62 protein-coding genes and 1 pseudogene are annotated in these 53,798 nt (G+C 63.7%); 20 read left to right on the forward strand and 43 right to left on the reverse strand.

All coding sequences use genetic code 11. The features are described from left to right. Both QM672_RS24205 and QM672_RS24210 read right to left on the reverse strand, forming a co-directional pair. On the reverse strand, positions 1-494 hold a 494-nt coding region (locus QM672_RS24205), incomplete at its 3' end, for an NADP-dependent isocitrate dehydrogenase (RefSeq protein WP_415085689.1). A gap of 341 nt (positions 495-835) precedes the next feature. Next, entirely contained in the window at positions 836-1,084 is a 249-nt protein-coding gene (locus tag QM672_RS24210) for a hypothetical protein (protein WP_068294903.1), read from the reverse strand. 254 nt (positions 1,085-1,338) lie between these two features. Here QM672_RS24210 and QM672_RS24215 point away from each other — a divergent pair, with 254 nt between their 5' ends. The 8 genes from QM672_RS24215 (at position 1,339) to QM672_RS24250 (ending at position 6,373) form a co-directional block, all read left to right on the forward strand. Beyond that, positions 1,339-2,085 carry an RNA methyltransferase gene (locus tag QM672_RS24215; protein ID WP_367626970.1) on the forward strand — a complete coding sequence of 249 codons (747 nt, stop codon included), beginning with the start codon at positions 1,339-1,341 and terminating at the stop codon, positions 2,083-2,085. Between the two features lie 73 nt (positions 2,086-2,158). Continuing rightward, on the forward strand, positions 2,159-2,656 hold the full coding sequence (locus QM672_RS24220; RefSeq protein ID WP_415085692.1) for a CYTH domain-containing protein: 498 nt from the start codon (positions 2,159-2,161) through the stop codon (positions 2,654-2,656). A gap of 248 nt (positions 2,657-2,904) precedes the next feature. Then, positions 2,905-3,726 (forward strand): glutamate racemase, encoded by an 822-nt coding sequence (murI, locus tag QM672_RS24225; protein ID WP_311938736.1) that lies wholly within the window; start codon positions 2,905-2,907, stop codon positions 3,724-3,726. Between the two features lie 154 nt (positions 3,727-3,880). Continuing rightward, positions 3,881-4,135 carry a PsiF family protein gene (locus tag QM672_RS24230; protein ID WP_068294909.1) on the forward strand — a complete coding sequence of 85 codons (255 nt, stop codon included), beginning with the start codon at positions 3,881-3,883 and terminating at the stop codon, positions 4,133-4,135. A 28-nt stretch (positions 4,136-4,163) separates the two neighbouring features. After that, a complete protein-coding gene (locus tag QM672_RS24235) occupies positions 4,164-4,409 on the forward strand; it encodes a GlsB/YeaQ/YmgE family stress response membrane protein (protein ID WP_311938738.1) in 246 nt (81 codons plus the stop codon). Between the two features lie 267 nt (positions 4,410-4,676). Then, the gene (locus QM672_RS24240; RefSeq protein ID WP_311938740.1) at positions 4,677-5,240 is read left to right on the forward strand and encodes a DUF4337 family protein; all 564 of its coding nucleotides are present in this window, start codon (positions 4,677-4,679) and stop codon (positions 5,238-5,240) included. A gap of 40 nt (positions 5,241-5,280) precedes the next feature. Then, positions 5,281-5,985, forward strand: a complete 705-nt coding sequence (locus QM672_RS24245; RefSeq protein ID WP_311938741.1) for a hypothetical protein — start codon at positions 5,281-5,283, stop codon at positions 5,983-5,985. A gap of 106 nt (positions 5,986-6,091) precedes the next feature. Then, complete coding sequence (locus QM672_RS24250; RefSeq protein WP_311938743.1) at positions 6,092-6,373, forward strand: hypothetical protein; 282 nt, start codon at positions 6,092-6,094, stop codon at positions 6,371-6,373. Positions 6,374-6,436: 63 nt separating this feature from the next. Here QM672_RS24250 and QM672_RS24255 read toward each other — a convergent pair whose 3' ends face one another. The 3 genes from QM672_RS24255 to QM672_RS24265 are packed head-to-tail and all read right to left on the reverse strand — an operon-like array spanning position 6,437 to position 8,545. Beyond that, a complete protein-coding gene (locus QM672_RS24255; protein WP_311938745.1) occupies positions 6,437-7,147 on the reverse strand; it encodes a DUF930 domain-containing protein in 711 nt (236 codons plus the stop codon). A gap of 3 nt (positions 7,148-7,150) precedes the next feature. Further along, positions 7,151-8,167 (reverse strand): serine hydrolase, encoded by a 1,017-nt coding sequence (locus tag QM672_RS24260; protein ID WP_311938748.1) that lies wholly within the window; start codon positions 8,165-8,167, stop codon positions 7,151-7,153. A gap of 15 nt (positions 8,168-8,182) precedes the next feature. Beyond that, the gene (locus QM672_RS24265) at positions 8,183-8,545 is read right to left on the reverse strand and encodes a hypothetical protein (protein WP_367626962.1); all 363 of its coding nucleotides are present in this window, start codon (positions 8,543-8,545) and stop codon (positions 8,183-8,185) included. Between the two features lie 462 nt (positions 8,546-9,007). Here QM672_RS24265 and rpsD point away from each other — a divergent pair, with 462 nt between their 5' ends. Next, positions 9,008-9,625 carry a 30S ribosomal protein S4 gene (gene rpsD, locus QM672_RS24270; protein WP_068294931.1) on the forward strand — a complete coding sequence of 206 codons (618 nt, stop codon included), beginning with the start codon at positions 9,008-9,010 and terminating at the stop codon, positions 9,623-9,625. Between the two features lie 295 nt (positions 9,626-9,920). Continuing rightward, positions 9,921-10,559, forward strand: coding sequence for a glutathione S-transferase family protein (locus QM672_RS24275; RefSeq protein ID WP_311938753.1), 639 nt, complete (start codon positions 9,921-9,923; stop codon positions 10,557-10,559). Between the two features lie 14 nt (positions 10,560-10,573). On the opposite strand, the gene QM672_RS24280 is transcribed toward QM672_RS24275, so the two are convergent. Continuing rightward, entirely contained in the window at positions 10,574-11,500 is a 927-nt protein-coding gene (locus tag QM672_RS24280) for a LysR family transcriptional regulator (protein ID WP_311938755.1), read from the reverse strand. An 87-nt stretch (positions 11,501-11,587) separates the two neighbouring features. Here QM672_RS24280 and QM672_RS24285 point away from each other — a divergent pair, with 87 nt between their 5' ends. Next, positions 11,588-12,496 carry a DMT family transporter gene (locus QM672_RS24285; RefSeq protein ID WP_311938757.1) on the forward strand — a complete coding sequence of 303 codons (909 nt, stop codon included), beginning with the start codon at positions 11,588-11,590 and terminating at the stop codon, positions 12,494-12,496. A 37-nt stretch (positions 12,497-12,533) separates the two neighbouring features. On the opposite strand, the gene QM672_RS24290 is transcribed toward QM672_RS24285, so the two are convergent. The 4 genes from QM672_RS24290 to purL all read right to left on the reverse strand — a co-directional run bounded on the left by QM672_RS24290 (position 12,534) and on the right by purL (position 15,858). Beyond that, positions 12,534-12,839: a putative quinol monooxygenase gene (locus QM672_RS24290; protein ID WP_311938759.1), complete on the reverse strand. Its 306-nt coding sequence runs from the start codon at positions 12,837-12,839 to the stop codon at positions 12,534-12,536. Between the two features lie 91 nt (positions 12,840-12,930). Continuing rightward, positions 12,931-13,272 (reverse strand): Grx4 family monothiol glutaredoxin, encoded by a 342-nt coding sequence (gene grxD / locus QM672_RS24295; RefSeq protein WP_311938761.1) that lies wholly within the window; start codon positions 13,270-13,272, stop codon positions 12,931-12,933. Between the two features lie 104 nt (positions 13,273-13,376). Continuing rightward, positions 13,377-13,607, reverse strand: coding sequence for a BolA/IbaG family iron-sulfur metabolism protein (locus tag QM672_RS24300; protein WP_105862715.1), 231 nt, complete (start codon positions 13,605-13,607; stop codon positions 13,377-13,379). Positions 13,608-13,635: 28 nt separating this feature from the next. Beyond that, the gene (gene purL, locus QM672_RS24305) at positions 13,636-15,858 is read right to left on the reverse strand and encodes a phosphoribosylformylglycinamidine synthase subunit PurL (protein WP_311938763.1); all 2,223 of its coding nucleotides are present in this window, start codon (positions 15,856-15,858) and stop codon (positions 13,636-13,638) included. Between the two features lie 238 nt (positions 15,859-16,096). On the opposite strand from purL, the gene QM672_RS24310 reads away from it, so the two are divergent. Then, the gene (locus QM672_RS24310) at positions 16,097-16,333 is read left to right on the forward strand and encodes an Lrp/AsnC ligand binding domain-containing protein (protein WP_068294951.1); all 237 of its coding nucleotides are present in this window, start codon (positions 16,097-16,099) and stop codon (positions 16,331-16,333) included. Between the two features lie 81 nt (positions 16,334-16,414). On the opposite strand, the gene QM672_RS24315 is transcribed toward QM672_RS24310, so the two are convergent. Then, positions 16,415-16,879, reverse strand: coding sequence for a hypothetical protein (locus QM672_RS24315; protein WP_311938765.1), 465 nt, complete (start codon positions 16,877-16,879; stop codon positions 16,415-16,417). 443 nt (positions 16,880-17,322) lie between these two features. On the opposite strand from QM672_RS24315, the gene QM672_RS24320 reads away from it, so the two are divergent. Then, positions 17,323-17,565 (forward strand): hypothetical protein, encoded by a 243-nt coding sequence (locus tag QM672_RS24320; RefSeq protein WP_156771708.1) that lies wholly within the window; start codon positions 17,323-17,325, stop codon positions 17,563-17,565. 244 nt (positions 17,566-17,809) lie between these two features. Continuing rightward, positions 17,810-18,100 (forward strand): hypothetical protein, encoded by a 291-nt coding sequence (locus QM672_RS24325; protein ID WP_068294959.1) that lies wholly within the window; start codon positions 17,810-17,812, stop codon positions 18,098-18,100. A 282-nt stretch (positions 18,101-18,382) separates the two neighbouring features. Here QM672_RS24325 and QM672_RS24330 read toward each other — a convergent pair whose 3' ends face one another. The 3 genes from QM672_RS24330 to gcvA form a co-directional block, all read right to left on the reverse strand. After that, a complete protein-coding gene (locus QM672_RS24330; protein ID WP_311938770.1) occupies positions 18,383-19,366 on the reverse strand; it encodes an asparaginase in 984 nt (327 codons plus the stop codon). 46 nt (positions 19,367-19,412) lie between these two features. Then, on the reverse strand, positions 19,413-20,108 hold the full coding sequence (gene purQ / locus QM672_RS24335; RefSeq protein WP_311938772.1) for a phosphoribosylformylglycinamidine synthase subunit PurQ: 696 nt from the start codon (positions 20,106-20,108) through the stop codon (positions 19,413-19,415). 137 nt (positions 20,109-20,245) lie between these two features. Then, entirely contained in the window at positions 20,246-21,196 is a 951-nt protein-coding gene (gene gcvA / locus QM672_RS24340) for a transcriptional regulator GcvA (RefSeq protein WP_415085702.1), read from the reverse strand. A 189-nt stretch (positions 21,197-21,385) separates the two neighbouring features. On the opposite strand from gcvA, the gene QM672_RS24345 reads away from it, so the two are divergent. After that, the gene (locus QM672_RS24345; RefSeq protein ID WP_311938777.1) at positions 21,386-21,733 is read left to right on the forward strand and encodes a DMT family transporter; all 348 of its coding nucleotides are present in this window, start codon (positions 21,386-21,388) and stop codon (positions 21,731-21,733) included. A 31-nt stretch (positions 21,734-21,764) separates the two neighbouring features. Here the strand turns inward: QM672_RS24345 and QM672_RS24350 are convergent, their stop codons facing one another. The 5 genes from QM672_RS24350 to purC all read right to left on the reverse strand — a co-directional run bounded on the left by QM672_RS24350 (position 21,765) and on the right by purC (position 24,590). Then, entirely contained in the window at positions 21,765-22,301 is a 537-nt protein-coding gene (locus QM672_RS24350) for a hypothetical protein (protein WP_415085704.1), read from the reverse strand. Beyond that, positions 22,301-22,540: a phosphoribosylformylglycinamidine synthase subunit PurS gene (purS, locus tag QM672_RS24355; protein ID WP_068294982.1), complete on the reverse strand. Its 240-nt coding sequence runs from the start codon at positions 22,538-22,540 to the stop codon at positions 22,301-22,303. The genes QM672_RS24350 and purS overlap by 1 nt, the downstream gene beginning before the upstream one ends. A gap of 64 nt (positions 22,541-22,604) precedes the next feature. Then, positions 22,605-23,171: an RNA 2'-phosphotransferase gene (locus QM672_RS24360; RefSeq protein WP_415085706.1), complete on the reverse strand. Its 567-nt coding sequence runs from the start codon at positions 23,169-23,171 to the stop codon at positions 22,605-22,607. Between the two features lie 94 nt (positions 23,172-23,265). Further along, positions 23,266-23,829 carry a hypothetical protein gene (locus QM672_RS24365; RefSeq protein ID WP_415085708.1) on the reverse strand — a complete coding sequence of 188 codons (564 nt, stop codon included), beginning with the start codon at positions 23,827-23,829 and terminating at the stop codon, positions 23,266-23,268. Continuing rightward, complete coding sequence (gene purC / locus QM672_RS24370; protein WP_068294993.1) at positions 23,826-24,590, reverse strand: phosphoribosylaminoimidazolesuccinocarboxamide synthase; 765 nt, start codon at positions 24,588-24,590, stop codon at positions 23,826-23,828. The genes QM672_RS24365 and purC overlap by 4 nt, the downstream gene beginning before the upstream one ends. Before the next feature lie 360 nt (positions 24,591-24,950). Between purC and QM672_RS24375 the strand changes: the two genes are divergently transcribed. Together QM672_RS24375 and QM672_RS24380 are read left to right on the forward strand one after the other, a co-directional pair. Continuing rightward, on the forward strand, positions 24,951-25,274 hold the full coding sequence (locus QM672_RS24375; RefSeq protein WP_311938783.1) for a DUF1476 domain-containing protein: 324 nt from the start codon (positions 24,951-24,953) through the stop codon (positions 25,272-25,274). A 101-nt stretch (positions 25,275-25,375) separates the two neighbouring features. Then, the gene (locus tag QM672_RS24380) at positions 25,376-26,170 is read left to right on the forward strand and encodes an HpcH/HpaI aldolase family protein (RefSeq protein WP_311938784.1); all 795 of its coding nucleotides are present in this window, start codon (positions 25,376-25,378) and stop codon (positions 26,168-26,170) included. Positions 26,171-26,204: 34 nt separating this feature from the next. Here QM672_RS24380 and QM672_RS24385 read toward each other — a convergent pair whose 3' ends face one another. The 4 genes from QM672_RS24385 to QM672_RS24400 form a co-directional block, all read right to left on the reverse strand. Beyond that, the gene (locus QM672_RS24385) at positions 26,205-26,768 is read right to left on the reverse strand and encodes an RBBP9/YdeN family alpha/beta hydrolase (RefSeq protein WP_394309550.1); all 564 of its coding nucleotides are present in this window, start codon (positions 26,766-26,768) and stop codon (positions 26,205-26,207) included. Between the two features lie 166 nt (positions 26,769-26,934). Continuing rightward, positions 26,935-28,245: an adenylosuccinate lyase gene (gene purB, locus QM672_RS24390; RefSeq protein ID WP_311938787.1), complete on the reverse strand. Its 1,311-nt coding sequence runs from the start codon at positions 28,243-28,245 to the stop codon at positions 26,935-26,937. 80 nt (positions 28,246-28,325) lie between these two features. Continuing rightward, positions 28,326-28,997 carry a ribulose-phosphate 3-epimerase gene (rpe, locus tag QM672_RS24395; protein ID WP_415085712.1) on the reverse strand — a complete coding sequence of 224 codons (672 nt, stop codon included), beginning with the start codon at positions 28,995-28,997 and terminating at the stop codon, positions 28,326-28,328. Positions 28,998-29,196: 199 nt separating this feature from the next. Next, the gene (locus QM672_RS24400; RefSeq protein ID WP_415085714.1) at positions 29,197-30,186 is read right to left on the reverse strand and encodes a P1 family peptidase; all 990 of its coding nucleotides are present in this window, start codon (positions 30,184-30,186) and stop codon (positions 29,197-29,199) included. A gap of 365 nt (positions 30,187-30,551) precedes the next feature. On the opposite strand from QM672_RS24400, the gene QM672_RS24405 reads away from it, so the two are divergent. Continuing rightward, positions 30,552-31,343 carry a cytochrome c biogenesis CcdA family protein gene (locus QM672_RS24405; RefSeq protein WP_367626710.1) on the forward strand — a complete coding sequence of 264 codons (792 nt, stop codon included), beginning with the start codon at positions 30,552-30,554 and terminating at the stop codon, positions 31,341-31,343. Positions 31,344-31,589: 246 nt separating this feature from the next. On the opposite strand, the gene QM672_RS24410 is transcribed toward QM672_RS24405, so the two are convergent. The 16 genes and pseudogenes from QM672_RS24410 to QM672_RS24485 form a co-directional block, all read right to left on the reverse strand. Beyond that, positions 31,590-32,711, reverse strand: coding sequence for a branched-chain amino acid ABC transporter substrate-binding protein (locus QM672_RS24410; RefSeq protein WP_311938794.1), 1,122 nt, complete (start codon positions 32,709-32,711; stop codon positions 31,590-31,592). 258 nt (positions 32,712-32,969) lie between these two features. Then, positions 32,970-34,088: a branched-chain amino acid ABC transporter substrate-binding protein gene (locus QM672_RS24415; RefSeq protein ID WP_068299299.1), complete on the reverse strand. Its 1,119-nt coding sequence runs from the start codon at positions 34,086-34,088 to the stop codon at positions 32,970-32,972. A gap of 123 nt (positions 34,089-34,211) precedes the next feature. After that, positions 34,212-34,565 carry a DUF6867 family protein gene (locus tag QM672_RS24420; protein WP_311938797.1) on the reverse strand — a complete coding sequence of 118 codons (354 nt, stop codon included), beginning with the start codon at positions 34,563-34,565 and terminating at the stop codon, positions 34,212-34,214. Position 34,566: 1 nt separating this feature from the next. After that, entirely contained in the window at positions 34,567-35,289 is a 723-nt protein-coding gene (locus QM672_RS24425) for an ABC transporter ATP-binding protein (protein ID WP_311938799.1), read from the reverse strand. A 2-nt stretch (positions 35,290-35,291) separates the two neighbouring features. Beyond that, a complete protein-coding gene (locus QM672_RS24430) occupies positions 35,292-36,215 on the reverse strand; it encodes an ABC transporter ATP-binding protein (RefSeq protein WP_311938963.1) in 924 nt (307 codons plus the stop codon). Between the two features lie 20 nt (positions 36,216-36,235). Then, positions 36,236-37,432 (reverse strand): annotated as a pseudogene (gene livM / locus QM672_RS24435) (high-affinity branched-chain amino acid ABC transporter permease LivM); the annotation flags it as partial. A gap of 203 nt (positions 37,433-37,635) precedes the next feature. After that, complete coding sequence (locus QM672_RS24440; protein WP_311938801.1) at positions 37,636-38,589, reverse strand: ABC transporter permease subunit; 954 nt, start codon at positions 38,587-38,589, stop codon at positions 37,636-37,638. Positions 38,590-39,021: 432 nt separating this feature from the next. Next, positions 39,022-40,638 (reverse strand): NTP transferase domain-containing protein, encoded by a 1,617-nt coding sequence (locus QM672_RS24445; protein WP_415085719.1) that lies wholly within the window; start codon positions 40,636-40,638, stop codon positions 39,022-39,024. Positions 40,639-40,648: 10 nt separating this feature from the next. After that, positions 40,649-41,377 (reverse strand): XdhC family protein, encoded by a 729-nt coding sequence (locus QM672_RS24450; RefSeq protein WP_311938805.1) that lies wholly within the window; start codon positions 41,375-41,377, stop codon positions 40,649-40,651. A 39-nt stretch (positions 41,378-41,416) separates the two neighbouring features. Next, positions 41,417-41,758, reverse strand: coding sequence for an XdhC family protein (locus QM672_RS24455; protein WP_415085721.1), 342 nt, complete (start codon positions 41,756-41,758; stop codon positions 41,417-41,419). Positions 41,759-41,916: 158 nt separating this feature from the next. Next, a complete protein-coding gene (locus tag QM672_RS24460) occupies positions 41,917-43,146 on the reverse strand; it encodes a vWA domain-containing protein (RefSeq protein ID WP_415085723.1) in 1,230 nt (409 codons plus the stop codon). Next, on the reverse strand, positions 43,139-44,056 hold the full coding sequence (locus QM672_RS24465) for an AAA family ATPase (protein ID WP_311938810.1): 918 nt from the start codon (positions 44,054-44,056) through the stop codon (positions 43,139-43,141). The genes QM672_RS24460 and QM672_RS24465 overlap by 8 nt, the downstream gene beginning before the upstream one ends. Before the next feature lie 138 nt (positions 44,057-44,194). Further along, complete coding sequence (locus QM672_RS24470) at positions 44,195-44,755, reverse strand: O-acetyl-ADP-ribose deacetylase (protein WP_415085725.1); 561 nt, start codon at positions 44,753-44,755, stop codon at positions 44,195-44,197. Positions 44,756-44,855: 100 nt separating this feature from the next. Further along, positions 44,856-45,653, reverse strand: a complete 798-nt coding sequence (locus QM672_RS24475) for an FAD binding domain-containing protein (RefSeq protein ID WP_311938812.1) — start codon at positions 45,651-45,653, stop codon at positions 44,856-44,858. 124 nt (positions 45,654-45,777) lie between these two features. After that, positions 45,778-48,147, reverse strand: coding sequence for a xanthine dehydrogenase family protein molybdopterin-binding subunit (locus QM672_RS24480; protein ID WP_394309528.1), 2,370 nt, complete (start codon positions 48,145-48,147; stop codon positions 45,778-45,780). A gap of 247 nt (positions 48,148-48,394) precedes the next feature. Beyond that, positions 48,395-48,889: a (2Fe-2S)-binding protein gene (locus QM672_RS24485; protein ID WP_311938816.1), complete on the reverse strand. Its 495-nt coding sequence runs from the start codon at positions 48,887-48,889 to the stop codon at positions 48,395-48,397. Positions 48,890-49,304: 415 nt separating this feature from the next. Here QM672_RS24485 and QM672_RS24490 point away from each other — a divergent pair, with 415 nt between their 5' ends. Beyond that, positions 49,305-49,907 carry an exopolysaccharide biosynthesis protein gene (locus QM672_RS24490; protein ID WP_105862748.1) on the forward strand — a complete coding sequence of 201 codons (603 nt, stop codon included), beginning with the start codon at positions 49,305-49,307 and terminating at the stop codon, positions 49,905-49,907. A 28-nt stretch (positions 49,908-49,935) separates the two neighbouring features. On the opposite strand, the gene QM672_RS24495 is transcribed toward QM672_RS24490, so the two are convergent. Beyond that, positions 49,936-50,826, reverse strand: coding sequence for an AraC family transcriptional regulator N-terminal domain-containing protein (locus QM672_RS24495; RefSeq protein WP_415085729.1), 891 nt, complete (start codon positions 50,824-50,826; stop codon positions 49,936-49,938). Positions 50,827-50,960: 134 nt separating this feature from the next. Between QM672_RS24495 and QM672_RS24500 the strand changes: the two genes are divergently transcribed. Continuing rightward, positions 50,961-51,716, forward strand: coding sequence for an SDR family NAD(P)-dependent oxidoreductase (locus QM672_RS24500; RefSeq protein ID WP_394309524.1), 756 nt, complete (start codon positions 50,961-50,963; stop codon positions 51,714-51,716). Positions 51,717-51,721: 5 nt separating this feature from the next. Here QM672_RS24500 and QM672_RS24505 read toward each other — a convergent pair whose 3' ends face one another. From QM672_RS24505 to QM672_RS24515, 3 genes are all read right to left on the reverse strand, one after another. Further along, on the reverse strand, positions 51,722-52,447 hold the full coding sequence (locus QM672_RS24505; protein ID WP_415085731.1) for an MOSC domain-containing protein: 726 nt from the start codon (positions 52,445-52,447) through the stop codon (positions 51,722-51,724). A gap of 30 nt (positions 52,448-52,477) precedes the next feature. Then, complete coding sequence (locus tag QM672_RS24510) at positions 52,478-52,882, reverse strand: DUF930 domain-containing protein (RefSeq protein WP_311938825.1); 405 nt, start codon at positions 52,880-52,882, stop codon at positions 52,478-52,480. 369 nt (positions 52,883-53,251) lie between these two features. Beyond that, positions 53,252-53,659 carry a DoxX family protein gene (locus tag QM672_RS24515; protein WP_311938827.1) on the reverse strand — a complete coding sequence of 136 codons (408 nt, stop codon included), beginning with the start codon at positions 53,657-53,659 and terminating at the stop codon, positions 53,252-53,254. Between the last annotated feature and the right edge of the window lie 139 nt (positions 53,660-53,798).

The following is a 53,798-nucleotide window of genomic DNA, read 5'->3' on the forward strand; positions in this document are numbered from 1 at the left end:
GCCATGCTGTGCGGGTTCTTGCGCGCGTAGTTCTTCACCGCCAGCGGCGCGCGGCGATCCGAATTGCCCTCGCGCAGCACCGGGTTCACGGCGCTGCCGATACATTTGGCGTAGCGGGCGCGGATCGCCTTTTCCTCGTCCGATTTCGGGTTCTCGGGATAGTCCGGGATGTTGTAGCCCTTGGCCTGCAATTCCCGGATCGCGGCCGTCAACTGCGCTACCGAGGCACTGATATTGGGCAACTTGATGATGTTGGTGTCGGGCAGCAGCGTCAACCGGCCGAGCTCCGCGAGATTGTCGGGAACGCGCTGCGCATCGGTCAGGAATTCCGGAAATTCGCCGAGGATGCGACCGGCAACCGAGATGTCGCTGGTGGTGACGTCGATGCCGGCGGGCGCCGCGAAGGTGCGGACGATGGGCAGGAAGGCGGCCGTTGCCAAAGCCGGGGCTTCATCGGTCAGCGTGTAGATGATGGTGGGAGGTGTGGCGCTCATACGCTGGCTTCCTTGGTCGGTCGGAATCAGGGCAACAAAAGGCGCTCACGCCGACACATGGGCCGGCGCTGAGTGCTCCGCGAATTGCAGGACGGGGATGGTCAGGGGGCGTGTCTTTCCGGCAACGGGTGACCTCGATGCGACGATCTCGACGACTTGGCGCTCGATGACCTCCTGAAACTGCCACCTGCTTCCGGCTTCGGCAACTGATTTATGCCGCAGCCCTGGGCCATGCCACGGTTGCCGAGAGGGCAGGATCGGCACGGCAAAACACTCCCGGAGCAGCGCTCACGGGAGTGTCGGCAGATCGTCTGGGATTGAGGGGGACCGGGAGGCTGCGGTCAGTTGCACACTTCGCGGGTGCGATAGATGTAGCTCTGCGCATAATCGTCCCAGACGCGATAGCTCACCGTCCGGCAATCGTAATAGGTCGTGCGGCTATAGGTCTGGGTTACGCGATAGGAATTGGAGTAGGTGGGATAATTGTAGCCGCTCGCATAGCCATTGTCGCAATCATCGGCGAAGGACGAAGCGGTGGCGGCGGTGAAGGCCGTGGCAGCGAAAGCGAGGGTCAGAAAGATCTTGCGCATAATCGTGGTCCTTTAAGCCGGGCTTCCTGCCCTTGTTGATGAAGGCATCCTAGCGACGCAGATCCGGCCCGGCGGTGCGTTCGGGCACATTGGCTCGGCCACCGATCGGCGGCGTGTATCCGCGGGAACATGGACCGTCCCGGTTCGGGGGCTTGCAAAGAAGCTGTCTTTATCCGCCGAATGGTCTATGCAGCCCGGACTTTTCCTGTTTTCGGGCCTTTTTCGTGATGTCTCAGTCGAATGCGAGCACTGCCGTGACGCCTCCCGCCGTGATCCTGGTCCGCCCCCAGCTCGCCGAGAATATCGGAATGTGCGCCCGCGCGATGATGAATTTCGGCCTCAGCGAGATGCGCCTGGTCTCCCCGCGCGACGGCTGGCCGAAAAAGGGCGCGCGTCAGGCTTCCTCTGGCGCCTCGGCCGTGCTGGACAATGCCAAGCTGTTCGAGACGACCGAAGAGGCCATCGCCGATCTCAATTACGTCTTCGCCACCACGGCGCGCGAGCGCGGCCAGATGAAGGATATCTTCGCCGCCGACGAAGGGGCCGGCAGAATGCTGGCCCTGGCGGGAGAGGGCGCCCGCAGCGGCATCCTGTTCGGGCCCGAGCGCATGGGGCTTTCCAACGACGACGTCGCCCTGGCCGATGCCATCATCTCCTTCCCGGTCAGCCCGGCCTTCAAGTCGATCAATCTCGCCCAGGCGGTGCTGCTGGTCGGCTATGAATGGTGGAAACTGGTCTCGGGCGGCGGAGCGCCGATCGCACCCACCCGCAGCTCGCCGCCGGCGACGCGCGAGCACATGCTGGCCTTCTTCGACTATCTGGAAGGGGAACTCGACGCCGTCTCCTTCTTCTATCCGCCCGAAAAGCGTGAGGTGATGGTGCGCAATTTCCGCAACATCTGGCACCGGCTGGCGATGACCGAGCAGGACGTCCAGACCCTGCGTGGTGCGGTGGCCTCGCTCGTCGGCAGCCGGAACGGCACGCGAATCAAGCGCGATTGAACCGGGGCGAGCGCGGAACACCTGTCGCAGGCCCTCGCTAGGCTGCGCCCATTTCCATCGGAATGGGTGTTGCATGGCTGTCGAGATCGAACGCAAATTCCTCGTCCGCAACGACGATTGGCGCCCGCAGGTTCGAGGCTCCGCCGTCATCCGGCAGGGCTATTTCTGCCGCACGCCTCTGTTGCGGGCACGCATCCGCATCTATGGCGACAAGGGCTTCATCACGCTCAAGAGCGAACCGGGCACGCGCAGCCGTCATGAGTTCGAATATGAGATCCCGCAATCCGACGCCGCCGAGATCATCCGGCGTTTTTCGATCGAGCCTTTGGTCACCAAGACGCGCCACGACGTCGACCATGCTGGATTGCGCTGGGCCGTCGACGTCTTCACCGGCCCCAATCACGGGCTGGTGCTGGCCGAAGTCGAGCTTGAGCACGAGGACCAGCCCGTTCCATTGCCTGACTGGGTCGGCGAGGAAGTGACGGGCGACCGGCGCTACGGCAATTCGAACTTGGCGCGTTTTCCCTTTGCAAGCTGGGGTGAGGAATTGCTGCCGGCTGATGTCCTGTGAGGAAATTATCGCGCGTGCCGCTTTGGGATCAAAAAAAGATCACGATCGCAACGCTTCATTCACTCATCTGGGTTTGAATAGGCGTGCGCCCGGTTGGGTAGTGCGTACGGGCAACCAATATGCAGCGATTGATTCCGGATGGCATCGATCATTCCGAAGAGCGTCCCATGAAGGCTAGCCTTCTCGGGCAAACTAGTTTGCCCCACAGGGTCGACCTTCTGGCTGGCACGGTTTATGGAGCTGCGGTCATGTCTGACCGCGCTCCAACTGTCCTTGTCTTTGATTCCGGCCTTGGCGGCCTCACCGTATTTTCAGAATTGCGAGCGACGCTTTCCGGCGCGCGCTTCGTCTATGCCGCCGACGACGCCGTTTTTCCCTATGGCCGCCTTGCCGAAGGCGTCGTGGTCGAGCGCGTCGTCGAGGTGATGGAGCGGCTGATCCCGCGTTACCAGCCGTCCCAGGTAGTCATTGCCTGCAACACGATCTCCACCGTCGTCCTGCCCGTGCTGCGCCAGCGCTTCGCGGTGCCTTTCGTCGGCACCGTGCCCGCGATCAAGCCCGCCGCTGCGTTGACGCAGACAGGGCGGGTGGCGATCCTGGCGACGCCGGGCACCGTCAAACGCGACTATACGCGTGAGCTGATCCGTTCCTTCGCCGCCACGATCGAGGTGGAACTCGTCGGCGCGGTGGGACTGGCCAGCCTGGCGGAAGCCGTCTTGCGTGGCCAGCCCGTCGAGGATGCTGCGATTGCCCGCGAGATCGCACCCTGTTTCGTCGATCGCGACGGCAAGCGGACTGACGTGGTGGTGCTGGCCTGTACGCATTATCCCCTGGTGCTGGAAGCGATGAAGCGGGTGGCGCCCTGGCCGGTTACCTGGCTCGATCCCGCCCCGGCCATCGCGCGTCGCGCTGCCGATCTCGCTGGCTCGATTCCGGCGCGCACGGTGGTGGAAGACGGCCTGGCCGTGTTCACCGGCGGCGCGGGACTGACCGACGACCTCAAGGCGGTGCTTGCCGCCCGCGGCCTGCCGGCCATCGCCGTCGAGGCCATGCCGCCGCGCTGGCATTAGACATCGCGCCGAAAACGGACGCCGGTTTTCGCTTAAAACGATGCGCCCTGGTGCTCCACCCTATACTTTGGGATGTATCGCAACGTCATTGTGTTGGTGTGGGAACGGTGGCAACCTGCGGTTGGGTTGGGGGCTCAACCTGGAAACGCTCATCATGAAGATCAGCACGCTGTTGGCCTCCGTCGTCGTCGCGGGATTTGTCGCGACCGGTGCTCTTGCGCAGACCGCAACGCCTGCGCCTTCCACGCCCCCCGCCGCGACGACCGCTCCCGCAAAAGCCAAGACAAAGGCCCCGCAATCGGCGGCATCGCAGGCCTGTTCCGCTCAGGCTGATGCCAAGGGGCTCCATGGCAAGGATCGCAAGAAGTTCCGTCAGTCCTGCATGAAGAGCGGGGGCAAGGCTGGTTGAGGCTTAACCTCATCGTCGGAGGTGTGCCATGCATCTGCTCACGTTCCTGATCGTAGGAGTCATCGCCGGCTGGCTTGCCGGCATGCTCGTCAGCGGGGGCGGTTTCGGCCTCATTGGCGATCTCATCGTCGGCGTGGTCGGCTCGTTCATCGGTGGCTTCTTGCAGCCCCACATTCCCATTCATGTCGGGAGTGCGATCGTGAATGAAATCGTCTTCGCGGTCGTTGGGGCCGTCATCCTGCTTCTTGCACTGCGATTGCTGAAGCGAGCCTAGCCTCGATCCGAGAGCAATGCGCCGGAGCCGGCGCCGTAGAAAGGGCATGCGACCTTGAAGTGTCGCATGCCCTTTTCCGTTGGCGAGGCCGATCCCGGCCCGGCGGCCCCTTACGCTTTTTGTAGTTTCCTCCATGGCGTGCAGGCGCTCCTGTCGCGGCTGAGAACCGGAGGTGACCAAAGGCCGGGCTCTTCAGCCGATTGACCTCATGGCACGCTCCTTGCGACGAGGCGCTCCAGCGACTGTTGAATGTCGATGGATGGAGCGATGGAAGACACGACGCAGGAACATCTCGAGCACGCCGAACATGCCGAACATGCGGCCCATGAGGGCAATCCCTTCCTGATCACGGTATCGGTCACGATTGCCGTCCTCGCCGTACTGGCCGCCACCATCGGCAGTTTCGAGTCGCTGGAGACCGCCGAGGCCATCAACGACAAGAGCGAGGCAGCCTATCTGCAGAACAGGGCCAGCGATCAGTGGGCCTTCTATCAGGCCAAGAGCATCAAGAAGAACGCCTATGAGATCGCGGCCGCGGGCGGGGGGCCGAGCAAGGACGACTTTCTTGCCAAGGCCAAGCACAACGACGACGACGCCAAGGCGATTCAGACCCAGGCCGTCGAGATCGAAGGCCATGTCGACGCCAAGTTGCGCGACAGCGAGGTACGGGCCCATCGCCACCATGTCCTCACCCTGGCGGTAACGCTGCTGCATGTCGCCATCGCGGTGGCGACGCTCTCGATCATCACCCGCGGCAGGCGCTGGCCCTGGCTGTGCTCCCTGGCGCTCGGAGCGCTGGGCCTGGTGGCCGCCGCCTTCGCCTATGTCTGATTTTCGCTCTCCAATCGAGCCTGTTCCCCCCGAGGTTCCCATGCGTGAACGCCATATCGTCTTTCGACATCGGGCGCTCGATTTCTGGCTGGCGCGCGGCGCCGTTCTGGTCATCGTGTGCCTGCAATTGCTGGTGATCAACCAGCTTTCCTTCGGTCCTCGCTGGCTAGCCCCGGCCGTCGAGCTGATATTGCTGATCCCGCTGTCGATCGCCACGGCATGGACGCAGGCCGGTATCCGCAATGCGGTGGCCGATCACCACTGGCAGGCGGTCAATCGCTTTCGCATCCTGATCCGCCGGACGGCCCTCATCCTGACGGCCGTCATCAGCTTCATGAATTGCGGCGCCTTGTTTCTGCTGGTGCGGGCCTTGATCGAAGGCCACGCCGGCAACGGCACGACCCTGCTGATCGATGCGCTCAACATCTGGGTGACCAACATCATCGTCTTCACCCTGTGGTTCTGGAGCACGGATCGCGGTGGACCGCCGACCTGCGGCCTGGTCGAGCGTGCCCGCTCCGATTTCCTGTTTCCGCAGATGACCTTGAACGATCCGCATCTGCGTGACTGGCTGCCGGGCTTCGTGGACTATCTGTTCCTGGCCTTCACCAATGCCACGGCATTCTCCCCGACGGACACGATGCCGCTGACCCCGAGGGCCAAGCTGTTGATGCTCGCCGAGGCGATGATTTCGCTCCTGACGGTCGCCCTCGTGGCCGCCCGGGCGGTCAACATATTGGCCTGAGATTGCGGGCGGCATTGGAACCTCTTCCTCTCAAATCTCCGGTGAAGGGCCATCATGGCATGATGCCGATGGACCGCCGGGCATCGACGATGTCGGGATGTTCGCCATGACCTTTCAACCCTTGTCCCATGACGAGCACCCAACCATCGTGGCGGCCGAATTCAAGCGCATCAGGAGCAGCCTGACCGACAACGAAGCCCTGCTTCTGGCCTGCCTCACCAATGTGCTCAATGAACTGCCCGCCTGGCTCGATGGCGACTATGTCGTCGGCAGCGCGCTCGATCATGCGCAGGCGGTCATCAACGCCATGCTGGACGGTTCGGGATTGGCGCCGATCTCGGCGCAAACCTATGAACGCGCCGACGCACTGCGGCATGACGAGACATAGCCCCGAACCATGGGGCAGGGGGCGGCTCCGAGGGGCGGTATTGCAAGCCGTTTTGCATCGGCTTCAGTCGTCCGGCTTGTCGCTCGCGGGCAGGTTGAAACGTTCCCAGTCCTTCCTGGGTATGGTTGCACCGGCCTGGAATGCGAACGCTGAGACCCTGGCAAGGTCCGCAGTGAGGTCGCAGCGATATTTCAAGGCGAACCACTGCTTCCGGCTCCGGAAAGCAGCGCCGTCGGCCGTGATGCCGGCATCTCCCACCCTCGTTTCCGCCCGTGCATAGGCGATCGTGAGGTCGGGCTCGAGATCATGGTTCCAGGCCCGCAACTGGGCCATCGCCTCGATGTTGCACAATTGCTCCATGCGCTCGTCACGGCCGAGAAGGGGCAGCATCTTCCGGGCTTGCCGGTTGCGTGGTCCTGCCAAAGCGAGGTCGGACAAGATCTTCCGGGCCTCGATCATCGCCGGTGGCGGTGGCGGTGGCGGTGGCAGGGCTTCGCTCGGCCTGGGAGGGGGCGCTCCTTCCTGCGGAACGCTCTCCGCCGAGGGGGCCTGCGCCTGCGGTCTGGCCGGCAGCGCAGGAGGCTGCGGCGCTGGCGCCGCCGGCTTTGGTATTTCCGCGACGAATTCGACCTCGATGCTGTTTTCTGGAGGCTGTTCCAGCGGAGCGGGCCGAGGAAGCAGGAACAGCAGGGCAAGGGCGATGGCATGCAGCAGCAGCGCCGCCGGCAGACCGAAGGATATGGTACGATTCTGCGAGAGCGTGGCGGCAGGCATCGCTCAGGGAGCGGCCGTGGCGATCTGCTGCATCAGCACCATGAAATCCTTCATATGGATGCCGGCCGGATTCTGCGCCGGATCGACGGTCTGCACCATGACGAGGCGTTTTGTCGGAATATAGGCAAGGAATTGCCCGCCATAGCCTGCTGCCATGGCCGCGCCTTCGCCCCAGTTCTCGGAAGGCAGGGACCACCATAGATAGCCGTAGGCACTCTTGCGCTTGGGCACGGGAGAATAGGCGGCGGTGGACCGGCGAACCCAGTCGGCGGGGACGATCTGGCGGCCGTTCCAGCGGCCCTGGTTGAGGAAGAGCAGGCCGAAGCGCGCAAGGTCCCTTGCGCTCATGCGGAAGGGATAGGCCGGATGGTGCGACTGGGGCGACAGAACGTAGCGCCCGTCACGGGCCGAAAAGTCCTCCATGCCGATCGGGCGGGCGATGCGCTTGTCGAAACTCGTGAAGATGTCTTCGCCACCCGCTTGGCGATAGATCGTACCGAGGACGTTGAAGTCCCAATTGTTGTAGAACCAGAACGTACCGTGCGGATGGCTTCCGCGTGCCGGGCGCTTATTGCGGATGTCCGCGGTCTCATAGGCGGCAGGATGGTAGACACCGGATCGGGCCATCAAGAGGTCGCGGATATCAGCCTGCTTTTCGGCGGCGGTCAGGGCTGGCGAGGTATCGTCGATACCGAGCTTTTCCAGGCTGTCGCCAAGCGAGATCTTGCCCTCACCGACGGCAATGCCGTAGAGCGCGCTGAGGAGGCTTTTGCGCACCGAGGCGACGTTGACGCGCCGGCTGAGGTCGCCGGCGCTGGCGATGATATGGTCGTCCCGGATCACGGCCAGGGCAGTCGGGTGGTGGGTCGCAGCAAAGGCGGTGACAGCCTTGGCGATTTCGTCGGTCCAGCCGTTTTCGGCCGGGGCGGTCTGCCAATGTCGGCCGGGTTCGGCCCGTGCCGGGGAGGACGGGCCGATGATGCAGGCGATGAGGAGTGCGAGGATGGGGAGCCGCCTCATCGCTCCGCGTCCGGTCTATTCGACGGTTACTGCGATGAAATCCTCGTAGATCTCGACATTGATCAGCGGCGATCCGTTGATGACGGCCTCCGCCGCAGAGGCACTGATGCGGCCGCGATTGAGCATGCTCTCCAGCCGCGCGCGGTTTTCCTTGCTGGAGAAGAAGCGGTCGGGTTCGTCTTCCCTGTCGCGATGATAGCCCAGATAGAAATTGGCGCGGTCCTGCCGGATGATCGCGGCGACGGAGGTCAATCTTTCGCCATTCGTGTTGAAATGATCGGCGCTGGAGAGGCGGGCCGTATAGGTTTCGAGCGGTGCTGCACTGGCAAAGCTCAACGAGGCCGCCAGAAATGCAGCGGAGAGAAAAAGGGTTTTCATCAATGAAGACTCACATGGGCCGAGTTTGCTCAAGCTAGTCACCCGCCATGCTACTGTCGAGTTGCCCAGGATACAGGGACAGGGCAATCGGGTGAAAAGGTTGGGGTCATCCCGGATCTGCACCGCAGCACGCAATGATGCGGTGAAGATCCGGGACCGTGAGCCGACTTTGATGCATCATCGAGATGGTCCCGTGTCTGCGACGCAGCATTTCGTGCTGCATCACGCACGGGATGACGCTATTTTTCGTTCACCCGATTGCCCCGGATACAGGCAAGCGGATCCTGTCTTGGAATTGACATGCGGCGATCTTTCGACTAAGCGAACGCCACACGCGGGGCCTTCGGGTCCCGCGTGATGTTTTACGCTCCCGTGACGGCCGGTTCTCCGGCTGTCTGTCGCCCGGGTTCCGGGAGAGGAGGGCGCGTTCCTCATAAACTTCGCAAACCATAGAGGACGCGAATGTCGAAGCGCCATAACGCTAAGTACAAGATCGATCGCCGCCTTGGCGAGAATATCTGGGGTCGCCCGAAGAGCCCCGTCAATCGCCGCGAGTACGGTCCGGGCCAGCACGGCCAGCGCCGCAAGGGCAAGATGTCCGACTTCGGCACCCAGCTCCGCGCCAAGCAGAAGCTGAAGGGCTATTACGGCTCGATCTCGGAAAAGCAGTTCCGCAAGATCTATGAAGAAGCTCGCCGCCTGAAGGGCGACAGCTCCGCCAACCTCATCGGCCTGCTCGAGCAGCGCCTGGATGCGGTGGTGTATCGCTCCAAGTTCGTGCCGACCGTGTTCGCTGCTCGCCAGTTCGTCAGCCACGGCCACGTCAAGGTCAACGGCCGCCGCGTCAACATCCCCTCCTACAAGGTCAGGCCGGGCGATGTCGTCGAGGTCAAGGAAGCCTCCAAGCAGCTCGTGCTGGTGCTCGAGGCCGTTGCTTCAGGCGAGCGCGACGTTCCCGACTACATCGAAGTCGATCATTCCAAGCTGACCGCCAAGTATGTCCGCGTTCCCACGCTGCAGGACGTGCCTTATCCGGTCCAGATGGAACCGAACCTGGTCGTCGAATTCTATTCGCGCTAAGCGAATACGAGTTGAAAGACTACATGAGGGCCGCCATTTTGGCGGCCCTTTTTCTTGGCCGGTCTGACTGCGCACTCTGGAAGGTCCGCAAATCGGGATGGCCGTATTGCAAAAAGATCATGCGACACGCCGGCTCAGTCGCTTATGGTCGGATCTGACGAGCCGGCGAAACAAGCAAGAACAGCGGCAGGGGCTGCACATAACCAATAAGTAAGAGGTTGGGGCGGTCTTTCGCGATCGCCGCAAAATGTCGGGAGGTGACCGGCCTGCAGCCGGTCGATGCTAAGAGGTCTGTATGGTTTACACGCTTTGGGGCGAACCGGATTCCGGCTCTTTCATGGTCGAGGCCGCTTTGGCCGAGGCGGGGCAGGACGTTCACCTGATCGATATCGATCTGACCAAGGACGAGCAGCACAACGCTCAATATCTTGCGATCAATCCATTGGGTAAGATCCCGGCGCTGCGCTTCAACGACGGAACCACGATCGTACAGTCGGCTGCCATTCTGCTGGCTTTGAGCGAAGAACATCCCGAAGCGCGATTGATGCCGGCTCTTGATGCCCCGGACCGCCGCCATGCCCTGCGCTGGCTGATCCATGTGGCGGCCGAGATCTATCCTCTCATCGAACTCTACGACTATCCCTTGCGATTTGCTCCGCCCGAGACGCATGAGACCGCAATGCGTTCGCGTGTGCGCCAGCGCATCCGCGAACGCTGGCAATTGGTGGAGCAGGCGGCCAGCGCCGAAGGCAGCTTCCTGTTGTCGGGCTTTTCGGCCATCGATCTCGCCATCGCCGCCATCAGCAATTGGGCGATCGGCAATGAATGGCGCGCCAGGGAATGCCCGAAGCTGACCCGCATCGCCGAGACCGTGGCGCAGCGGCCTGTCATCGCGCCGATCTGGCGCCGGCATTTCGGCGAGCAGGAGAACTGAGCGGGGCGGCTCGCTCAGCCCTTCCGCCCCGGAGCGGTAAAGGCTGCGATATCAGCCTCGTCGTGGCCCGCCTCGCGCAGAAGGCGTCCGGCAAGCTCCGCGGCGGGGGCCCGCAGGGCCTCGTCCGAGCGGATCAGATGAAAAGCCACGTGGTAATCGATCGTTCGGTCTGAAACCGGCACCAGGCGTCCGTCCGCCAGGGCGGCGCTGGAAAGAGGCGGGCGCGCCAGCGCGATGCCCAGCCCCTGGCAGCAGGCATCGATGACCAGATTATAGTCCTCGAAGCGGCGGTCCTGGCCACGCGGCACATAATCCACGCCTTCCGGCGACAGCCAGCGCCGCCATCCCTCGATATTGGAATCGTGCAGGATCGGCAGTTCGAGCAGAGCCTGCGCGTGCTTGCCGTGCCGCAGGCGTTCGGCGAGGGCCGGGGAGGCGATCGGAAAGGCCTCCTCCCGCCAGAGCTGCACGCCACGCACGCCGGCCCAAGGTCCCTTGCCGCAGCGTATCGCCAGATCGCTGCCTTCGCCGAGATCCGCCAAGCGATGTTCGAGGACCAGTTCAAGATGGATGTCGCTGCCTTCCAAACGGGCAAGGCGGGGAAACAGCCAGAGCGAGGCGACCGAGGGCGTCACCGACAGGCGTACCACCGCCTTGGCGCGGCGGGGCGACCAGCGCTCGCCACTATTGCCGAGCAGTGCCAGGGCCTCCTCTGTCCGGGCGAAGAAGCGCATGCCCTCCGGCGTCAGGTTGACACCGCGGGCCTTGCGTTCGAACAGGCGTACGCCCATCCAGCGCTCCAGGCGCGACACCTGACGGGAGACCGCGCCATGGGTGACGCCGCTCTCCTCAGCCGCAGCCGAGAAGGAGCCGAGGCGTGCCGCGCGCGCGAAGGTTTCGAGCGTGTCGAGCGGCGGAAGGCTGGGCGAGCTGTGAACCATGGACACACAAGATCATTGATTGAGGTGCTTTTCAAGCACGGCAAACGGAGATAGGTCACGGAGGTCACTGAGAGTCGGGAGACGATAATGAGCAGCGTGGCCTGTGAAGCCGAGGCAACCAAAAAGAAGAGCGGATTCGACGCGGTCGCCTTCGGCGCCATTCTGGTGACCATTCTCTCCTGGGCCTCGTCCTTCGCGCTGATCCGCGTCTGCCTGACGGCCCTGACGCCGATGGAGCTTGCCGCAGCGCGCTATGTCGCGGCGGGGGCCATCGGTCTGGCCTATCTGGTGGCTGTGCGTCCGCCCATGCCGCTGCCGCGGGACTTCCTGCGCCTAGCCATTGCTGCCGTGTTGTTCATTGCCGTCTATGCCGTGCTGCTCAACACCGGCGAGCAGACCGTGCCGGCCGGCCCTGCCAGCTTCATCATCAACACCATGCCGGTGCTCACCGCCCTGATTGCGATCTTCGCGCTCGGCGAGCGTTTCGGGCGCTGGGGCTGGGTGGGTACCGCCACCTCTTTCGCCGGCGTCGCGCTGATCGCCGTGGCGACGGATACGGGCTTCAAGCTCGATCCCAATGCGCTGATGATCTTCGGGGCTGCGGTGTGCGCCGCCATTGCCAGCGTGCTGCAGAAGCCGCTGCTCGGGCGGTTCCCGGCCCTGGCGATCACGGCCTGGATCCTGTTCATCGGCGCCTTGCCGTTGCTGCCGGCGGTGCCCACCACGCTCCGCGCCATGGCGGTCGCCCCGGCCGAGGTCAACTGGGCGGTCGCCTATCTCGTGATCTTTCCCACCGCCATCGGCTATGTCACCTGGGCCATCGCCCTCAAGCGGCTTTCGGCGGCGCGGGCTTCCAACTTCCTTTATGGCGTGCCGCCCACGGCCACGCTGATCGGCTTCCTCTGGCTCGGCGAGGTGCCGACGCCCGTCGGCATGCTGGGCGGCGCGCTGGCGATCCTCGGCGTGGTGATCGTCAACGTAATGAAGGGCCGGTAACATAGGGGCTGGTCTGGAGACCAGCCCCTATCTCGCCTCATGTCGGGCGGGGCGTGCCGATCTCGTAACAGTGCAGATTGCGTTCGCCGATGCCGAGTGCGGGCCAGCTCGCCCGCCACTCTGCGATGTGCCGCGAGGCGAAATGGCGGTCAAGGGCAACTGCATCACGCCAGATCTCCTTCACATGGATGAGACCGGCATCGAGCACGTCCTCGGCGTAGGAATATTCCTCGCAGCCCTCCTCGGCACGGCTGCTCTCCACCATGCGTTTCATGGCTGGGCGCGCCGCGGCCAGGTTGGCGGCCGGCAGGCGCACGGTTCCGACGATCAGCAATTTGCTCATGGGTCTCTCCCGATCTGGCCCTGCCCAAAGAAAAAGCCAGGCTTTGAAAGCCTGGCTTGGTATCGCGGCAAGCTTGCTGTTGCGGCGGCGATCAGGCCTTGGCCGGCGCCTTTACCGAAATGTTCTTTTCCTGCAGGAAGGTTACCAGCTCACCCGACTGGAACATTTCGCGGGCGATGTCGCAGCCGCCGACGAACTCGCCCTTGACGTAGAGCTGCGGCACGGTCGGCCAGTTCGAAAAGTCCTTGATGCCGCTGCGCAGATCGGGATTCTGCAGCACGTCATGGTCCTTGTAGTCGACTCCGAGATAATCGAGAATCTGCACGACCTGCCCGGAGAACCCGCACATCGGGAACGCCTTGTTGCCCTTCATGAAGAGCACGACGTCATTGGACTTGATCTCGTTTTCGATGAAGGTGGCGATGTCGCTCATGGCTCAATCTCGATCTTGGTAATGCTGGATCTGACGCGGATAATGCCAAGTATGTAAGCACACTCGCGCCCAATGTCAGGGCTCAACCTAACATAATTTATCGATCAGGGGGCACTCGTGGAGAGCGCAAGCGCGTGCAGCACGCCGCCCATCTTGCCCTTGAGCGCCGCATAGACCATCTGGTGCTGCTGCACGCGGGATTTGCCCCGGAACGCTTCGGAAATCACCGTCGCGGCGTAGTGATCGCCATCCCCAGCGAGATCGCGAATTTCGATCTTCGCATCGGGGAAGCTTTCCTTGATCATCGCTTCAATGTCGGCGGCCGGCATCGGCATTGGAATTGGGTCCTCTTCAGGCGACTTGTCAGGCAGCTTGGCGCGCTGAGCCCATCAAGGTCGGCAGGAACGATTCGTGACGCTCGCTCAGCGCCGAAACCAGGATGGGCCGGCCTTCGGGCAGGATCAAGGCATTGCCGCCGGTTGTGCCCAGCGTGGTGACCGGCACGCCGGCTTCGGTTGCGGCCTTGGCGAAGGCCTCGGCCTTGTCGGCGGCCAGGGCGACGACGTAGCGGGCTTGATCTTCGCCATACCAGAAGGCATGCGGTTCGCCGCCCTGCGGCGCCTGTGACAGGTCGGCACCGATGCCACGCCCCAAGGCCATTTCCGCGACGGCGACGGCGAGGCCGCCATCGGAGACGTCGTGACAGGTCTTGAGATTTCCGGCGCGGATCTGGCCGCGGATGAAGTCGCCATGGCGCTTCTCGACGGTGAGGTCGACCGGCGGCGGTGCACCTTCCTCACGCTTCAGGATCTCGGCGAGCCAGATGGACTGGCCGAGCCAGGTGCCGGGGCCGCCGACCAGCATGACGGTCTCGCCCTCGGCCTTGAAGGCGATCGAAGCCGTCACGGCCACGTCGTCGACGAGACCGACGCCGCCGATGGTCGGGGTCGGCAGGATGCCGCGGCCGTTGGTCTCGTTGTAGAGCGAGACATTGCCGGAGACGATGGGGAAATCGAGGGCGCGGCAGGCCTGCCCGATACCGTCGAGGCAGCCGACGAACTGGCCCATGATGTCGGGGCGCTCGGGATTGCCGAAATTGAGGTTGTCGGTCACGGCGAGCGGCAGGCCGCCCACGGCGGAAATGTTGCGCCAGGCCTCGGCGACGGCCTGCTTGCCGCCTTCGACGGGATCGGCCTCGCAATAGCGCGGGGTCACGTCCGACGTCATTGCCAGTCCCTTGGGGCCGTCGAGCACGCGCACGACCGCAGCATCGCCGCCAGGCGTCTGGATCGAATTGCCGAGGATCAGCGTGTCATATTGCTCGTAGACCCAGCGCTTGGACGCCAGTTCCGGCGAGCCGATCAGGCTGAGCAGTGCCTCGCCCGTCGACAGATTGGTCTTGAGCGAGCCGGCTTCGAGCACGGGCTGCTTGGGCGAGGGGACATGGGGGCGATCATAGAGCGGCGCCTCGTCGCCCAGTTCCTTGATCGGCAGGTCCGCCTTCAGATCGCCATTGTGGAAGATGCGGAAGCGCAGGTCGTCCGTGGTCTTGCCGACCACGGCGAAGTCGAGGCCCCATTTGCGGAAGATCGCCTCGGCCTCGGCTTCCTTGCCGGGCTTGAGCACCATGAGCATGCGCTCCTGGCTTTCAGACAGCATCATCTCATAGGCGGTCATGCCGGCCTCGCGCACCGGCACCTTGTCGAGGTGGAGCTCGATGCCGAGATCGCCCTTGGCGCCCATCTCCACGGCCGAGCAGGTGAGGCCGGCCGCGCCCATGTCCTGGATGGCGATGATGGCGTCGGTCGCCATCAGTTCCAGGCAGGCTTCGAGCAGGAGCTTCTCGGCGAAGGGGTCGCCGACCTGCACGGTGGGGCGCTTCTCCTCGGATTTGTCGTCGAACTCGGCCGAAGCCATGGTGGCGCCGTGGATGCCGTCGCGGCCGGTCTTGGAGCCGAGATAGACGATGGGATTCCCCACGCCGGTAGCCTTGGCGTAGAAGATCTTGTCCTGCTCGGCAAGGCCGAGGGCGAAGGCGTTGACCAGGATGTTGCCGTCATAGCGGGTGTGGAAGCGCACCTGGCCGCCCACCGTCGGCACACCGAAGGAATTGCCGTAACCGCCGACGCCGGCGACCACGCCGGAGACGAGGTGCTGGGTCTTGGGATGATCGGGCGCACCGAAGGAGAGCGCATTCATGCAGGCGATCGGGCGCGCGCCCATGGTAAAAACGTCGCGCAGGATGCCGCCCACGCCCGTCGTCGCACCCTGATAGGGCTCGATATAGGAGGGGTGGTTGTGGCTCTCCATCTTGAAGACGGCGGCGAGGCCATCCCCGATGTCGATCACGCCGGCATTCTCGCCCGGGCCCTGGATCACGCATTTGCCGGTGACGGGCAGCTTCTTCAGATGGAGGCGCGAGGACTTGTAGGAGCAATGCTCGTTCCACATCGCCGAGAAGATGCCGAGCTCGGTGAAGGTCGGCTCGCGTCCGATCAACTCCAGGATCCGCTGATACTCATCCGGCTTCAGCCCGTGCTGGGCGATGAGTTCGGCTGTGATGGCGGGTTCCGAGTGGGCGGACATGCCGGGTCGATCTCCTGTCAAGGCAGCGCTTCGGCAGGGGGAACGGCGGACGGCCCATGGCTCCGGCCGGCAAGCCCCAGCACAGCGCTCCAGCGCTTCTGTTCACGGCAGGCGATAGGGGTATCCGAGCCGAATGTAAACCATTGATCGCGTATACGGGCCGCGAACCGCATTGACACCGCAACTTTGTTGGCCTTCCTGTGGGCGGACACTCGTTTCCAGTCTCGGAGTATCGGCGATGCGGACGTTTTTCGTGGAGATCAAATGCCAGCTCGGCCGCACCTATGAGGTCGCCAGCGCACTGGCCGAAGCCGAAATCGCCTCGGAGATCTATTCGATCGCCGGCGACTTCGACGTGCTCGCCAAATTCTACGTCAATGACGATGTCGATATCGGCCATTTCGTCGGTGAGAAGGTGCAGTCCATCCCCGGTATCGCCAATACGCGCACGGTCCTGACCTATCGCGCCTTCTGAGGGGCTGAAACCCTCAAATGCAAAATGGCGGCTTCGAGCCGCCATTTTTCGATGTGCCGAATGAAGCTTGAGAGCCGTCGGTCAGCTCTGACCCATGGCTTCCGGCAGTGTGGCCCACTGCGTGACGCGATTGCCGTCAGCGCAACGTTCGGCCGCCTTGCTGCCGGAGATCACGTCGCCCGTATGCGAGCCATTGGTGACGATCAGGAAGACCTGCTGGCCGCTGCCGGAGTCGGCGCTGACGCAAGCGGCATATTGGTCGGGATGGACTTTTGCCGCGGCCGGCGTGCGCCAGCCGTTGGAGATGCGCGCATCGGTGATGCGGCCGGGAACGAGTTGGGTCAGCTTGTGGGCCAGGGTTGCCCGGCCGGCCTGCGGCACGGGGAACTGCTGGGTGCCGTCCGCCGTGACGACCGGCTGCTGGTTGGAAACGTCCGGCCGGCCGGCTTCGCCGGAACGCGGACCGCAGGCGGCCAGCACCAGCGAAAGCGCAACGGCCCCGGACAAGCCCCAAGCAAGACGCTGACGGGAAGAATGATGGTTCATATGCCTGCTCCAGTGCACCGAAATCAGAATCGCACCACCCTGGCGGGCTGGCAACCCGCTGTGTGCCTGCGCACCACCTGAAATGAATCACCGGCGCAGGATGTGCCAAAACGCACACGCAATAGCAGATTCATGCAGAACTTCTGCGACAACGTTAACGGCCCGGCAAAGCGGGATAGAATCTTGCGTGCGAGCACACTTGGCATGGCTGGAACGCGCCTGGAGCATGCGGGGCGTCGGAATGACCAAGCTGTCGACGTGGTAGCGCCGGACAATGGCCCCATTCACCCGATATAGAACCGGCATCCCAGGGGCGACTGGTTCGGACGACGGGCCTTTTGGAGATCACCACGCACGGAATGGCAGTCTGCCCCGGACGCTTGCGGCCGATGCCCGTCCGCTATCTGTCGGTAGCCGCCCTTTTCGAACTTGAGGAGATTTCGATGAGCAAGGTCAGAATCGTGGATGGCAACGGCGTCTGGCATTTCGTCAGCCAGGGTTGTGCCCTCGATATCGGCGTGAATCCCGGCGAGGGCTATCATGTCTATCACCGGGAGGACGGGCACTGTTTGCCGGTGGCCCACAAGGTCAAGCACCTCTTGGGCAAGCAGGTGGTCGTTGCGCCACGCACAGAGGGGCAGATCAGCGAAGAGGAATTGCTCGAAGCCCTGGAAGCCGCCGCCTGAGGCGGCTCTTTCATGCAATGGTCACGCTTGAGGCAGACTATGGCCAGATTTCGCGAGAAGAATGCGCCTCGGCAAAGCTCCTGACGCCAGGACGTGGACGCCGGGCCGGTCATGGGGCCGCCCGAGTGTTTGCCGCGTTTCGAACCGCCTGCGGGGCGGGAGGCGATCAATGCCGACGGTGAGCAGGACAGCCGTGACGTCACTCCGTCGACAGACAAGCCACTCAACCCGAAAGGACGACGCCATGAAGCTGACATCGGTGCGAATCGAACGCGCTCTGACCCAGATGGATGGCCGGGTCATTCCCGAATCCAATCCGATCGTGCAGGAACTCATCTCTATCTTCGGGGACCATACCTTCTTCGTTTCCAATGCGGGGCTCAGCACGGTGGAACCGGTAGAGGCCGGAGATACCGATCTCGACAAGGTCCGTATCGTCAGATTGGCCAGGTGGGCCGATGAGAGCAAGGCCAGCCTGGTGCCCCACCCGCCGATCAACACCGAAACGATGGTGACCCTCAGCGCAGCTGCCTGAGCCACTCTACGGTCATGGCGGCGCAACAGGGTCGCCATGACCGCCCTGGAGCAAAACGCGTTCATGACTGAACGCTTGTTTGTTCCAACTCTTTGCTTCAGCGCGTCTTTGCGAGTCCAAGTGACTTCGTCAAATCGTGACTTCGTCAAATCGCAAAACGCTATAGTCTGACCTCAGTCCTGCCTTCCGAGATCCGATCCGCCTTCGCAGCAATCCCAAAGGATACAGGCCGGCGACCCGGCATCCGGCGGTGACGACGATCGGCTGAAGCGATGCGGACCGTTACCCGCCCAGATATTCGATTTCTGCCCGCAAGGCGTCGTGGTCGAGACCTTGGCCGAGCAGCACGGCAGCGAGAAGTCGTGCCTTGTGGCCGCTGAGGTCCCCGGCGAAGATGGCGCCGGCGCGCTGGAGATCGGTGGCGCCGCCATTGCCATAGACGGGCAGCACACGCCCGCGCGGGCAGCGCGAGCAGATGATCACCGGAATGCCGCGCTTGATGACGTCAGCCACCGCCTTGGTCACGGATGGCGGCGTGTTGCCACGTCCGAATCCTTCGAGCACGATGGCCTTGCTGCCGTGATCGGCGGCATAGTTGAGATAGCCGCCATCCATGCCCATGGCGAGGCGGATCAGCGTGACATTGGGTTCGATGGCGCTGGGAGCATAGGCGCGCCGCAGCGCCGGGCGGCGATGCAGGCAGATGGCGCCCGCGTCGATCTCGCCGAGCTTGCCATGTTCCCAGGACATGAAGGTATCTGTGCGCGAAGTATGCGTCTTGGCGACGTCGCGGGCGGCGTGGAATTCCTGCTCGAAACAGATCATCGCGCCGAGGCCGCGCGCAGCGGGAGCTGCGGCGAGGCGGATGGAATCGGCGATGTTGCGCGGGCCGTCGGCATCGGGCTCGTCGGCCGCGCGCTGGGCGCCGGTGAAGACCACCGGCTTGTCCGAGGCCAGCAGGAGGTCGGCGAGATAGGCGCTCTCTTCCATGGTGTCGGTGCCGTGGGTGACGACGACACCCTCGCAATCCTCCAGCGCCAGAAGCTCGTTGATGCGGGTGGCCAGGGCGAAGGCCATGGGCAGGTCGATGGCGAAACTGTTGAGGTTGCAGAACTCCTCGACCTCGATGTCGATCCCGGGCAGGGGGTCGTGCAGCATGGCGCGCAGCGCCTGTCCGTCGAGGCCGGCAACCACGTCGCCGGTGCTTTCGTCACGCCGGGAGGCGATCGTGCCGCCCGTGGTGATCAGATGAACCTTGCGCGTCATTGGGTCTTCAATCCTGGGGTCTTCAATCCTGCGTCGTCGTCGACGATCAGGCCGAGGCCATGGCGTTGACGACACTGGTGAACAGCCCGCGGCCGTCCGTGCCGCCGGCCAGGGGATCGATCAGGTTTTCGGGATGCGGCATCATACCGAGAACGCGCCGATTGGCCGAATAGATCCCCGCGATATTGTTGAGCGAGCCGTTGGGATTGGTGGCGGCGCTGACCTTGCCGGCGGCATCGCAATAGCGGAACGCTACCAGGCCGTCGCCTTCGATCTGCGTGAGGGTCTCGGAGCTGCAGAAATAATTGCCCTCGCCATGGGCGACGCAGACGTCGATGGCCTGGCCCTGGCGATAGGTGTTGGCATAGGCCGTATCGGTGCGCTCGACCCTGAGATGGACTCGCTTGCAGATGAATTTGAGATCGGCATTGCGCATCAGGACGCCTGGCAGCAGGCCGCCATCCGTGATGATCTGGAAGCCGTTGCAGATGCCGAGGACGAGGCCGCCGCGTGCGGCATGGTGGCGGATGGCATCCATGATGGCGGCGCGGGCGGCGATGGCGCCGCAGCGCAGATAGTCGCCATAGGAGAAGCCGCCCGGAAGCACGACCAGATCGGTGCCTGCCGGCAGCTCCGTGTCGGCATGCCAGATCATGTCGACATGCGCGCCGGCCTGCTTGAGGGCCTTGGCGACGTCCCCTTCACGGTTGGAGCCGGGAAAAATGACGACAGCTGCTTTCATCGGATCCTGCTTTTCGGTTGCGGCAAGGGGCCTCGGAGGCTTTGGGCGTCCAGCCTTCCGCCATGCGTGCGCATATGGTTCCAGAGGGGCAGCGGGGTCAAGCAAAGAGTGGGCGCCAGGCTCCTAAACTGGGGCAATTACCGCGAACGTGCAGGCTTTGCGATGGTTTCGTCCGTCGTCGAGGAAGGGGAGGACTTACGCTCGGCAAATTCGGCCAGAACCCAGTCTTTCAGCACCGCCACCGCCGGCCGGCTCTCCGCGCCTTCCGGATAGACGAAGCTGAATTTGAGGCCCTCCATGATCGGGCCGAAAGGCTGTATCAGCACGCCCGATGCAAGTTCGTCGGCAACCAGGGACAGGCTCAGCAAAGCAACGCCCTGGCCGGCGATGGCCGCCTGGATGGCGCTGCTTTCGTCATTGAAGCTGATGCCGCTGTCGGGATCGAGATGGTCGATGCCGGCGCGCCGGGCCCAGGAACGCCAGTTCGGCACGTCCACCGTGGAGGCGATCGGGCCCCAGTCGAAATGCAGCAGCGTCGCGCCGGGAAGATCGGCCGGCTCACGCAGGCCCAGGCGGTGGCTGCAGACCGGTGCGAATCTGTCTGTCAGCAGGGGCAGGGCGGTCATGCCGGCATAATGTCCGAGGCCGTAGCGGATGGCGGCGTCGGCATCGCCGGCATTGAGGTCCACCGTGTCGTCGGAGGCGTGCAGGCGCAGGTCCCACCCCGGATGCAGGCTGCGCAGCGTGCCGACCCGCGGCACCAGCAGCTTGGCGGTGAAGGCGACGGTCGCCGACAGGGTCGCGATGCGCCGGCGCGGGCGTTTCCTGACCGCTTCGACGGCCTCGGCCATGGTGTCCAGGGCAGCGCGAAGGGCTGGGTACAGGCTGCGGCCCTCGACAGTCAGCTGGACCTTTCGCGTCTGGCGCTCGAACAGCGATACGTCGAGATAGGCCTCCAGCTGGCGGATCTGGTGGCTGACGGCGGTCGCGGTGACGCCGAGCTCGGCGGCGGCCTTCTTGAAGCTCTCCTGCCGTGCGGCGGCTTCGAAGGTGCGCAGCGAGGCCAGGGGCGGCAAGCGGCGCATCATCGGCTCCGATCCGGGCTGGCATCCTGTCGCAGCCGCGCCGTCATGCCGCCTCGGACCAATAGTCCGACAGTGCCCGTTCCCTGTGTTCGTATGCCTGAATCAAATTCATCCATCACTTGAGAACTTCGAATTTGTTGAATTGAAAGTCAATCACTTAATACGACGAGGAAGGCTCATGGTTCCCATGAGATGAATTCAGTTTTGCAAAGGATAGCCATCATGGCTTGGCTGTATCTGGCCGCTGCGGCGGTCTTCGAAGTGATTTTTGCGTTGAGCATGAAATATGCGGAGGGCTTCACCCGCCCGCTGCCGACGGCGATAACGCTCATCGCGGTGATCGGTGGCGTCGGCCTGCTGACCCTGGCGCTCAAGAGCCTGCCGGTCAGTGTCGCCTATCCGATCTGGACGGCGGTCGGTACGCTCGGAACCGTGGTCTTCGGCTACATCTTCCTGCGCGAACCGCTCACGGCCATGAAGATCGTCAGCGCCATCGCCATCGTTGCCGGTGTCGCCGGCCTCAAGGCGTCGACGGTGTAAATTCCGGGACCTGAACTGATTACCGGCAATCTCAGTCCTTCAGCTCGATCTTTTCGACAAGACGATCGAACAGCACCAGGTCGGCCGGCATCAGCCGGTCGGCCTTCATCCTTATTTCCAGCGTGCCGTTGCCGAGCCGCAGCAAGGCAATGGCGGCGGCCGTCTTGGCGAGGGCCCTATCCTCGATATCGTACAAGCCGCGATAACCTGTCATGTCGCCAGACGCGATTGGTTCGACCGGCTGGCGGGGACGTATGCGCGAGCCGGGGGTGAGGCTCTGGATCCGCAGATCGATCATCGCCCCGGTCACGGCACCGGGGCCGAATGCGCCAAAACCCGGGCTTGCCAGACTGCGCTCGTCGGACAGGAAGGTTGCCACCGCATGGGGTGGGCAGGTCGGGGCGGCGCAACGCAGGACGAGCAGGGTAGGCGGCGCGGACGCTTCCCTGACCCAGACGCTGTCGTCATAGCGCAGGCTGAAACCGCCGGTCTCGACAAGCTCTTCCGCGTGGCAGGCACCGCTGGCTCCAGCCACGCACAGCACGGCTGCAAGCAGCCGGACCAGCATCAGGCGATATCGATGCTGTAGTTTTCGATCACCGTGTTGGCGAGGAGCTTTTCGCATGCGGCCTTCAGCGTTTCGCGTGCGGTCTCGGCATCGGCTTGGCCGAGCTCGATGTCGAACACCTTGCCCTGGCGCACGCCGTCGACATCCTTGATGCCGAGCGAAGCGAGAGCACCCTCGATCGCCTTGCCCTGGGGGTCGAGGACGCCGTTCTTGAGCGTAACGATCACACGGGCCTTCATTCGACACCTGCCTTCCAACGATGAGAAATCCTTGGCTTGCGCTTAAAGCAGTCCGGCCGATGGTTCAATCATTGCCTTGCCGAGCGGGCCGGGAAAATGTCTCGAACACGCTGAGGAAGCGAAACGGCACGGCCTCGGTCAGCCAGACGCCGTTGTCGCTGCGGTAGAATGGCAGCCCTGCCGCCTGCATCGCCGCGGCATCGACCTGCAGGATGAGCCAGGGGCCGGCGCGCCGCATGGCGACCTTTCGGGCGGTATCGGGATCATCGGAGAGATGCACGTGCTGGCGCGCGCGCTTTTGGAGGCCGGAAGAAAAAATGCCGGCCTGGTTGGAGGCTGCGGTGCCGTGCCACAATTCGGCAGGCGGCATGGTGGCGGAGAGACCGAGGTCGACAGCGACGCTGTGGCCCTGATTGGCGCGAATGCGCGTGCCGGCGATGATGAAGCGCTGTTTGTCGCTCTCCCTGACGACCCGTTCGATATCCTGCCGGCCCGCGCTCATTTGTTCGGCCGCGGCCCTGGCGAGATCGTCGATCTCGACCCAACCCTGCGCGTCGAGCACCAGCCCAGCCGTCTCGGGGGCATGGCGGAGTACGAGGCTCATGAATTTGCTGAGTTTCTTGTCATCCATAGGTGATGTCCGAGGGTGATATCCGATACCGTTGGTCACCGTCGCGCATCCCGCCGAAAAGCTACATTCTCTTTTCGGCTTGGTGCTTCGGGCGCTATTGCGTCGCCTCGTCGATGAGCTTTCTGGCGATGCGCGGTTCGCCGGCAATGACGACGATGAAGCTGGTCTCATCCGCCTTGCGCTGGCCGACGGCGTAGGCGTTGATGTGATGGGCTTTCTTGCCACCCGTCATCGCGAGCTGAATTCCCTGCCAGCCGCCGGAGCCGAAACTGTCGACGCTCACCGTGGGCGGCGGCATCTTGGACTTGGGATCGGACTTGGCCAGCAAGGCCGCAAGCCGCTTCGGCTCAGCCAGGGAACGCTCGATCGCCAGAGCGTCGGGGCCGGTCACGGTGAAGCGCTCGATGGCCGCGTCATAGCCACAGCGCATCTTGGTGCAGAGTTGCAGCCCGTCGACACGGATATTCTCGCGCGAGACGAAGGCCCGCATCGGCAGCACCACCCAGGAACCGGAATCGGGCAGCGACACGGCCGGATCGCCAGTCCACATGTCGAACAGGCTGCAGCCGGCGAGGGCGACGAGGCCCACGCCAGCAAAAAGGGCTCGAACGCCGTGACGCGCGAGCCCCTTACGCAATGTTACACTGAACGCGCTCACTGAACCAGCTTGGGCCCCTTGACGACGACATTGTCCATCTCGTTCATGATGCCGAGACGGCGGGCGACTTCGGTATAGGCCTCGACGAGCCCGCCCATGTCGCGGCGGAAACGATCCTTGTCGAGCTTGTCGTTCGACTTGATGTCCCACAGGCGGCAGGAGTCCGGCGAGATCTCGTCCGCCAGGACGATACGCATGATGTCGTTCTCCCACAGGCGGCCGCATTCGATCTTGAAATCGACCAGGCGGATGCCGACGCCCAGGAACAGGCCGGACAGGAAGTCGTTGACACGGATGGCGAGCGCCATGATGTCGTCGAGTTCGGGCGGGCTGGCCCAGCCGAAAGCGGTGATGTGCTCTTCCGATACCATCGGGTCATTGAGCGCATCGTTCTTGTAGTAGAACTCGACGATCGAACGGGGAAGCTGCGTGCCTTCCTCGATGCCCAGGCGCGTGGCGATGGAACCGGCGGCGACGTTGCGGACCACGATCTCGAGCGGAATGATCTCCACCTCGCGGATCAACTGCTCACGCATGTTGAGGCGGCGGATGAAATGGGTGGGCACACCGATATCGTTGAGGTTCTGGAACAGATATTCGGAAATGCGGTTGTTGAGGACGCCCTTGCCGTCGATGACCTCGTGCTTCTTGGCATTGAATGCGGTGGCGTCGTCTTTGAAGTGCTGGATCAGCGTGCCGGGCTCGGGACCCTCATAGAGGACCTTCGCCTTGCCTTCGTAAATGCGGCGGCGGCGGTTCATCGGGATGTACCGTGGTTTGAGAAAATCCGTCAAAGGGCCTGGGCTCCTGGAAATGCGATCCGTGGCCGGCGCAATTGGCGATTCGATTTGCGGGAGCAAACCGGAGACAGGGCCAACTTACCCGATCATGCCTCCGCGCACAACTTCGTGCAGGCGGCGCACCCGATCGGAACCAAGCTTCACGAATCAAGCCAAAGCACATTTGCTAGTGCCCGGCATGAGTGTAGTTTCAACACGCCCGGCATCCAGGGGAGGAGAGGGCGTTACGGCGCATTAATTTGATTTGGGGATTGCGCGCCTATATGCAACAGGCATGGCCGGTCCTTCAAGGAAAACCGGTAGCTGAACAGGATTTAACGGATGACCACCTTCGACAAGCGGGAAGAGGCTTTCGAAAGCAAATTCGCCCATGACGAGGATCTGCGCTTCAAGGCGACCGCTCGCCGGAACAAGCTCCTCGGCCTGTGGGCTGCCGAAAAGCTCGGCCTTTCGGGTGACGAAGCCAACGCCTATGCCAAATCTGTCGTCCTGTCGGACTTCGAGGAAGCCGGTGACCACGACGTGGTGCGCAAGGTTCTCAGCGATTTCGCCGAAGCCAATCTGAGCATGAGCGAGCCGCAGGTCCGCCAGGTCATGACCGAATTGCTCGGCCGCGCCGTCCAGGAAATCCAGAACGGCGTTTGATGCCCGGCGTTTGAAAGAGGGCGTTTGACCGCCCTCGCTCAATCCATCTCTCACGATGCCCCGTCCGTGCGGGGCATCGCAGCAATGTGATCGGAAGTGCCATGACCGCCCCCACGCTGCGCGCGCGCCTGGCCAAAGGCGAAAAAATCTTTGCGGCCTGGATGGGGGCAGCCTATCCGCGCATGGCCGAGGCGCTCGGCCGCGCCGGCTTCGATGCCGTCATCGTCGATCTGCAGCATGGCGAGGCTTCCTTCGGCGAAGCGCGCGATGCCATCAGCGCAGCGCATCTGGCCGGCACACCGACGGGCGTGCGGGTCGGCCTCGACGGTTTCGGCGATGCCGCACGGCTCTATGACGTCGGCGCGGAGTTCGCCATCCTGCCGATGATCAATTCGGTGGCAGATGCCCGCCGTCTCGTCGACACGCTGAAATACCCACCGGTCGGCGGAAGAAGCTGGGGCGGCACCCGCGCCATTTCCCTGTTCGGTGCCGAGACCGAGGCATATCGCGGCGCCGCGAACGACCAGCTGATCGCGTTGGCCATGATCGAAACGCGACAGGCAGCCGATGCGCTCGAGGACATTCTCGACGTGCCTGGCCTCGACGGCGTCTTCGTCGGGCCGAGCGACCTGTCGATCAGCCTGAGCAACGGTGCCAGGCTCGATCATCAGCTGCCGGAATCGGTGGAAGTGATCAATCGGGTTCTCGCCGCCGCCAAGGCACGCAACAAGCTGACGGCGATCTATTGCGGCAATGGCGAGGCGGCAGCCCGCAACGCCGAGCTCGGCTTCGATATCATGGGCATCGGCTCGGACTGGGCCTTCCTGACCGCCGGCGCCCAGGCCGCCTTGAAGGCCGCTCGCGGCCATGCGGGCCCGGCCGGCCCGAATTATTGAGTCAGCCGCTGCTGATTCCGGGTGCGCTCCAGCGCTACTGGCTTTCGTGCTTGAGCTTGGAGAGGAAGGAGGCGAGGCGCAGCAGGCCTTCCGGCCAGGGGCCGTGCCCTGACTCCACATTGATATGGCCGGCTTCGCCCGCATCGACGAATTCGCTGTTCCAGGCCTCGGCAAAGGCGGTGGCGCGGTTGATCTCGCAATAGGGATCGTTCCGGCTCGCCACCAGGAGAGACGGGAAGGGCAGGGCCGTCATCGGGATCGGGTTGAAGTCGAGATCATAGCCCGGCAACAGGTCCGGCTTGTCCCAATCGGAAGGCGCCACCAGCATCGCGCCGATGACATGCCCTTTCAGACGCTCGGCCGCAAAGACGGTGGTGATCACGCCGATCGAATGGGCGATGATGATGGCCGGACGACTCGAACTCTGCACCGTCTCGACCAGTCTGTTCACCCAGGCCTCGCGCTCGGGATGATCCCAGTCGTCCTGTTCGACGCGACGGGCCGTCGAGAGCTTGGCTTGCCAGCGTGACTGCCAGTGATCCGGCCCGGAATTGCCGAGGCCCGGCACGATCAGAATGTCGGCATCGGAAATGCGCACGTCGATGTTTCTCCTGCTCGGTTAACAGGCACTTCGGCCACTGGGATCGAGCCCGTCTCGACTCAAGACCATGTGTCTATTCTAGGAGCGAGACGGCGGGCCGAAAACCGGGATGCTCCCGCGGCGCCGCTCGTCCACAACTACAGGGCGAACGTCCGCCCCCGGTTCAGGTTCCCGGGCCGAGGACGCGGTCGAAGATCGTGTCGACATGCTTGAAGTGATAGCCCTCGTCGAACATCGCCTCGAGTGCCGCATCCGACAGTTTGGCCGAGACTTCCGGGTCCGCCTTGAGGAAGGCGAGGAAATCGCCTTCGCCCCGCCAGACCTTCATGGCGTTGCGCTGGACCAGGCGGTAGGAATCCTCGCGGCTAGCGCCGGCCTGGGTGAGGGCCAGCAGCACGCGCTGCGAATTGTGCAGGCCGCCGAGGCGATCGAGATTGCGGCGCATGTTTTCGGGATAGATCACCAGCTTGTCGATCACGCCGGCGAGGCGCGCCAGCGCGAAGTCCAGGGTCACGGTGGCATCGGGACCGATCATGCGCTCGACCGAAGAATGCGAGATGTCGCGCTCATGCCAGAGTGCAACGTTCTCCAGTGCCGGCGTCACCGCCGAACGCACGATGCGGGCAAGGCCGGTGAGATTTTCGGTCAGCACCGGGTTGCGCTTGTGCGGCATGGCCGACGAGCCCTTCTGGCCGGCCGAAAAGAACTCCTCGGCTTCCAGCACTTCGGTACGCTGCAGATGGCGGATCTCGGTGGCGAGGCGCTCGATCGAGGAGGCAACCACGCCGAGCGTCGCGAAGAACATGGCGTGGCGGTCGCGCGGGATCACCTGGGTCGAGACCGGCTCGACGGCAAGGCCCATCTTTTCGGCGACATAGGCTTCCACCGCCGGATCGATATTGGCGAAGGTGCCGACGGCGCCGGAGATCGCGCAGGTCGCGATCTCCTTGCGTGCGGCGACGAGGCGTTCGCGGTTGCGCGAGAATTCGGCATAGGCCTGGGCAAGCTTGAGGCCGAAGGTGACCGGCTCGGCATGGATGCCGTGGCTGCGTCCGATGGTGGGGGTATATTTATGCTCGATGGCGCGCTTGCGCAGGGCGGCGAGCACCTCGTCGATATCGGCGATCAGCAGGTCGGCGGCCCGCGACAGCTGCACGGCCAGGCAGGTGTCGAGCACGTCGGAGGACGTCATGCCCTGATGCAGGAAGCGGGCCTCGGGGCCGACGATCTCGCCCAGATGGGTGAGGAAGGCGATGACGTCGTGCTTGACCTCCCGCTCGATCTCGTCGATCCGCGCCACGTCGAAGGTGGCGTCCCTGGCCTTCTCCCAGACCTTGGCAGCCGCCTCCTTGGGCACGACGCCGAGCTCGGCCAGCTTGTCGGTGGCATGGGCCTCGATCTCGAACCAGATGCGGAAACGGGACTGCTCCGCCCAGATGGAGACCATTTGCGGGCGGCTATAGCGTGGGATCATGGAGAAAGTCCTTTCGCGCCCCTTTTAGGCGCGGGTGCCGGGAAAGTGAAACGCAAATCTGCGGGTGGAAGGCGACGATATCAGAGAGCCGCCGTCGCGGCCTCGCGGATGGCGGCAATGTTGGCGGCATAGGCAGCCGGTCCGCCCTTGAACACATAGGAGCCGGCGACGAGAGCATTGGCGCCAGCCCGCACCACCAGCGGCGCGGTTTCGGGCGTAATGCCGCCATCGACCTCGATATCGATGTCGCGCTTGCCCACCCGGGCCCGGACGGCGGCGATCTTCGACAGGGTCTCGGGAATGAAAGCCTGGCCGCCGAAACCGGGATTGACCGTCATCACCAGGATGAGATCGGCGAGATCGAGCACATAGTCGACCACTTCGGGCGAGGTGCCCGGATTGATCGCCACGCCGGCGCGCTTGCCGAGCTTCCTGATGTGCTGCAGCGAGCGATGAAGATGCGGGCCTGCTTCGGCATGAACGGTGATGGTGTCGCAGCCGGCCCTGGCGAAATCGTCGAGATAGGGATCGGCCGGCGAGATCATCAGATGGGCATCGAGCTTGGTGCGGACATGCGGCCGCAGGGCAGCGGCTACACCCGCGCCGATGGTGAGGTTGGGCACGAAATGGCCGTCCATCACATCGTAATGCACCCAATCCGCACCGGCTTCCTCGATCGCCTGCACTTCTGCGCCGAGCGCCGCGAAATCCGCGGAGAGAATGGAGGGGGCGATGATGATCGGGCGGGACATGGCGGATCCTGGGCTGTGACGGTCGCGGTGAACGGGCAGTACCTGCCAGAGCCGGCCGTCCATTGCAATCGTTGAGGGAGCATCCTTCTGGGACCGCAGGCGTCTCGCCTGCATCTTCCTTCCTGCAAAGGCGTCGCTTTCAAGAGCAGGCGGGACGCCTGCGGTCCCAGGCAATCGACTTCCTCCCGATGTCGGTCCGTCATCGCCCTCCGAAACGATCCCGCCAGCTGGGCAAGGCCCCGGGGAAGGGCAGGGCTTTCGCCTCGTAGACGGCACGGGCACAGGCCCTCGCCAGGGCATGCGCCGCCGCCGTGCCCAGGGCGATCAGGTCGCCGATCGGTTCGGCCAGCGCCACGCGCCCCGTGGCGGCGGCAAACACGGTGTCGCCGTCGAGCGGGGTGTGGATCGGGTGGATGGCGCGAGCAAGGCCATCCTGCGCCATCACGGCAAAATGCTTGGTCTGGGCCTTGGTGAGCACGGCATCCGTTGCCACCACGGCGATCGTGGTGTTGCCTGCCTCCATGGCCTTGTGGCGCAGCGCCAGCGCGTCGTCGGGCCAGGGGATCGGCAGGCCGAGGCCACCGAATTCCCCGGCCTGCTCATAGGGCGCCGCCCAGAAATGGGCGCCGTCACCGATGGTGACGCTGCCGAGCGCATTGACCGCGACCAGCGCCCCGACCACATGGCGCCCGCAGCGCACCGAGGCGGAGCCGAGACCACCCTTCAGGCCGGCTGTGGTAGCGCCCAATCCGGCGCCCGACGATCCCAGGGCGAAGGTGTCGCCCGCCGCCTCGGCCGCAGTGAAGCCGAGTTCTCGATAGGGCGGAAAGCGTCCCCATTTCTTGTCGCCGCCATTGAGAAGGTCGAACAGGATGGCCCCTGGCACGATCGGAACCCTTACGGCGCCGACCTGGAAACCACGACCCTGCTCCGCCAAAAGGGCTCCGATGCCGGCGCCGGCTTCCAGGCCGAAAGCCGAACCGCCCGACAGGGCGATGGCGTCGATCCGCTCGACCGTCCGCTCCAGGGCGAGCAGATCGGTTTCCCGCGTTCCCGGTGCGCCGCCACGCACATCGACGGCGGCGACCGCCGGCTCCTCGAACACCACCGCCGTCGTGCCGGAGGCAATCGCGGCGTCTTCGGCATTGCCGACCAGCACGCCGGCGACATCCGTGATGAGATTGCGCATGAATCAGCCTCCGTTCGTCGGCAGCTTCGCACCCGCCATAGGGCGAGACAACCGCTTGGGGTGAAGCGCGAACTCCGGGCGCACGGGCATCCTGCCCGTTTTTCCTCGCTCGCGAACACGGTGTTTCCAAGAACGGGTAAGATGTGCCCGTGTGCCCGGAAGAAACGCTCGCTCGACGCCCAGGCCCATGCGCTTCTTAGCCCGAGTCCGCAGGCTCAGGTAATGAGGCCCTGCGACATCACTTCCGATCACGAGACAGGGAGTTTGACGAAACGGGCTTGGGCAAAAGGCGTGGGCGCGCTAGAGCAGGGGCTTCGCCGCCGGAAGGTGGTGTTGACGCGTGAATGCCTGTTCTGGATGGGTCCATGGCCGATATTACCCTGCCTGCCGTGTTCGTGGCCGGCCTGTTCTCCTTCCTCTCTCCCTGCGTGCTGCCGCTGGTGCCGCCCTACCTGACTTTCCTGGCCGGCTCCACGCTGGATGAGATGACAGGACAGACCATCGATAAGGGTGTCCGCCGTCGTGCGGTGATCTCGGCCTTGTGTTTCGTCGCCGGCCTTGCCACCATCTTCATCTCGCTCGGCGCCGGCGCCTCCTATCTGCTCGTTCTGCGCAGGGCGATGGCCAACGGCCTCAGCAGCCTGGCCGAAAAGGGTATTCTTCCCGCCTCCTGGGCCAATTCGATCGACCCGTTCTACCTGCTGGCGGGCATCGTCATCATCGCCATGGGCCTGCATTTCCTCGGCGTCTTCCGCATTTCGCTGCTCTATCGCCAGGCCCGCCTGCAGGCCGGCACCGGCTCCGGCCCCTGGGGCGCCTTCGTGATGGGCCTCGCCTTTGCCTTTGGCTGGACCCCGTGCATCGGTCCGGTGCTCGGCACGGTGATCGCCGTGGCCGGCAAGGATGGCAGCGTCAGCCAGGGGGTGACCCTGCTCGCCATCTACACGCTCGGCCTGGGGCTGCCCTTTGTGGTGGCCGCCTTTGCCATGAACCCCTTCATGCGCTTCCTGCGGAGCTTCCGGGCTCATCTCGGCACGGTGGAGAAGGCGATGGGCGGGCTGCTGGTGGTGGCCGGCATTGCCTTCCTGACGGGCGGCATGGCCGATTTCGCCATCTGGCTGCAGAACACCTTTCCGATCCTCAGCAAGCTCGGCTGATACCGAGGGATCGGTTCGCTTTTGGAGTGTCAATCTCCTGATTGACACTCTCGTAGAGGATCGTCTGTCGGAAAAAGATGTCAATCTCGCTCCATCAAAATGATGGAGCTGTGGAGATTGACACTCCGTGCTTACCCACTTTTGCGAGTGCAAAGGGGCTGTTGCTGCCTGTTCGGCCCAGATAAAAACCCGCCCCGGTGAACCGGAGCGGGTCATAGTCGTCATGGCGATAGGAGGCGAGGCGCCTCAGGAGGGGTTCTGCTCCGCGGCGATCTTGCCGTCCGCAGCCTTCTTCCAGGTGTAGATGGCGTAGGCCGGCTGAGCCAGATCGCCCTTCTTGTCGTAGGAGATCTCGCCGATCACCGTCTGGAACTTCTTGCCCGAATGCATGACCTCGGCGATCTTCTGCGGATCGGCGGACTTGGCCTCTTCGGCCGCCTGCGCCAACACCTGCACGCCGGCATAGGCCAGCAGGGTGAAGCCGGCCGGATCGGTGCCGCCCTCGCGGAAGCGCTTCGCCAGGTCGGCATTCGCCGGATAATCCTCGATCTTCGGCGCAAAGGTCATCAGCGTGCCGACCACGGCGTCACCGCCGATGGTGGCGAATTCCGGTGAGTTGAGGCCATCGGCGCCCATCATGATGGTCTTGCCGCCCTGGTCGCGCAGCTGCTTGAGGATCAGCGCGCCCTCGGTGTAGTAGCCGCCCCACAGCAGCACGTCGGCGCCGCTGGACTTCAGCTTGGTAACGAGACCGGAATAGTCCTTTTCGCCGGCGTTCACGCCTTCATAGAGGACTTCCTTCACGCCGGCATCGTTGAGGTATTTCTTCGCGCCCTTGGCCAGGCCTTCGCCATAGGTCTGCTTGTCGTGCGCGATGGCGATCTTCTTGTCCTTGAAATGCGCCAGGACATAGTCCGCCCATACCTTAGACTGCTGGTCGTCGCGGCCGCAGGTCCGGAAGGTGTTCCACAGCCCGCGATCGGTCAGCTTCTCGCTGGAGGCAGAGGGAGTGACGTTGATGATGTTGTTGTCGGCATAGACATCCGAGGCGGCGATGGCACCGCCGGAGGTGACGTGGCCGACAACCCAGGTTATCCCGTCGCCCACGAATTTGTTGGCGACCGAGACGCTCTGCTTGGGATCGGCCTGGTCGTCACCGACGCTGATCTCGATCTTCTGGCCGAGCACGCCGCCCTTGGCGTTGATGTCCTTCACCGCCATATCGGCGCCTGCCTTGGCCTGCAGGCCGTAGGAAGCAGCGGGGCCGGTCATCGGGCCACCGACGCCGAGCTTGATCTGCGCCTGCGCGCTGCTGCCCAAGGCGAGGCCCGCTGCGAGTACAGCGCCGGCCAATGAAAGTTTGTTCATGGGGTTCTTCCCTGTTGTACTGGGCGCAGACCGTTCTTTTCTGGACCGGTTCGGCTGCGCCCGATGACGCCATTGTCTAAATTTCCAGCGGCTTGTCACGGAAATTCAGGCGAATTCGCAAAGGGGAGGGCAGCCTGGCCATCTCCCCCTGCGTCATGTCCCATGTCGCGGCCCGATCCGAGCCGCGAATAGGAGGCCTCCAAAGAAATCGCCCCAGCGAACCGGGGCGATTGAGATATTACGAAGAATGAAGGCAGGTCACTTGTTCTGGAAGAAGTCGATCTTGCCGTCGGGACCCTTCTTCCAAGAGAAGATGACGTAGTCGATCTGCTTCATGTCGCCCTTGTCGTCATAGGAGACGTCGCCGATCACCGTCTTGAAGGCTTTGCCCGAATGCATCACTTCGGCCATCTTCTGCGGATCGGCCGATTTGGCTTCTTCCGCGGCCTGGGCCAGCACCTGCACGGCCGCATAGGCCTTCAGCGTATAGCCTTCCGGCGTGAAGCCGCTGTCCTTGAACTGCTTGACGATGGCGGCGTTGGACGGATCATCCTCGGCCTTGGGCGCGAAGGACATCTGGGTGCCGATCACGGCGTCGCCGCCGATGGTGGCGAATTCAGAAGAGACCAGGCCGTCGCCCGAGACCATCACGGTCTGCATGCCCTGGTCGCGCAACTGCTTGAGGATCAGGGCCGCTTCGGTGTAGAGGCCTCCATAGATCAGCACGTCGGCGCCGACGGCCTTGAGCTTGGTGACGATGGCCGAATAGTCCTTCTCGCCGGTGTTCACACCTTCGAACAGGACTTCCTTCATGCCGTCGGCAGCCATCAGCTTCTTGGCATTCTCGCCCAGGCCCTGGCCATAGGTGGTCTTGTCATGGACGATGGCGACCTTCTTGCCGGGATAGGTGGCCTTGACGTAATCCACCCAGACCTTGGCCTGCTGGTCGTCACGGCCGCAGGTGCGGAACATGCCCCAGAGCTTGCGGTCGGTCACCTTCTCGTTGGTGGCGGCCGGGGTGATGGCGACGATGCCATTGTCGCCATAGACCTCGGAAGCGGGGATGGTCACGCCGGAGTTGTAGTGTCCCACCACCCAGGTCACGCCGTCGCCGACGAACTTGTTGGCGACCGAAACGCCCTGCTTGGGATCTGACTGATCGTCGCCGACGGTCGATTCCAGCTTCTGGCCGAGTACGCCGCCGGCGGCGTTGATGTTCTTGATGGCTAGTTCCGCGCCCTGCTTGATCTGGGCTCCAGAGGCCGCACTCGGACCGGTGATCGGTGCGCCGATGCCGATCTTGATCTGCGCGAAGGCGGACGTGCTGAGCAGCAGGCCTGCCGCCAGCGCTGCGCCTGTCAACCAGACTTTTTTCATGTCGTTCTCCCAGTGGATTGGTGGAGCTTGCGGCTCCGGTCTGCGGATAGTCAGGACGTGAACGAGGCCGTCAGCCCAAGTTGCGCGTACAGCTCATCCGATTTCCTTGTTGCTTGTATTCGGTCATTCTGCGCTCGATCGTGCACTCCAGCCAAGCGCACCCGATCGCTGGAACATCCAGCCATATTTGCCGACCATCTGCTTGGCGAGCCGGACGCGATAGGACAACAGGCCGATGAGCTGAATGATGACGAGGTCGACCACGAAATAATAGGGCGAGAACATGTTGCCCCCGAACGGCGCCTGGTGAAGGAAGCGCACGCCCATGGTCAGCAGCACCAGATAGAAGAACAGGATCGGGTAGCGGCTCCAGGTCGAGGCGCTGGCCTTGCCGGTCATCCAGGCGGCCCAGCCCCCCATCAGCAGCGTGACCAGCACGAAGACGAAGGGACTGTCCTCGTAGAGGTAGGTTTCCATCTCAATGACCCCCTTCCAGATAGGCTGCGCGCACCTCGGGCCGGGCGAGCAGTTCCTTGCCGGTGCCGGACATGGTGATCTGGCCGTTGACCATGACATAACCTCGATGCGCCAGGCGCAGGGCATGAAAGGCATTTTGCTCGACGAGGAAGACGGTCAGCTTCTCCGTCTCGTTGAGCACCCGCACCGCGTCGAAGATCTGTTTGACGATCAGCGGTGCCAGGCCGAGCGAGGGCTCGTCCAGCATCAGAAGGCGCGGCCGACTCATCAGGGCGCGGGCAATTGCCAGCATCTGCTGTTCGCCGCCCGAAAGCGTACCGCCGCGCTGGCTGGCGCGTTCCTTCAGACGCGGGAAGAGCGTGTACATGCGCTCGAGATCGTCGGCGAAATGGGCATTGCCGTCGATCTCGGCTCCCATCTGCAGGTTCTCGTAGACCGTCATGCGCTGGAAGATCCGCCGTCCCTCGGGGGATTGGGCGATACGCAGCCGGGCGATCAGGTGCATCGGCATGTGGGTGATGTCTTGCCCGTCGAACGAAATCGAACCGACACGGCATTTGGGCGAACCGAAGACCGTCATCATCAGGGTCGACTTACCGGCGCCGTTGGCGCCGATGATGGTGACGATCTCGCCCTGGTTGATGTCGACGTCGACACCTTTGAGAGCGTGGACCTGTCCGTAATAGGTGTGTACGCCGCGGACGGCCAGCAGGGGCGAGGACATGCTCAACTCTCCGTTTCCTCGTCGGTGCCGAGATAGGCGGCGATCACGGCTGGGTCGTTGCGGACCTGCTCGGGCGTGCCGTCCGAGATCTTGGTGCCGTAATTGAGCACCACCACATGGTCCGAAATCTCCATGACCACGGACATGTCATGCTCGATCAGGAGAAGAGAGGTGTCGTGATCGCTGCGGATCGTGCGCAGCAGCTTGTTGAGATCGAGGCTTTCCCTCGGATTGAGGCCGGCGGCCGGTTCGTCCAGGCAAAGCAGCACCGGCTCGGTGCACATGGCGCGCGCAATCTCCAGGCGGCGCTGGTCGCCATAGGGAAGGCTGCCGGCCGGATCGTCGGCTCGGGCCATCAGGCCGGTCTTGTCGAGCCAGTATTTCGCCTTCTCGATCGCAGCCTTCTCGGCATGGCTGTAGGTGGGCAGGCCGAGAATGCCGAAGACGGAGAAGCCCGACGCGCGCATCAGGTGGACATGCTGGGCGACCAGCAGGTTCTCCAGCACCGTCATGCCCGCGAAGAGGCGGATGTTCTGGAAGGTTCTGGCGACCTTGGCCTGGCGGGAGACCATGAAGTCGGGCATGCGCTCGAGCAGGTAGAGCGTGTCCTGGCCATGGCTCAGCTTTTGCTGGGTGGTTGCGGTCAGGGCATCGAATTCGTCCCAGGCCGCCACCGAGCCGTGACGCAGGCCGATCCGGCCTTCGGTCGGCTTGTAGAAGCCGGTGATGCAGTTGAACACCGTGGTCTTGCCGGCGCCATTGGGGCCGATCAGGGCGGTAATGTCGCCCCGGCCGCAATTGAAGGAGACGGCGTTGACGGCGGTGAGGCCTCCGAACCGCATGGTCAGCTTCTCGACCTTGAGGATCGGATCGCTGTGCCAGTGCTGTTCGGGATGGGCGTGCGAGGCGAGGGCGGGATCGATCATGTCGTTGTTCTCGGGCGCGCTCATCCGTGACCTTCCTGTACGAGGGCGCCAGAGACGATCTTGCGTTCCTTCAGATAGACGGTGGGAGCACGGTTGGAGATGAGACCGCGCGGCTTCCACAGCATCATCGAGACCATGGCGAGGCCGAAGATCATGGGACGATACTGGCTCGGGTCGAAGTCGGGCCCGAAGATCCACTTCATGAAGGTCAGCTCACGCAGGATCTCCGAACCGCCGACCAGCAGGACCGCTGCTACGACCACACCGAGCAGGCTGCCCGAACCGCCGAGCACGACGATGGCGAGCACCATCACCGATTCCTGGAACACGAAGCTCTCGGGATTGATGAAGCCCTGCTTGGCCGCGAAGAAGGCGCCGGCGAGACCGCCGAACAGGGCGCCGCTGGCGAAGGCTGCGAGCTTGGTGGTGGTGGTGTTGATGCCGAGCGAGCGGCAGGCGATCTCGTTCTCGCGCAAGGCTTCCCAGGCGCGGCCAACCGGCAGCCTGCGCATGCGGCTGGTGATGTAGGCCGTCATCACTGCGAGAATGAGGATGACATAATAGAAGAAGATCTTGCCGTGGATCGGCGAGAAGGCGAGGTCGAAGGTCTTGGCAAAACCGTTGGGGCCGGCGGTGAAGGGAATGCCGAAGAAGGTGGGCGGCTTGATCGAGGTGATGCCGTCATTGCCGTGGGTGAAGGATTTCCAGTTCACCAGCACGCTGCGGATGATCTCGCCGAAGGCCAGCGTGACGAGGGCGAGATAGTCGCCGCGCAGGCGCAGCACGGGAAAGCCGAGGATGATGCCCCAGAGCGCGGCGAGGAACCCTGCGATCGGCAGGCATTCCCAGAAGGTCATGCCGTAATAGACCGACAGGAGCGCGTAGGAATAGGCGCCGACCGCGTAGAAGGCGACATAGCCCAGGTCCAGGAGGCCGGCCATGCCGACCACGATGTTCAGGCCCCAGCCCAGCATGATGTAGATCATGATCTGGATGCCGTAGCTGTCGATCCACTTCAGCGAGCCCTTGTCGCCGAGGGTACCCAGCATGACGAGGGGGAAGACGAGCGCGAGCCCGGCTCCGAACCACATCACCCAGGGCGACATGCCGATCCGCGACATGGTCTGGGCGAATTTGGAGGGGGTCTTGTGTTCCGGGCGCTGCGGGCGCAGCAGCACGAAGAGGCGGACAGCCAGGATGAGGCCGACGATCACGGCGGTGGTGATCAGGCCGCCGAAGCGTTTGCCGAAGCCGAAATCGGGGTTGAGGAAATTCAGGCGGAAACTGTTGGTCGCCTGGTCCGAATAGGTCGTCAGCCCCACCACCGGCAGGAACATGCAGGTGGAGACCGCTGCCCAGAAGATGAGATCCTTGAACAGGTCGGCCGATGAAATGCGCGTGGTATCGGATTCGGCCATGATCACACCTTCTCCACTTCGGGGCGTCCCAGCAGGCCTTGCGGCATGAAGATCAGCGTGATGGCGAGCACCGAGAACACGGCGACGTCGCGATAGGCCGCTACGTCGCCCTCGAAGGATCCCTCCCACAATTTTTCGATCAGGCCGATCAGCATGCCGCCCAGCACCGCACCGGGCAGGGAGCCGATGCCGCCGAGGACCGCGGCGGTGAAGGCCTTGACGCCGGGCACGAAGCCGTCACGGAAGTTCACGGAACCGTAGAGCACCAGAAACATCAGGCCGGCGACGGCGGCGAGGGCGGCGCCCATGATGAAGGTGATCGAGATGGTGCGGTCGACATCGACGCCGAGCAGGGCGGCCATCTTGCGGTCCTGCTCGCAGGCGCGCTGGGCGCGGCCGAGCGAGGTCCGGGAAACGATGTACCAGAAGATTGCCAGCAGCACCGCCGTGGTGACGAAGATCAGGATGGCCTTGAGCGAGAGCGAGGCGTCCATGGCGCGTCCGTCCGAGGTGACCTCCGACCAGATCTGATATTTCGCGCTGAGGGCAGCGTCCACGGCGTGGGGGATCGCCTTGGATTCGGCGCCCTGGCTGACCTGTACGAAATTGGACAGGGCCATGGAGACGCCGATGGCGGAGATCAGCGGAGCGAGGCGGAAGGATCCACGCAGCGGGCGGTAGGCGATGCGCTCGATGGCCCAGTTCCAGATACTGGTGAGGACCATGCCGATTGCCATGACCACCAGTAAGGCCACGACGACCGACGAAAGTCCGAGCAAGGTTACCAGGATCACGAAACAGATGAATGCGATGATCGCGGAGAGCATGAACAGATCGCCGTGAGCGAAGTTCACCATGCCGATGATGCCGAACACCATCGTGTAACCTACGGCGATAAGACCATATAGCGATCCTACCGCCAGCCCGTTGATGAGCTGCTGTAAAAACTCTGCCATCGTCTACAAACTTTCCCCTCTGTCGACGCCGTCCTTGCTTCTCCTGGTCTCCCTTTGGCGGGATTTTTGCCTAAGAGACAGGCAGTCATTCGACGATTTCCTGTCATAGCAAGCGCTTTGCAAACTGACAATCACCGCGATGGTCTCGAAAGCGAAGTTTCTGGAAATCACGAAATATTTATGCAGCCCGACGAATTTTTTAGCGTCGGCTGGCGTTAGAAGCGTCAATTTTGCACCAGTAACGCCCAAAAAACGATTTAGCGACTGAATGGCTCCAGTCGTGCAGACGTGTAACGGCTGTTAGATTTCGTCTAGATCCACACAAAAATTTCGATGGCCATACTATCCTTCATCAGGGGAAAGAATATTGCTGAATAATTGCGCACACCCCTTGCACGCGAATGTTGCGGCGGCGGGGCGAGCAACAAAATGTCAGGTCGGGAGTTGTCGCAATTGCGCGAGCGCCTCCCTCGTGTCCACGTCGAAGCTTGCGGCGCTCGAAGAGACGGGAATCTCGACCACCGCATCGCCGTTGGCCTTGAGGATCTGCCGGCCTCCGGCGTCGCCCTCGATGGCCTGCAATTCGTCGAAGAATCGCCGTGCCCAGATCACGGGATTGCCGCGCTGCCTCTCAGTGACGGGAAGCACGATGAGGGCGCCCTTATCCGGTTCGAAGGCCGATATCAGCCGATCGAGCAGGGCGGCATCCACCAGCGGCATGTCGCCCAGCGCGATCAGGGCAGCGTCGCATTCGGCGGGCAGGGCCGCGATGCCGGCGCGCACGGAAGTGGAGAGGCCTTCGGCGAAGTCCGGATTGTGCACGAAGGAGACGGCCAGCCCGGCCATGGCATCGCGAACCTCGGCCTGCTGGTGGCCGGTGACCACCGTGACCGAACCCGCCTTGCTGGCGAGCGCGGCTTCCACGGCATGACGGACCAGCGGCTTGCCGGCATAGTCCTCCAGAAGCTTGTTCGATCCGCCCATGCGCGTGGAGCGGCCGGCAGCCAGGACGATGGCCGCGACGTGAGGAGGGCTCTCGCCCGTCTTCCCGGCCGCTGCGCGCGGCTGGGGACGGCTGACGATCTCCATCAGCAGGCCGCCGACGCCGAGGCCGACGATATCGGCGCGGGTGACCGGCAGGCCGGCCAGCAGGCGGTGCAGGATCCAGTCGAAGCCGTTCTCCTTGGGCGAGCGCGCGCAGCCTGGCGCGCCCAGCACCGACATGGCGCCGGAACGCCCCAGCAGCAGGAGATTGCCTGGATCGACCGGCATGCCGAAATGTTCGACCGTGCCGCCCGATATTTCGATGGCTGCGGGGATGACGTCGCGCCTGTCGGCAATGGCCGAAGCGCCGAAGATGATGGTGAGGTCGGCCTGAGCTGCCTTGGCTTGATCGAGGGCAAGCGCCAGCGCCGGGGCCTGATGCGGCACCCTTTCGTCGAGGACGAGTGTGGCCTCGGCCGGCGCCAGGCGTTCCTTCAGTACCTGCAGGGTGCGGGCGATCACGCTTTCCTTCAGGCCCGGCAGCAAAGTGGAGATGGCGGCTACCTTGAGCGGGCGGAAGGGAGCGATCCGGATGATCGGGGCACCCAGGCTCGCAAGCGCGCGCTCGAAGGTCGGCGCCTCGACTGCAAAGGGGATGATCTTGACGGTTGCGATCATTTCGCCGGCCTTGACGGGATCGAAGGCAGGGAGGGTCGCGAAGGTGATGCTTTCGTCGATGGCGTTGACCCGATCGACGCCGTCACGGTCGATCACCAGCACACCGGCCTGCTCGGCGAACAGATTGGCCCTGCCGGTGAAGGGCTCGGCCACGCGCACGCCTTCACCTCCCAATCTGGTGGCAATGCGCTCGGCGGCGATATCCTCGCCGACATCGCCGGGATCGAGCCTGGCGATGACGATGGACTCGACCCTTTCGCGGCGCAGCGCCTCGATTTCGGCTGGCCCGATATGCGTACCCTTCTTGAGGACAAGCCCCCCCTTGCGGATCGAATGGACAGCAACGCCGCCCTGGGCCTGGTCTATGGAAATCTCGCCGAAAAACATGGAAACACAGTCACTTATAACAGGGTTTTGACAGGACAGGCGACCTGGGTTGCCTCTCGCCACTCTCCAGTCGAAGCGCGGCAGTAATCTCTGCCATGATCGAGACGGCGATCTCGGCCGGGCTGATAGCGCCGATGTCGAGGCCGATGGGCGCCCGGATACGCGCCAGCGCGGCCTCGCCGACACCGGCCTCGCACAACCGCTCGATGCGGCGCGCATGCGTCCTGCGCGAGCCCAGCGCCCCCACATAGAAGCACTCGCGTTCGAGCGCATGTATCAGTGCCCCATCATCGATCTTCGGGTCGTGGGTGAGGGCGACGAAGGCGGTGTAACGGTCAATGCCGAGGGGCGGCAAGGCGACATCGGGCCATTCGGCGAACAGTTTGACGTCGGGAAAGCGCTCTGGCGTGGCAAAGGCGGTACGCGGATCGACGATAACAGGATCCTGGCCGACGAGGCGGGCCAGGGGGACCAGCGCCTGGCTGATATGGACGGCGCCGATCATCACCAGGCGTACCGGCGGCACGTGGACGGTGATGAAATGGCGCCTGCCATCCTGCTCGACCGTGGCGGAGCGACCCTGCCGCAATTGCTGCGACAGCACGGAGGCCAGCGGATCGGCCGGGATCGCGCTTTCCTCGACCAGGCGTTCCTCGCCGGTCTCGAGATCGGTGACGAGAAGAACGGCCTTGCGGGTGGCTTTGGCCTGGTTGAGGGCCTGGAGGGTGGCAAGTTTCATGGCGGAGCCTGCGACAAATATTGCGAAGGAAAGCGGCCTTCAGTCCAGTTTCTCGACATAGACCCGGATGGTGCCGCCGCAGGACAGGCCGACCCGCCAGGCGGTCTCGTCGGCGACCCCGAACTCGATCAGGCGCGGCTTACCCTCTTGAATAACGTCGAGTGCTTCGGTGACCACGGCGCCTTCCACGCAACCGCCGGAAACGGAGCCGAGAAAATTGCCGTCCTCGTCGATCACCAGGTTCGAGCCCGTCGGGCGCGGCGCCGAGCCCCAGGTTTCCACCACGGTGGCGATGGCGACGCCTTTGCCTCGTTCCCGCCACTGCTGGGCGCTGGCAAGGATGTCGGTGTCGGATGCGAAATTGCTGGTGGTATCATTCATCGAAATTGCTCCTTGAAACGGGGGGCGGCATGATCGCCGCGTTTATTCGGAATCTTGGAGTGTCAGCCTCCTGCTGACCTCTTGAAAGCCAAGCACTCACCAGCAGATACGATGTCAGCCGGAGGCTGACACTCCAAAAGCGCCGTTGCCGGTCCTTCTCAACCAGCGCGTTTTAACCAACTCCTGGGGTCGGCGGCGGCATCGGCCCTGCGGTCGAGGGCTTTGACCAGGTCGCCCATGCTCCTGAGATTGTGAATGGTTCTGAATTCGTCAACATGCGGCAGCATGGCCTTGATGCCGGCCGCACGCGCTTCGAAGGCGTCGAAGCGCAGCAGGGGATTGAGCCAGATCAGGCGGCGGCAGGAACGATGCAGGCGGTCGAGTTCCTTGGCGAGGCCGGGATCGACCTGACGCTCCAGCCCATCGGTGATCAGCAGCACCGTGGCGCCCTGGCCGAGCACGCGGCGCGACCAGTCCTTGTTGAAGCGCTCCAGACAATGGGCGATGCGGGTGCCGCCATCCCAATCCTTGACGGCTCTGGAAGCATGTTCGAGGGCCTCGTCGGGATCGCGCGTCCTCAGCGAACGCGTGATGTTGGTCAGCCGCGTCGCGAACACGAAGGCATGCACGCGCCGGCCCTTTTCCGAGATCGCATGCAGGAAATGCAGAAACAGGCGGGAATAGTCCGCCATCGATCCGGATATGTCGCAAAGCGCCACGAGGGGCGGGTGCTTCTCGCCGGCCTGCCGATAGGCGATGGATACGAGATCGCCGCCGCTGCGCATGGCGGCTCTGAGAGTCCTTCTGAGGTCGATGACCTCGCTGCCTCCGGGCCTGAGGCGACGTGTCGGGACATTGTCGAAAGGCAGGCGCAGCCCTGCCATTTCCTTCTTGGCGGCAGCGATCTCCTCCGCGGTCATCTGGGCGAAGTCCCGCTCCTTGAGGATCTCGCGCTCCGACATGGTCAGGCGCGCGTCGAACTCGACGAGCTTCTTCTCTTCCACCTCGCGCGGCGGCTCCTTGTAGAAGGCATCGTTGACGCGCTGCGCGCCGGCCTTGGGCTTGGGCGGTTCCTTCATCGCCACCGCCTGGGGGGACATCATGGCGATGAGTTTTTCGGTCAGGGCGCGCTGGCGCCAGAACAATTCGAAGGCTTGGCGAAAGAGCAGCGATTGTTCGTGCCGCGTCACGAAGACGCTGTGCAGTGTCCAGTAGAAATCCTGCTTGCCGCCGAGACCGGCTGTCTCCACCGCCCGGATGGCATCGAGCACGCTGGCCGGGCCGACCGGCAGGCCGGCGTCGCGCAGGAGGCGGCCGAAATAGGCGATGTTGTCGGCAAGCCTGCCGATCTCTGGGGGCGCTGTTTCGGCAGGCGGGATGTCAGGCATGGGCCTGCGCCCCGGCTTTGACGCTGTCGATCAGCCTTTTGGCCTGGCTGCCGGAGAGGCGGGCAATGTCGTCCTGATATTTCAAGAGCACGCCGAGCGTGTCGGAGACGAGCGCGGGATCGAGCGCCACGGCATCGAGCTCGGTCAGGGCGGTGGCCCAGTCCAGCATCTCGGCGACGCCCGGCGCCTTGAACAGGTCCTCCCGGCGCAGCGCCTGCACGAAGCCGATCAGCTCGCGCGACAGCTTGGCAGGCACATGCGGCACCTTGCGGCGCAGGATCTCGAGTTCGTTCTCGGCGCTGGGATAATCGACCCAGTGATAGAGGCAGCGCCGCTTGAGGGCATCATGGATCTCGCGGGTGCGGTTGGAGGTGATCACGACGATGGGCGGCGCTTCCGCCTTGACCGTGCCGAATTCGGGAATGGTGACCTGGAAATCTGAAAGGACCTCCAGGAGATAGGCTTCGAAGGCCTCGTCGGTGCGGTCGAGTTCGTCGATCAGCAGGATCGGCGCACCACCGGCCTGGGGGCGTACCGCTTCCAGGATGGGCCGGGCGATCAGGAAGCGTTCGGAGAAGAGATCGGAACCGAGGCTGGCGCGGTCGACATTGCCGCCGGCCTCGGCCAGGCGGATCTCGATCATCTGCGCCATGGTGTTCCATTCATACACCGCCGAGGCGATGTCGAGCCCTTCATAGCATTGCAGGCGGATCAGGGAGCGGCCCAGCGTCGCAGACAGCACCTTGGCGATCTCGGTCTTGCCGACGCCCGCTTCCCCTTCCAGGAAAAGCGGGCGGCCCATGCGCAAGGCGAGGAACAAGACGGTGGCAAGGTCGCGCCCGGCTACATAGTCGGCCTTGGCGAGTAGGGCGGCTGTTGCGTCGATGGAGGCGGGAAGGGAGGCAGGCAAGGCAAACTCCTGAAATCTGCCGGCACTATAGGACGAGTCCCTGCCAAGCGGAATTTCTCGATGGGGCCCATGAATGGGCAATGTCGAAAAACTCCGCAAGTCTTTGAGATCCTGCAGAGTTATCCTGATCGGGCCCGATCAGAAGGGGGCGAGGCCAGCATCGACGAAGGCCTGGCGGTAATGGGTGGCCGTGCCCGCATCGAAACAGCAGAACACGACGAGCGACGGGGGCGCCGACAGCAGCGGCAAGGTATCGATGACGGTCGCGACGGCGATCGTGGCCGCTTCGTCCGCCGGGTAACGGTAGATTCCGGTGGAAATGGCCGGAAAGGCGATCGAGGCAATGGCATTGGCCGCGGCGACTTCGAGGCTGCGCCGATAGCAGGAGGCGAGCCTGTCGGCCTCTCCCTGGGCGCCGCCATTGAAGACCGGGCCAACGGTATGGATGACATGACGGGCCGGCAGCCGGTATCCCCCGGTAATCTTGGCATCGCCCACCTTGCAACCGTTCAGCGTACGGCACTCCGCCACCAGCTCCGGCCCGGCGGCACGGTGGATGGCTCCATCAACGCCGCCACCGCCGAGCAGGGAGGTATTGGCGGCGTTGACGATGGCCTCCACCCCCAGCGTGGTGATGTTGGCGACGAGGACCGTCAAGCGGGTCTTGGCCAAATCGGTGGAGAATTCGGCTTCGGGCATGGTTCCTGAAGATGCGGGCATGCGCGCGCTTTCGGTCGGTGCAGGAGACGGGAGCGCAAATGAGGGCCGCGCTCCCGGAGAGCAAAACGCTTTGGGTCGGTCACTTGGCGGCTGCGACGGCTCTCTTGGTCAGCACGCCGATCAGGTGGGCGCGGTAGTCGGCGCTGGCGTGGATGTCGCCGTTGAGCCCCTTGGACGAGAGGCTCACCCCGTCGAGCGATTTGGCATGGAAGCGCGACGACAGCGCTTCTTCGGCCTTGGTGTGGCGGAACACGCCATCGGAGCCGGCGCCGGTGACCGCGACGCGCACCGAACTTCCCTTCTTGGCCACGAACACCCCGACCAGGGCGTAGCGCGAAGCCGGATTGGGGAATTTCTGATAGGCTGCCTTGGCCGGAATGGGGAAGGAGATCTTGGTGATGATCTCGCCTTCCTCCAGCGCGGTATCGAACAGGCCGGTGAAATATTCGTCGGCCGGGATCTTGCGCTTGTTGGTGATGATCGTGGCGTTGAGGGCGAGGGCCGCCGCCGGATAATCGGCGGCCGGATCGTTGTTGGCGAGCGAGCCGCCGATGGTGCCGCGCGAACGTACCGCCGGATCGCCGATCATGCCGGCGAGAGCGGCGAGAGCCGGGATGGCTTCGCCGACCGTGGCGCTCGCAGCCACGTCGCCATGCGGCGTGGTGGCGCCGATGACGAGATTGCGGCCCTTCACCTCGATACCGCTGAGGCCCTCGATCTTGGTGAGGTCGATCAGGGTGGTGGGGCTGGCGAGGCGCTGCTTCATGGTCGGCAGCAAGGTGTGCCCGCCGGCGAGCAGTTTGGCGTCTTCCGCCTTGGCGAGGGCGGCGACGGCCCCGCGCACGGAGGTCGGGCGCTGATAGGTGAACGGATACATGGGAGGCTCCCAGGGTTGAAGTGGGGGGGCGGGTCTTCAGACCCGCCTGATTCTCGTGGCTTGGAGGTTCCTGGCGGGTCCCGCTCCATCGGTGTGCCGATGGAGCTGAGAAGACCCGCCCCTGTTATTCTGCTGCCTTCTTGCCCTTGGCGGCGCGCTGCACGGCGTTCCACACCACCTGGGGCGAAGCCGGCATGGCGATGTCTTCCAGGCCGATGGCATCGGTGATGGCGTTCATCACCGCTGGCGGTGCCGCGATCGCACCGGCCTCGCCGCAGCCCTTGATGCCGAGCGGGTTGGAGGGGCAGGTGGTCTTGGTCATGCCGACATTGAAGGAGGGCAGGTCGTCCGCGCGCGGCATGCAATAGTCCATGAAGGAGGCGGTCAGGAGCTGGCCGTCCTTGTCATAGACCGCACCCTCGAGCAGGGCCTGGCCGACGCCCTGGGCGATGCCGCCATGCACCTGGCCCTCGACGATCATCGGGTTGATCAGTTCGCCGAAATCGTCCACTGCCGTCCAGCGCGCGATGGTGGTGACGCCGGTGTCGGGATCGATCTCGACTTCGCAGATATGCACGCCCGCCGGGAAGGTGAAATTGGTGGGATCGTAGAACGCGCCTTCCTTGAGGCCGGGTTCAAGGTCCTGGCCCGAGAATTTGTGGGCGATATAGGCCTGCAGAGCCACTTCGCCGAAAGCCAGGCCCTTGTCGGTGCCGGCCACCGAGAAGCGCCCATCCTTGAACTCGATGTCGCCTTCGGAGGCCTCCAGCACATAGGAGGCGACCTTCTTGCCCTTGGCGATGACCTTGTCGACCGCCTTGACGATGGCCGACATGCCGACCGCGCCGGAACGCGAGCCATAGGTGCCCATGCCGAACTGCACCTTGTCGGTATCGCCATGCACGACGGCGACCGAGTCGATGGGGATGCCGAGCCGGTCGGACACCAACTGCGCGAAGGTGGTCTCATGGCCCTGGCCATGGCTGTGCGAGCCCGTCAGCACCTCGACCGTGCCGATCGGATTGACGCGGATCTCCGCCGATTCCCACAGGCCGACGCCGGCGCCGAGGGAGCCCACCGCCTGGGAGGGCGCGATGCCGCATGCCTCGATATAGGCCGAATAGCCCAGGCCCCTGAGCTTGCCGGCCCGCTCGGAGGCGCGGCGGCGGGCGCCGAAGCCCTTAACGTCGTGCAACTCCATCGCCTTGTCGAGCGAGGCATTATAGTCGCCGGCGTCATAGGTCATGATCACCGGGGTCTGGTGCGGGAAGGACTTCACGAAGTTCTTCTTGCGGAACTTGGCCGGATCGAGGCCAAGTTCACGCGCCGCCACCTCGACAAGGCGCTCGACCACGAAGGTCGCCTCCGGCCGTCCGGCGCCGCGATAGGCGTCGACCGGGGCGGTGTTGGTGTAGACGCCGTCGACCTCGGCATAGATCGCCGGGATGTCGTATTGGCCCGACAGCAGCGGCGCATAGAGATAGGTCGGCACGCTGGAGGAGAAGGTCGAGAGATAGGCGCCGAGATTGGCGATGGTGTGGACGCGCAGACCGGTGATCTTGTTGTTGGCGTCGATGGCGAGTTCGGCGCGGGTGACGTGATCGCGGCCATGAGCGTCGGCCAGGAAGGCCTCGGTACGGTCGCCGGTCCATTTCACCGGGCGTCCAATGCGCTTGGCAGCCCACACGCACACCGTCTCTTCGGCATAGATGAAGATCTTGGAGCCGAAGCCGCCGCCGACATCGGGGGCGATCACGCGCAGCTTGTGCTCGGGTGCGATGCCGATGAAGGCCGACAGCACCAGGCGGGCGACATGCGGGTTCTGCGAGGTGGTATAAAGAGTATAGGCCTCGGTACCGGAATCGTAGTCGCCGACGGCGGCACGCGGTTCGATGGCGTTGGGCACCAGGCGGTTGTTGAGGATGTCGAGCTTGGTGATGTGCTTGGCTGCCTTGAAGGCGGCGTCGGAGGCCGTCTTGTCGCCGAGATGCCATTGGAACACGGTGTTGTTCTCGGCCTCGGCATGGACCTGGGGCGCGTCCTTGGCCTGGGTCTTGGCGGTATCGACGCTGGCCGGCAGCGGCTCATAGGTGACGTTGATGGCCTCGGCACCGTCCTTGGCCTGCGCCAGGGTTTCGGCAAGCACCACGGCGACATGGTCGCCGACATAGCGCACCTTGCCCTGGGCCAGCGCCGGATGGGCGCCGGCCTTCATCGGCGAGCCGTCCTTGGAGTGGATCATCCAGCCGCAGATCAAGCCGCCGATCTTGTCCTGCGCCAAATCCTCGCCGGTGAGGATCTCGATGACACCTGGCAGCTTGCGGGCTTCGCTGATGTCGATCGACTTGATCGTCGCATGCGCATGCGGCGAGCGCAGGAAATAGGCATGGGCCTGGCCCGGGCGATTGATGTCGCCGGTATAATTGCCCTTGCCGGTGATGAACCGGAAGTCCTCCTTGCGGCGCACTGGTGCGCCCACGCCCGTGGCGTTCATGACGTTCTCTCCCCTGGAGCAGCGCGCGTTCAGGCGTGAACGCTTGTTTGCTCCAATTCGCTGTTTCGACGCGTTTTGCGGTCTGGCCCGATTTCCTCGGGTCGCAAAACGCCATGGGATTGGAATAATCCCCGGCAAACAAAGGCTTCGCCGAGAGAGTCGATGAAATGATCGAGGTCCGGAGCGTCGATCGACGGCATTTTGGGCTGCCGCGAACAGTTGGGTGACGCAGTCCGGGAGAGAACGACTATTCGGCCGCCTGCAGCGTCTGGCCTTCGGTCATGGCCTTGGCTCCTGCCGCCACCGCCTTGACGATGTTGTGGTAGCCCGTGCAGCGGCAGATATTGCCTTCCAGCTCATGGCGGATGGTGGCCTCGTCGAGATCGCCGCCGAGTCGGTCGACCATGGCGACCGAGGTCATGATCATGCCGGGCGTGCAGAAGCCGCATTGCAGGCCATGATTGTCGCGGAAGGCTTCCTGCATCGGATGGAGCTGGCCGTTGTTGGCGAGGCCCTCGATGGTGGTCACCGAGCCGCCGCTGGCCTGGACGGCGAGGGTGGTGCAGGATTTGACGGCCTTGCCGTCGATATGCACCACGCAGGCACCACATTGGCTGGTATCGCAGCCGACATGGGTGCCGGTAAGCCTGAGGTGCTCGCGCAGAAATTCGACAAGTAAAGTACGTGGGTCAATATCAGCCGTAATTTCCCGTCCATTGACGAGAAGCGAAACGGAAGCCATGGGGTCCTCCAACCGGTTCGCGATCTGTTGTCCCCTCTGCGTTCGCCACCATTCATTTGGTGGTCTGAACCAAGGACTCTCATGAAGCAGATCGGAATGATTCCAGTCTGGACCCCCGTTTTTCGGTGGTCAAGTGACAAGCTCGAAAAGTTGAGGGTCGTTTTTGCGGGGTTTTTCGCGTTTTTTGCGATTTTTCGAACAAGGTCGGCAAAGGGGCGCCTGCGACAAGACAGCACGAGTACGGGGTCTTGCAATGCAGCATGGAATGCTGTGCTGCAAAGGGAACTATGCGGCAAAAGCACAACACCCATCCGCAAATGCCGCGCCCCGTTTGGCGTTCGCTCGCACAATCATCTCGAAATTGTCGCAGAGTCCCACTATAAGCCCGGCAAGGATCCCACGAGTCAGCCTAATTTTGGAACCGCGTAACCCCAGAACATCCGAACTCCTTGCGGCGATTGCCTCGGCGGAAGGAGAGGAGCGCATTTATTTCGGCGACCTGACGGCCGCCATGCGCAACCGCGCCTTCGGTATTCTGTTCTTGCTCTTCGGCATACCCAACTGCCTGCCGATGCCGCCGGGCATTCCGGTGATCTGCGGCATCATCGTCGCCCTGATCGCGGCGCAGATGGTGATGGGGCGCGACAATCTCTGGCTGCCGCAATTCCTGGCCAAACGCAGCTTCGCCCGCAAGGATCTGCAGCGTATCGTCACCAAGGCGGAGCCCTGGATCCAGTGGGTCGAGCGTTTTGCCAAGCCGCGCCTGCATCTGTTCGCCGACGCGCGGTCCCGGCGGATCGTTGGCATCGTCGCCCTGGTGCTGGGCCTTGCCCTGCTGCTGCCGATCCCGATCATCGGCAACATCCCGCTCGGCATTCCCATCTGCATCCTCGGCCTCGGCCTGGTCGAGCGCGACGGCGCCGTCATCCTGGCTGGCTATATCGCCACCAGCGTGGGCCTGTTGATCACGGCCGGGCTCGGCTATCTCATCTTCCAGGGCGCGCTGGCCATCTTCTGAGGCGCGCCGGCGACAGTCCCGTCGATATTCAGGCGGCCGTTCGAGCGCGTTCCCTTGCTGCCTTGGTGTCGCGAACCGGCGGCAGGCCGAACAACCGGCCATATTCGCGAGTGAATTGGGAAACGCTCTCATAGCCGACCGAGAATGCCGCCCCGCTCGCGCCCATACCCTCGGCTTGCATCAATCGCCTGGCCTCGATCAGGCGCAGCTGCTTTTGGAATTGCAGGGGAGAGAGCGAGGTTATCGACCTGAAATGCTGGTGAAATGAGGAGGAACTCATGCCGGCAGCCGCGGCCAAGCGCTCGACCGGCAAGGGCTGCATGAATTCGGCCCTCAGTATAGCGACGGCACGTGCGATGCGCTGTGCGTGGCCATCGGGCCAGCCCAGTCGTCGTATTGCCGTACCGTGACGGCCGGCCAACAGCGAGTAATGCATCTCACGCACGAGTTGGGCTTGCAGCACCGGCACCGAAGCCGGTCGATCGAGCAAATGCATCAACCGTAGTGCCACGTCGGCGACCTCAGCATCGGTGGGCTGGACGCGTACCGGGGCATGGTCGGCTCCGCCAAAGGCATTCATCTGCGCAGCCAGATCGGCTATCACGGCAGCGTCCAGCTCCAGCACCAGCGACAGATAGGGAGCCATGGCGCTGGCGTGGGTGATCTGGCTCACGGTCGGCACATCCGCGGTGATCAGCAGGGAATCGCCAGCCGCGAAGTCGAAAGCCTGCATGCCCATGGTGACATGCTTGCTTCCCTGCAGCACAAGGCAGGCGAGGGGGCGGGAGATGGCATGAACCAGGCCGCTGGGCGCCGTCGCCCGCACGGTGGTGAGACCCGGAATCGGCGTGGCCGCGATACCATTCGAGTCGGCGTGGACTTGGGCATGGCGGCGAATGGCTTCAAGCAGGGCGGTCATGGTGACAGCCTACTCGCTTCGCGTCCGTCCTGCATGCCTCTTGGAGGATTAGGCAAGAAACATCGAGATTCCAGCAACACCGAAGGCAGGTTTGGCCCGATATCGGAGGCCGTCACACCAACGGAGTTTGCCCGATGACCAGGATTTCACTCGTAACCGGGGCCAGTCGCGGTCTTGGTCGCAGCACCGCCCTCAATATTGCCCGCCTTGGCGGCGATGTCATCCTCACCTATCGCAGCCGGAGCGAGGATGCCGAGGCGGTCGTCGCTGAAATCCGGGCCATGGGCCGGAAGGCGATCGCCTTTCAACTCGATACAGGTGACGTCGCAGCCTTTGCCGCCTTCACCGAAAGGGTGCGGGCAACGCTGCACGACACGTGGTCGCGGGGGACATTCGATCATCTGGTGAACAATGCTGGCCATGGCGACTACGCCCTGATCGGCCAGACGACCGAGGCGCAGTTCGATGCCCTGGTCAACGTCCATTTCAAGGGCGTTCTCTTCCTCACCCAGGCCCTGCTGCCGCTGATGGCGGATGGCGGTCGCATCGTCAATCTATCTTCCGGCCTGACACGCGTGTCTTATCCAGGCTATGCAGCCTATGCCGCGGCCAAGGGGGCCGTGGAGGTTCTGTCGACCTATCTGGCCAAGGAACTGGGTGAAAGGCGGATTGCGGTCAATACCGTGGCGCCGGGCGCGATCGAGACCGACTTCGGCGGTGGTGCCGTTCGCGACGATCCCAGTATCAACAAGATCTTTGCGCAGATGACCGCGCTTGGGCGAGCCGGAGTGGCCGAGGACATCGGGCCGATGATCGCGAGCCTCTTGTCGGACGCCAATCGCTGGGTCAACGCCCAGCGGATCGAGGTCTCGGGCGGCCAAGCCATCTGAGCCGCTCAATCGCTGAAACGGATGCCGTCGCCCAGGCCGATCGTTCCCGGTTGCTCGACGGTGCCGTAAATGCCGATCTGGTTGGCGAACTGACGTGCGACTGTCTTCATGATCGCGGGAGTGCGCTGGGCCGTCTGTGGATCGAGGGTGATCATCACGCAGCGCTCGATCGGCCGGTCGGTACGCAGACGGACCTCCCGGTTGCCGACGGTGACCCTTTTGTCGAGCCAATCCCGTTCCCAGCTCTCGGCATCCGCGGGTTCTATCAGAAGATTGATGCGGAAGCGTTGCAGATCGATATCGCCGCCATGGGCCTGCGCCAGGCGGCCGGCCGTCGTCGTGCTCACCAGAGAGATGACGGCGCTGTCGAAATGGCCTCGGCCGAGCTGCATCAGGTGCACGGGCTCGCCAGCCGCCTCGCTCAATTCCCGGCACAAGGCGGGATCGTCGATGTCGTATTCGCCGCCCTTGGGGGAGTGCACGACCAGCGTCGAGGTTTTGGGATCCTCCGGCTTGAGGTAACGGGCGCGGTAGAGCAGGAGATCGGGCAGATCCCGGCCGGTGAGGTAGGGAAAGCGGCCGCGATCATTGGTTTTCACGAAGGCATATTGCCGGTCACCCGCCAGGCCGTTCCAGCGCAGTTCCACCGTGTCCAGGATGTCGCTGCCCATGGATTTGACCGGAAAACGCTGGATCCGACGAATGACGCCGATCAAACCGTTTTTGCCCATGCCCGTTCGCCTATCCGGGGTTGAAGGGGATCAGTGGATGGAGAGGCCGTGGGAATCCCATTCGTCGCGCGGGACGGCTTCGCCGACCCTGTATTCCAGCGATATCACCTTCATGCGATCGGGCGTCGCCTCGCAGGTAAAGGAATATTGATACCAGATCCCGCCGCTGCGGAAGGCGCCGCCGTCGCCCTTGAGCGTGTCGCCCGTCACATGCGGATCGCCCAGCGCATAGGCGATCACGCTGTCGGGCTTGTAGGGGCGGGATTCGTGGCGCAGCCTTTCCATCAACTCGATGTCGCAGGCCTGCTGAAACCGGTCGGCCGGGGCCAGTTTGGCGAGGCCGGCCTCGGTCCGGCCGGGCTTGACGTTCTGGCGTGCTGAGGCGGGTGTCAGGGCAAGGGCGATCAGGGCGATCGAAAGCAGCGTCGATTTCATTCCATCCAGTCCAGGCAGAAGCGAACCCGGGCCGGATCGCGTGAGCGACCGGCACAGGCCCGGTATTGGCCATGATCCCCACCACGCGCCGCACGATCGGGTGGAAGCCCCCCGGGAAATCGCGCGGCGTCTGGAAATGAGGAGCCCGAACAAAGGCGTTTGACAACCGCGCTTATTGCTCCGGGCGACAGGCCCCGATGGCCGGGGCAGTCATCTCCATGGTGGGGAGGATCGGCCCGGGAAGAGATGGGTCTGGTTTCAAACCCAGGTCGACCCTGTGCCGATTCAGGGAGCGCAACCTAGCGCCTCATCCTCATCTTGTCGATCCATGGCGGATCTGGGCACCCGGGCGATGGGTGTGGTTCGATTCTACCGCTTGCGTGCCGCGTCCACGCTGATCGATCCCGGGCCGGCGAAAACGAAATAGAGGAAGAGGAAGCAGTAGAGGATGGCGGCGTCGCCGCCGTTCAGGGCCGGGAAGAAGGATTTCGGCGCGTGGAACATGAAATAGGCCACGGCCATCTGCCCGGAAAGGATGAAGGCGACGGGGCGGGTGAACAGGCCGATCACGATCAGCAGGCCGCCAAAGGCCTCAAGTATGCCGCCGAACCACATCAGGCCGAAGACGGGGATCTCGCGGTCGGGCGGGAGCGCCGGAAAGCCGAACAGCTTCTGGGTGCCGTGTGCCAGGAAGATCAGGCCGGCGACGATGCGTACGAGGGAAAGAATGGTCGGCGCATAGGCCTGGAGGGTCGATTGCGTCGAGGATTGCGACATGCTGCTCCGTCCGTGGTCGCTGAGGGGAACGCAGCCTTAGGTTAGTCAGACACGACTTTCCAGCCCGTGCGGCCGGTTCGGCGATCACGAACCATCACGTTCTTGTTTAACGTCATTCCAGATTTGGCGGATTTTCCGG

This window comes from Labrys sp. (in: a-proteobacteria) (genome assembly GCF_047605565.1).
Lineage (GTDB): Bacteria > Pseudomonadota > Alphaproteobacteria > Rhizobiales > Labraceae > Labrys > Labrys neptuniae.

Excerpts from the sequence above, each read along its gene's own strand:
- purL (WP_311938763.1), bottom strand. The coding sequence starts at position 15,858 with ATGTCCGCCCACTCGGAACCCGCCATCACAGCCGAACTCATCGCCCAG.
- QM672_RS24430 (WP_311938963.1), bottom strand. The coding sequence starts at position 36,215 with ATGATCGATCCCGCCCTCGCCTCGCACGCCCATCCCGAACAGCACTGG.
- QM672_RS24505 (WP_415085731.1), bottom strand. The coding sequence starts at position 52,447 with ATGGGCAAAAACGGTTTGATCGGCGTCATTCGTCGGATCCAGCGTTTT.
- QM672_RS24275 (WP_311938753.1), top strand. The coding sequence starts at position 9,921 with ATGGTTTACACGCTTTGGGGCGAACCGGATTCCGGCTCTTTCATGGTC.
- QM672_RS24285 (WP_311938757.1), top strand. The coding sequence starts at position 11,588 with ATGAGCAGCGTGGCCTGTGAAGCCGAGGCAACCAAAAAGAAGAGCGGA.
- purS (WP_068294982.1), bottom strand. The coding sequence starts at position 22,540 with ATGAAGGCCCGTGTGATCGTTACGCTCAAGAACGGCGTCCTCGACCCC.
- QM672_RS24375 (WP_311938783.1), top strand. The coding sequence starts at position 24,951 with ATGACCACCTTCGACAAGCGGGAAGAGGCTTTCGAAAGCAAATTCGCC.
- QM672_RS24230 (WP_068294909.1), top strand. The coding sequence starts at position 3,881 with ATGAAGATCAGCACGCTGTTGGCCTCCGTCGTCGTCGCGGGATTTGTC.
- QM672_RS24415 (WP_068299299.1), bottom strand. The coding sequence starts at position 34,088 with ATGAAAAAAGTCTGGTTGACAGGCGCAGCGCTGGCGGCAGGCCTGCTG.
- QM672_RS24320 (WP_156771708.1), top strand. The coding sequence starts at position 17,323 with ATGAGCAAGGTCAGAATCGTGGATGGCAACGGCGTCTGGCATTTCGTC.
- QM672_RS24445 (WP_415085719.1), bottom strand. The coding sequence starts at position 40,638 with ATGTTTTTCGGCGAGATTTCCATAGACCAGGCCCAGGGCGGCGTTGCT.
- purC (WP_068294993.1), bottom strand. The coding sequence starts at position 24,590 with ATGAACCGCCGCCGCCGCATTTACGAAGGCAAGGCGAAGGTCCTCTAT.
- QM672_RS24515 (WP_311938827.1), bottom strand. The coding sequence starts at position 53,659 with ATGTCGCAATCCTCGACGCAATCGACCCTCCAGGCCTATGCGCCGACC.
- QM672_RS24475 (WP_311938812.1), bottom strand. The coding sequence starts at position 45,653 with ATGTATCCGTTCACCTATCAGCGCCCGACCTCCGTGCGCGGGGCCGTC.
- QM672_RS24480 (WP_394309528.1), bottom strand. The coding sequence starts at position 48,147 with ATGAACGCCACGGGCGTGGGCGCACCAGTGCGCCGCAAGGAGGACTTC.
- QM672_RS24220 (WP_415085692.1), top strand. The coding sequence starts at position 2,159 with ATGGCTGTCGAGATCGAACGCAAATTCCTCGTCCGCAACGACGATTGG.
- QM672_RS24345 (WP_311938777.1), top strand. The coding sequence starts at position 21,386 with ATGAATTCAGTTTTGCAAAGGATAGCCATCATGGCTTGGCTGTATCTG.
- QM672_RS24460 (WP_415085723.1), bottom strand. The coding sequence starts at position 43,146 with ATGCCTGACATCCCGCCTGCCGAAACAGCGCCCCCAGAGATCGGCAGG.
- QM672_RS24420 (WP_311938797.1), bottom strand. The coding sequence starts at position 34,565 with ATGGAAACCTACCTCTACGAGGACAGTCCCTTCGTCTTCGTGCTGGTC.
- QM672_RS24350 (WP_415085704.1), bottom strand. The coding sequence starts at position 22,301 with ATGCTGGTCCGGCTGCTTGCAGCCGTGCTGTGCGTGGCTGGAGCCAGC.
- gcvA (WP_415085702.1), bottom strand. The coding sequence starts at position 21,196 with ATGATGCGCCGCTTGCCGCCCCTGGCCTCGCTGCGCACCTTCGAAGCC.
- QM672_RS24405 (WP_367626710.1), top strand. The coding sequence starts at position 30,552 with ATGGCCGATATTACCCTGCCTGCCGTGTTCGTGGCCGGCCTGTTCTCC.
- QM672_RS24210 (WP_068294903.1), bottom strand. The coding sequence starts at position 1,084 with ATGCGCAAGATCTTTCTGACCCTCGCTTTCGCTGCCACGGCCTTCACC.
- QM672_RS24330 (WP_311938770.1), bottom strand. The coding sequence starts at position 19,366 with ATGACGCGCAAGGTTCATCTGATCACCACGGGCGGCACGATCGCCTCC.
- QM672_RS24510 (WP_311938825.1), bottom strand. The coding sequence starts at position 52,882 with ATGAAATCGACGCTGCTTTCGATCGCCCTGATCGCCCTTGCCCTGACA.
- QM672_RS24280 (WP_311938755.1), bottom strand. The coding sequence starts at position 11,500 with ATGGTTCACAGCTCGCCCAGCCTTCCGCCGCTCGACACGCTCGAAACC.
- QM672_RS24255 (WP_311938745.1), bottom strand. The coding sequence starts at position 7,147 with ATGCCTGCCGCCACGCTCTCGCAGAATCGTACCATATCCTTCGGTCTG.
- QM672_RS24410 (WP_311938794.1), bottom strand. The coding sequence starts at position 32,711 with ATGAACAAACTTTCATTGGCCGGCGCTGTACTCGCAGCGGGCCTCGCC.
- QM672_RS24300 (WP_105862715.1), bottom strand. The coding sequence starts at position 13,607 with ATGCCGATGCCGGCCGCCGACATTGAAGCGATGATCAAGGAAAGCTTC.
- QM672_RS24325 (WP_068294959.1), top strand. The coding sequence starts at position 17,810 with ATGAAGCTGACATCGGTGCGAATCGAACGCGCTCTGACCCAGATGGAT.
- QM672_RS24440 (WP_311938801.1), bottom strand. The coding sequence starts at position 38,589 with ATGGCAGAGTTTTTACAGCAGCTCATCAACGGGCTGGCGGTAGGATCG.
- QM672_RS24485 (WP_311938816.1), bottom strand. The coding sequence starts at position 48,889 with ATGGCTTCCGTTTCGCTTCTCGTCAATGGACGGGAAATTACGGCTGAT.
- QM672_RS24380 (WP_311938784.1), top strand. The coding sequence starts at position 25,376 with ATGACCGCCCCCACGCTGCGCGCGCGCCTGGCCAAAGGCGAAAAAATC.
- QM672_RS24450 (WP_311938805.1), bottom strand. The coding sequence starts at position 41,377 with ATGAAACTTGCCACCCTCCAGGCCCTCAACCAGGCCAAAGCCACCCGC.
- rpsD (WP_068294931.1), top strand. The coding sequence starts at position 9,008 with ATGTCGAAGCGCCATAACGCTAAGTACAAGATCGATCGCCGCCTTGGC.
- QM672_RS24400 (WP_415085714.1), bottom strand. The coding sequence starts at position 30,186 with ATGCGCAATCTCATCACGGATGTCGCCGGCGTGCTGGTCGGCAATGCC.
- QM672_RS24470 (WP_415085725.1), bottom strand. The coding sequence starts at position 44,755 with ATGCCCGAAGCCGAATTCTCCACCGATTTGGCCAAGACCCGCTTGACG.
- QM672_RS24260 (WP_311938748.1), bottom strand. The coding sequence starts at position 8,167 with ATGAGGCGGCTCCCCATCCTCGCACTCCTCATCGCCTGCATCATCGGC.
- QM672_RS24240 (WP_311938740.1), top strand. The coding sequence starts at position 4,677 with ATGGAAGACACGACGCAGGAACATCTCGAGCACGCCGAACATGCCGAA.
- QM672_RS24235 (WP_311938738.1), top strand. The coding sequence starts at position 4,164 with ATGCATCTGCTCACGTTCCTGATCGTAGGAGTCATCGCCGGCTGGCTT.
- QM672_RS24250 (WP_311938743.1), top strand. The coding sequence starts at position 6,092 with ATGACCTTTCAACCCTTGTCCCATGACGAGCACCCAACCATCGTGGCG.
- QM672_RS24315 (WP_311938765.1), bottom strand. The coding sequence starts at position 16,879 with ATGAACCATCATTCTTCCCGTCAGCGTCTTGCTTGGGGCTTGTCCGGG.
- QM672_RS24245 (WP_311938741.1), top strand. The coding sequence starts at position 5,281 with ATGCGTGAACGCCATATCGTCTTTCGACATCGGGCGCTCGATTTCTGG.
- QM672_RS24500 (WP_394309524.1), top strand. The coding sequence starts at position 50,961 with ATGACCAGGATTTCACTCGTAACCGGGGCCAGTCGCGGTCTTGGTCGC.
- QM672_RS24425 (WP_311938799.1), bottom strand. The coding sequence starts at position 35,289 with ATGTCCTCGCCCCTGCTGGCCGTCCGCGGCGTACACACCTATTACGGA.
- QM672_RS24310 (WP_068294951.1), top strand. The coding sequence starts at position 16,097 with ATGCGGACGTTTTTCGTGGAGATCAAATGCCAGCTCGGCCGCACCTAT.
- QM672_RS24265 (WP_367626962.1), bottom strand. The coding sequence starts at position 8,545 with ATGAAAACCCTTTTTCTCTCCGCTGCATTTCTGGCGGCCTCGTTGAGC.
- QM672_RS24495 (WP_415085729.1), bottom strand. The coding sequence starts at position 50,826 with ATGACCGCCCTGCTTGAAGCCATTCGCCGCCATGCCCAAGTCCACGCC.
- purQ (WP_311938772.1), bottom strand. The coding sequence starts at position 20,108 with ATGAAAGCAGCTGTCGTCATTTTTCCCGGCTCCAACCGTGAAGGGGAC.
- purB (WP_311938787.1), bottom strand. The coding sequence starts at position 28,245 with ATGATCCCACGCTATAGCCGCCCGCAAATGGTCTCCATCTGGGCGGAG.
- murI (WP_311938736.1), top strand. The coding sequence starts at position 2,905 with ATGTCTGACCGCGCTCCAACTGTCCTTGTCTTTGATTCCGGCCTTGGC.
- grxD (WP_311938761.1), bottom strand. The coding sequence starts at position 13,272 with ATGAGCGACATCGCCACCTTCATCGAAAACGAGATCAAGTCCAATGAC.
- QM672_RS24455 (WP_415085721.1), bottom strand. The coding sequence starts at position 41,758 with ATGAATGATACCACCAGCAATTTCGCATCCGACACCGACATCCTTGCC.
- rpe (WP_415085712.1), bottom strand. The coding sequence starts at position 28,997 with ATGTCCCGCCCGATCATCATCGCCCCCTCCATTCTCTCCGCGGATTTC.
- QM672_RS24360 (WP_415085706.1), bottom strand. The coding sequence starts at position 23,171 with ATGGATGACAAGAAACTCAGCAAATTCATGAGCCTCGTACTCCGCCAT.
- QM672_RS24290 (WP_311938759.1), bottom strand. The coding sequence starts at position 12,839 with ATGAGCAAATTGCTGATCGTCGGAACCGTGCGCCTGCCGGCCGCCAAC.